The following is a 57671-nucleotide window of genomic DNA, read 5'->3' on the forward strand; positions in this document are numbered from 1 at the left end:
GAATTATCTGACGCCAGCGGAGTTTGCAGCAGGCTGGCGAAATGGAAAAAACGAAGATAAACAAACCGATATTACTAACTGATTATTGTGGTTAATACTGGGGGCAGGTCAACGGAAATTCCTCATCTCGGTAATTTCCATGCGAGGTTTAGTTACTCGCCACCCGCCATTACCATCATTGGCCTTAGTATCAGGATATTTAAAATGCCCTTCATCAGTCTCAAAGACTGGTTGCACCTCTATATGGAAAGAGTCAAAAATGATCTGCACAACTAATCTATCAACCTTGATCTCTTGCTGGGGAAAGGATAGTTTTAATGCTTCTTTTACATCGCGAAGCAAACGGCGCTGTGGATTAATTCCGGATTGGTAATCTCCCCACAATCTCGCGGGCATAATATACAGCATATCCAAGTCTGATGTTTTACTAACCGCCGTTCGACGACCTGCTGAACCGACTTTCAATCGATTGTTGTATCCATTCGCTGCCCCCCGGAACTCGATGTTAAGTCTTCTTGTGGCATTTTTATAATGTGTCGCAATTGCCTGCATACGTTCGTCTGAAATTTTCAAATTGTTCAAAAAAATTCGAAACATCTCTGCTGTTTGCATCTGACTATCCTTAACCTGTCCACGGATTACACAATCCACTGATAGTAATGATTAATCTTTGTTGTCTACGCCTGCTTCATTACTTTCGCCCAATCAGCCTTCTTGATGCCTCCTTGGGCTAAGGTACACGGAGGTTAATTTTAATACGACAGGTATGTTTTTCATACTTTTTCAGACGGTTATATGATCTGTACTTAAAAACTTTTTGATATCAACAATCCATAACTTCCTGATACCAGTTCATATCTAACGAACTGGTGTCATGATGTAGGTATTCCTGAAATCCACACTATTCTCTTTTAGAAATCCACTGGCATATGGTCACCCTAAAAGCGACCGCACTTCACGCATGACGGTCCCTGTGAGCCAGCAACCGACCGCCTACGGCCGGAACGGACAATAGGTAACACTGTGCTTTGGAAGGTAGAACAAAGAGTAGCGTAAGTTAATTCCTAACAGGACTTTATTAGCTTCTTTTTAGTTCTTTAGGCAGGAATGTATCTATTTCTTCGTCAGAAAATGTCAGGTCCTCTTTTGTTTTTAATGCATCTTGAGCTTTCTTATAAGCATCGAATGTTGTGCTGGGTGAACCTGAATAAACTGAGTGCAAATTCTCAAGTAAAGAATCTCGTTCTGATTGTAATTGCTCTATTGGCTTTTCCTCCATTGCTAAGTCTGTAAGTAGTGATAAATACCGTTCTCGGATTAACCAGAGCTCATTTGCAGCGTGCTTGTGCTTTTGTGCTAGCTCACCAAGATCATAGTTTTTTGTATAAGCATTAAGTATAAGAAGCAGTGTTGAAACAATAATGCCAACACCTGTACCTATTTCACCTGCGCCGAAAAAAGTGGCCACAAAACCACCAGTGGTTAAGGCGGAAAGAATTATCTGCCATAACTTGATGGCCGATAGCCGCGAGAGAAGAATATCTGAGCATTTTTCATGCGTTTTATGGGAGTAAACTACCCGCCCATAGCACTCTCTGAGCTGTCCTTCTAAAATCTTTCTTGATTCGGGGGTATCATTAGTCTGGGAATGTTGTTCCATAAATCTCTCTCCATCGTTGCTTGGCAGACCATTCACGTTTTGGGGTTGCCGTTTCATGTTCTATTGCTTCGAGTGATATGTTATAGCACCGTTTTGCCTTGTATTGGAAAAGTCCTTTTCCAAAAACATACTGACCACTTCCCGGCGCTTTCCAATACACCTTGTCGCTGTCTTGATCCGCCATCCATTTGAAGAAATCACGACTCATGTAATCGTAGTACAAATAAGATTTATCTCTATAAGCCCAATTTTCAATAAATTGATATGCAAGAGTATCAATTAGTAAACCTCCAATAGGTACATCCCATTTCCGCTTCCAAGCTCTTGCCATTCTACAAAGTTGTACCAAATTTCTGTTGGTAACATCATTTCTTAACTTCATCGCGGAAATTTCCGGTTTTGGATTTGTAACCCTCCACCGTCCCCCGTCATTTGCATCGGGATATGTAAAACTATCATCTTTATTTATGAATGCTGGAACGACTTCAAATGTGATTCCATCGACAAATGGTACAAGGATTACTTGACCATCCCCTCTTATGCTCGTGGATGAATATGTTTTTTCAATAGATTTCTTTACAGATTGAAGCAATGCTGACTGCCCATTCCCTACGTAATTATTGTATTTTACGTACTCCGAATATGGCAGTTGAAATATCATATCCAAATCACTAAAGCCTTGCGTAGCGGTGTTTCGGCCATATGACCCAACGTAAAGGCTATGAGAGGTGTCAGAGGTGGTACTCCAATAATCCGTATTTAAACGCTTAGTTATATTTCTGCATCGCGTTGAAATTGTCCCATCATCTTTTACTATGAGATTGGAGCAAAATCCGCCGAACCACTCAGCTAAACCCATGCCTGATTCCTTTTCTTGAAGATAGTGATAATTCAAAGTCGCATAATCCTGCGTCATATATAACTGCTTGTAGTGAAGCAACTGTAATAACACGCAATTGTTGACTGTCATTCTAGGGGCCCCCGATACGCTATAGCTTGTTATAACGATCGTGTAAGGTTGGTTACCTTGCATTCTACTCTACCAGAATGTCCAATGTCCGCTCCTCGCTCATAGCGGACCTTGCGGCTCTTCAACAGGTCCGCGCTGTGGCAGGAGTGGATATTTATCATCTTGATGACGCCAAAATGTTCAAACCGGTAACTGGCATCTAAAAATGCCCAAAAAGATGATCCAGGAATGCACGTACAGCAGGATTAGCGCGGCGACTTTCATGCCACAGTACCGAAATGTTATGCCGCTCTACGGTAAAGTCCGTCAGCAGAGGGACTAATTTTTTATTCTTTACCCACGAATCAGCCGCAAAGCTCGCTGCCATGCCTATTCCGGCACCGGCAGCCACTGCCGCTACAACGGCTTCACTGACATCAACGATGATCTCAGATGAAGGCACGATGTCGATCTCCTGCTCTCCAACCCGGAACGGCCAGCGAAAAACCTGCCCGGTATTCTGGTAACGCAGATTGACCGTTTTGTGCCCCGTTAGATCATTCGGGTGTTCTGGCGCGGGGTGCCTGGCCAAATATTCAGGCGAGGCATAACAACCTATGTGATAGGGAGAAAGGTGGCGAGACAAAAGAGTTGAATCCGCGAGTTCACCGAGCCGGACGGCAATATCAATATTCTCATCAACGATACTTATCACGTGATCGCTTAACCGTAAGTCAATCTTCACGTTGGGATAAATGGCGCAGAACTGCGGAATAACCGGGGCGATCATATGAATACCGATCGGCAACGATGCCGCTATTCTCAGTGTTCCCGCGGGCTCTGCACGTGCGCGCTTTGCCAGTTGCCCAATCTCTTCAGCATCGCGCAACAACCGTAATGCTCGCTCGTGCAGCTCACGCCCTTCCGCGGTCAAAACCAAAGAGCGTGTGGTGCGGGTAAATAACGTGACCCCGAGCTGATGCTCCAGCCGCTGGATACTCTTACTTACCGCTGAAGGTGAAACGGACAGAGAGCGGGCGGCAGCCGTATAGCTACCGAGAGACCCGGCACGCGCGAATGCAATAAGACCCGTGAGTCTTTCAAAACCAATTTGTTCCTTCATGGCACAATTAAAGCGAAATGGAGCCTGATTATCAATCCATGGGAACGATCTTATTATTTGTCACGTGAATCCTTTTACAGTGAGATGATAATGACTGAGGTAATGAAAGCAGTACAACTGCATGCTTTTGGGGGGCCCGAAAACCTGCTGTATGAAGACGCGCCGAAACCCACTGTGGGAAGCGACGAAGTACTTGTAAAGATATATGCTGCCAGCCTTAATCCCCCCGATTTGTATCTCCGGGACGGCTATCGGGCGCTTCCGCCTGAATGGTGGCCAACCCCCACATTCCCGCTCATCCTGGGAACTGATGTATCCGGCGTCGTTGCAGCCGTCGGTGAAAATGTCTCTGCCTTCAGCCCTGGCGATGAGGTCTATTCCATGGTGCGCTTCCCGGAAGGGATAATGAATGGCAGCGGTGCCTATGCAGACTATGTAAGCATTCCCGCATCACAGGTGGCACTCAAACCCCACGGACTCACACATGTCGAGGCTGCTGGTGCGCCGATGTCGCTTCTTACGGCCTGGCAATTCCTTGTCGAACTGGGTCACGATGCCCCCAATCCATTTCAGCCATTTCAGCACACACCGGTTTCACTGAATGGCCAGACAGTACTGATAAATGGTGCTGGCGGGGGCGTGGGACATCTCGCCGTACAGATAGCGAAGTGGAAAGGGGCGCGGGTTATTGCCGTGGCCTCGTCCCGACATGAAAAACGTCTACGCGACCTGGGTGCGGATGAGTTCATCGATTACACCCTTACAACCGCTGAGACCGCAGTAAAAAATGTCGATCTCGTTCTGGACAGTGTCGGTGGTTCAAATATGGCGCGCTTCCTTGGTTGCATCAAACAGGGTGGCGCATTGTTTCTGGTTAATCCGTTAGGGTTTTCCGGCCAGAATGAGGCCGTTAAAAAAGGGATTACCGTCTCCTCCACACAAGTACGTTCGAGTGGTGCGCAACTCACTGAAGCCGCTCATCTTCTGGAAAAAGGCATTATTCGGGTAGTTATAGATAGTACTTATCCCTTAGCCAGAGCATCAGATGCGCATAAGCGCGCTGCGCAGGGAAGTATTCAGGGCAAAATTGTGCTCACGAACTTTTGATTATCGCGAAACCTGCCATTCATTGAGGTTATATGTGTGGCAGGAAGATGAGGGGTAACATGTTAATTATCCTTGGTTATGTCCATATCCAACCTTCTGTGTTGGGACAATTTATGAATGAGATAGGGTTGCTGGCTGAAAGTGTGCGGAGGCGCGATGGCAACATTTCGTACAACATCGCCGTCGAGGATAGTCTGGCAGGGAAAATACTGATAGCTGAGCGCTGGAAAAATCACGTTGCACTGAGCGCGCACCTTGAATCTGCCGATACTGTGGCCTTTATTGAGCGATGGCAGAATTCAATGACAGGAGACGTTCTGAAATATGACGCAGTTAATGAACGGGGGCTGACGGAGTTGACCTGAGCTCCGTTAATAAAAGAACCAATGAGCGATGTAAAATTTAATGAGAATTAAAAAAACCTCTAACTGATTAAAATTTAAGAAAATGCAATCATATACTGGTGGTGCGAACACGTTACACTTTGTCTGCAGCGTCGGGGACTTTCTGTTCCCGTAAGCGGAGAAGCCGCCGTGAATGACAGCAGAACAAAATCGCTCGCTATGAAGCAGAATATGGACAGGGCCGGTGGTGGCAGCAGCATGCGGCGGCCAATCCGAAAGCTGCCATAGCAGCCACTTTTGGCCGCCACAAACGATGTTTAACGTTGATTCTTCTCCCCCCTACTGACTCTGATCTCGAATATGATCCAATTACTGATTTGCCCAAGAGCCTTCCTTAATAGAGGAAGGCTCCAGTTTCTGCAGTAAATGATTTTGCGGTCTGCATCGTCAGTTGCTCTTAACCCTGTAGCACGCTTCAGTCAGGGCTCAGAGGATTCATAAGACTGAAACTGAAGCTTCCACGATCCTTTCAGTTTTATCCAGCATTCAATAAAGCTTATCCGGATTTGCTCATCCGGTGATGAAATCACGGCGATACCGCTTACCGAAGCTATGTCACCAAGCTCACGGGTGACAACGTCATATTCTTCCCGACGTGTCTGCTGAAAAACAGCAGGATTATCCTGCTTCAGGAGCGTTAATTTGCGCAGCTGATGTTTCTTATAGATCATCTTCTCTCCGTTAGTGGAGAAGAACCAATCAGCCTCAAGATAATCCAGTTGAGCAATATCCAAACAATAGAAAGCGTTATACCATTCTTTACGCATCAGCTGGAGATTTGATCCAATTTTCACAGTATCCTCTTCAGATCCATGTATTCCTGTATTTGCTCACTGAATGACTGATGCGTTTTAATCGCCTCTTCTATACCCGCATTGTAAAACAGGGGCCCAAAGGTTTTTATCACAAACTCCGCAAAAAATTCCGCATCAAATTGCTCCAGCTGGAAATCCAGCTGCTGTTCACAGTATGACTGCAGTTGAGACACGATAAGGTGCTTTTCTTCTTTGCTTAATTTAATTTCTGACATCCCGGGTCCTTATATCAGGGAGGTTAAACTTCACATATCGCTGCTGCATACAGTCTTGAATAATAGCTGACTCCCACAAATCTATATCAATTTCTTTAAGGCACTCTGTGAGCATCATCTGCAAGGATGCATTATCAGAAGCGCTGCTCGAAAAAGCGACAGGTTCGCGGAGTTCAGGATACCGCGCAAGGGAGTCTAAAACCGTTTTAATAACATCAAGTTTGCGCGGCCGGATCACAGGAAAAGAAATGTGAAGGGAGCGCTCCCCTTCTGTACGTACATTATGCCAGTATCCGGCGGGCAAATAGACGGCCTGTCCTGGCTCAATTCTCAGTGTCATCATGGGTTCACCCGCCGGTGGCGTGAAATCGAAACTTTTATCTGACAGCAAGGGATAGGGATGAGTGGGTGCGTGAATATCCCACAATTTAACCCCCTCGATCTGTACGGCGATGACATCATGGTTATCGAAATGGAGACCAAAACTTGGCGTGGATGACCACGCGCAGTAAAGATTCGCTGTCGACCGGCACCGTAACTGAGAACTCAGATAATCAGTCACTTTTCGCACATTTTCAAAATATGCCTGACAGCGATCGATAATAAGGGTACTTCCAGACTGCAGACTTTTGAGAAGATTGTAGCGATTTACATGCGGCGACTTTTCGCCAGTCACGCTGAGCGTGTAAGAAACAAAGCCTCTGTAACCCCGGATGGCAGGGTTACTGTCATTAGCCAGACGAATTCTTGGATAATCCAGAATATCTTTTTCCAGAAGATAATTAATATCATCCCAGCATAATAGCCCAGAAGCATCAACCTTCTCAAAAAGATACGGCTTCTTCTGAAACGCTGTGCGGGTAAATGTTTCAATTTCCTGCTGAGCAATAAATTGCTTGTCCATTTCAGCCTGCCTTTTGTTTAATGCCAGTTAGGTGAATAAGAGCATCTTTTTTAACTTCATATTTTACGGAGTCTGGAAATGCTGCCTGAAGTCCAGGATCGTGAGAAACAATCAGAACGTGGCCGGTTAGTAAATACTCCTTAATCATTTCTATAAGTACTCGTGTGGACTCATGATCGAGTGCAGATGTCGGTTCATCCATGATCAGGAGTTGGGATGATTTTAAAAAAGCTGTAATGATATTTAATTTTTGTAATTCACCACCTGAAAGGTTACGCCCGCCTTCACCAACTGAAAAATCCAGTTCGTAAGGGAAAAAAATCCGTTTTGAAATTACAGCAAATTTTTTCTCATCAAATTCTCCCAAAAAGAAGATAAGGTTATCTCTTAGCGACGCATTAAGAAGAGAAAAAGACTGGGTAACAACGGAAACGCCAGGAGGCGTCGTTCCGTCTGATCCGGCTGACGTTATGTCGGGGGAGAAAATGATAGTTCCTTTATCTGGCCTGTCAATCAAGCTCAATAACCTGACCAGGCTTGTTTTTCCTGTGCCATTTTCACCAAGCAGAAGAACGGGTTTTCCTGAATCAAACTGTATATCCCCGCTCAGGCCAGAAAAAACGGTTTTTCCATCTTTATTTTTGTAGACATCATTGAGCATGATATAAAGTTGGTCAGGGAAATTTCCACATTGTGAACTCATGTCAGCCTTATCTGCATTAATATGTTTGCGAAGAGGAGACAAAGCGTCATTTAATATACGGAAGTCAATCCTGCACCGGTTAATATTACGCCAGAGGACGCCAATGCGATTCAATGGGAGAAAGACCTGAAAGAGAAACGTCGCAAGCATGATAAGGCTTCCGAATGTTATCGCACCGGTATTAAAGGCAATACCGGCCGAAACGAGGACAATAACGCTACCAAAGGAAGAAAGAAGGGTCGTAAAAAAACCAAAGCGAAAAAATTCGTCCCGGACAGAGCGCTGAGAATTATCATAATTAATAACAGCATGACGCATTGTAGCCTGGCTCCGCAAGCCAGAACTATAAATTTTAGAGGAAAGATGAACGGACCCGAGCCCATGGAGAAGACCGTTAATCTTCTTCCTGCTCATTGCTACATTTCGCATTAAAGAGAAACGCTTTTCCGTCAACTTTATAATAAAAATAACATATATTAAGACAACTGAAAGGAACTCCAGAGCTATTGTACTGCCGAGATACCACCAGACAGAAGCAATGATGAAAAGCGTCTGAAATACAACGGGTAAAGTTTCACTCCAGATGGTCCTGACATACGTTCCAATCGAACCCATTGCAGTTTCGTATACGGAGAACAGCTCACTTTTATTGACCGAATCCATATCCTCTGCATAAACAGAATTTATATTTGAATATATTTCAGTACGCAATTCACTTTCCGATTTAATGCAGTACTCATGCACAATTCTTTCAGTAAGCGCATAACTGATAGGCATTAAAATTCTGATTGCGATGAAAAGAGAACAAAAAACAACCACTCCTTCATAGGAGGAAAGCTCCTGTTTATTATCAATGCAATATCGTACAAGAACACCGAATGAGATGAATAAAAATGAAGAAATCACCGTCAGTGATAGCGTCGATATTTGACTTAGCTTATTTTTTTTTAGCAGATTTTTTTCAATGAAATCCATACGATCACCTTTAAAGCCCGCATTAAGCGGGCTGCACTCATGAATTATCTTGAGTTACAAGAGCATCCGGCACCACAACCTTTTCCAGAACAGCCACACCCAGCCTTACCCGTGAGTGATCCCATGATAATTTTCATAACTTCATCTTTAGGCATAGCAAGAATTTCAGAAGTAATCATATTGAATGATTTACTGCTAACTTCACTTGAAACAAGTGGCATCCTTAAAGCATTAAGGCGATCGATACTATAGTTAACGGCATACTCACCGTACCATTTAATAACAGTCTCCTCGCCAAGAAGCTCCTTAATTTTAAGGATTTGGTTATGATAAGCCTGTTGTTTATAAGTCTCAAAATCACTATTCATCGCTGTTATGTGTTTAATTTCACTTCTCAGCATTTCTCGCGTAAACGGGAAGTGATGAAGGAATCCCCCAAGGTATTCTTCACAAAAATGGTGATACCTATCTGTAAAAAGAACGAAGGTATGCCACATCTCATCGATGACCTGCATTTGTTCGTATACTGATATATTAAAACATTCAGTTTGACAGCGGGCGGCAAGATAAAGGAACTTTTTAGTCTCGTAGAATATATCCTCCGCCTCCTCCTGAGTGACATTCCATTCCTTTCTAAATTTAGTGATGAGATCCTCATTTTGGTATGCCAATACCCTGTCGATATCGCTCACATTGAGAGGACCATTATTGATATTACTGCGTAGCGCTTGCTGTAGCATTGTAATCTCCAGTTGCAGGTGAGGGTTATCTGGATTGATTTAATGTAATGCCTAATTGTTTTAGCGAAACGAGATGTGAAAGTTTATAAGTGAAATTTAAATATTTGTGTATATATATTTTCTTGTTATTTTTGAACTTTGAGAGCACATACCGAAAAAACACCCCTTACCTGATTGATTTATAATGCAAAAAATCTCAAACTTTCACACCAATAAGATAAATCTTAAAACTTTTGTGATAATTGTATTTTTCTATTTTTTAATTACGAATTATTAAGCACCTAATTATTTTTTATTTATTTTTAAAATGCAAAATAAATTAGGGAATAGGCACCCACCCTAAAAACACTCAAAGACTCCTATAATTTCCAGTAATTTCTTTGTAGGCGGCATTAAACATAAGTATTAAATGATTTTTAAAAGCAGTAGACGACTGTTCAACCAACACTTTTTTCACTCATCAACAATCATTGATTTAATAAAGGAGCTGGAAAATATTTCTTTAGATTCAGGACGGCCTGGATATATCCACACAAATAGCATTGGTTTAAATGAATATGCATACAATTGTCTATTTCACTGCATTTTAGAGGAATATTAAATATATTATTTCGCAAAAAGAGACTCTCTGAAGCTGCCCTGGTTTAGCCAGACAATCAGGCCAAACTATAGAGCCGGATCGTCTACCGGGTTAGGGTCAGTCCATATGTTAACCTGAGCAAGCTTGCCCTGCAGAGCGCTCGTGTAACCGTAGAAAAAAGACCTGACGCCGATTGCGCCGCTGGAAACGCATCACCACGCGTTTTCCCGATATCGGCTTTATCACTGTCACCTGGCTTCATCATTTCTCTCACTTTAAACAACAACACCTCCCCGTTGTTTCCCTGCCATAAAGACCTGGTTATCATGCTCGCTACGTCCTTATGAAAGGAAGTGCAGGATTTCATGAGATCCAATGAGCAACGTGAAACCTAATGAAAATTAAAAACATCACTCACTCATTAAAATTTAAGAAAATGGACATCATAAGCTGATGAGTACACTCGAGAATTTCGACGCCCACACCCCGATGATGCATTGGTGTTTTATTATTGATTAACATAGATATTTATTGAAATTTAATTAGAACCTACAATTCAACCTATAGTATATGCAAACAGTGCATACGAGATGCCCATAGTTTTCAGGATTTTTGTTCATGGCGCATCGCCAGATACTTACAAGCCCTATAAGACCCCCCTTCCCACTTAATGCCCTACAAAAAAACTTTCTGTGTACAGCATGTAAGCTCTACGAACGTCTGCTGGGTGCCAGTGGCGGACGTTGCTAAATGCGTAGTGTGTTAATCTGAAGGGCGCAGGTCAACCGGGCAGATAGCAAGAACTGAAAGGTTGCCTCTGTGGGGGCAAACATGCACGACTTGCAGTGGTTAAAACTGCTAAAACAGTTTAATCGGAGATGAAAATCAAAGGTAGCAGCATAACTACCATCATCTTGCCCTTTGTCATGTGAAAACGTGAAAACTCGGTAGACTCCGTTCACCGCCACCTCGCCTACACGAGAAAGGCAGCGGTTATTGGTGGATCTGGATACATGGATCGCTTGGGTGGCTCCTGCGAATCACTATTCTGACTTCAAGCTGATACTAATCAAAGGCCACTTATTGTGGCCTTTTCTCAAAATTAGGGATGCCTATGAAAAATGTTCTGGTGTTCTTCAATCGTCAGCCTGTGGTGGTTGTCAGGGTTGTAGATGGCACTACCACAATACTCCGTGAATACCCGAATGGTGAGGAAGCTCACCTTAAGATTATGTATGCGGGAGTTCATTCGCTAACTGGCGATCATACTGAGTTTTGTGTTGCCTCAGACAGAGAGGTTACATCACATGAAATCGTCGAAGCTGCAAACAAACTTTTGAAATAGCTTGAGCTGGTTAATTTCTGAAATTAAAAAAAAGCCCTCTAAGCGAAGGCAATCTTGAGGTACAGCATCGGTTCTTATTTTCAGTTCCCTCAGCTCCCGCTGAAGGTGTGGACTCATCCATAAGTCATTCCCTGGGTCGGGGTGCGCATCCTTTAAGAGCCTCTCCAAGTGTGGTCTACAAACCATTTACAACAAGCGTAAGCGGAAGAATTAATTAAAAAAAGTTTTATTAACGGCAGAGGAATGATTATTACGACATTACAACAGGCATTCACTGTGGGTCTGCGATAATGCCAGGAAAAAATCTGTCAAGCGTCGGCTGTGGCTCGACACCAGAGGTCCTGCGAACGAGGCGACCGACATCGACGGCGTGGGTATTGCAACCAACTCCCGATTTACCGGTGGCGTGAGGGAGGATTCCTGAGCGCACTCATGGAAGATACCCTATGATTTATAAAAGGTTGGGTATGAAAAAGGAGTACATATATGAAACCTGAAGAACTGGAGCGTAAAGCTGAGCAAGAAATTTCTGCTCTTATTACTAAAAAAATCGCTGAGCTACGGAAAAAAAACAGGCAAAGAAGTTTCTGAGATCGAGTTTATACCGAGTGAGACCATATCCGGTCTTGAGGGGTATAAAGTAAAAATAAAGCTTATGTAAAATAAATAGGTCGCTTAGGCGGCCTTTTTTTATTGCTCCCAATTGACCTGATCCCCATTTATTAACACGCGTCATCAACTATGGGATAAATTACGAACTTCTGCTGTTCGTTCTGAGCAGACATGGCTACCCCCTGATCGACTTTTTCGTGCCAAAAGCGGACATCGTTAACGTCGCGATGTGCTAACCAACAGGGAACAGGTCAAAGCTATGTCAGCTGCAGACATCAAATGATAGGCTGCATTAATATACCGATAAAAGCTTCATGATGATGTGGAGTTGGCTATTTTAATACACTTATACCGGAATGCTCCGCTTGATAAGCATCTGTATATGCTTCAATAATTACTTAAGGTTTATCGAGCCTGGGAATAAATAATCTTTGCCGCTACAGAAATGACCTAAATAATTAGAAAAGTGATGTATACTATTTCTTTATAGATTACACTCATAATGTAGTTAAATTTAATCCTTGAGGAATTTTATGTCAGACTTAATCAGCATGCTTAATAACATTCGTTCTCTTCGTACACAAACACGTGACCTTTCACTTGGAGAACTTGAGGCTATCCTGGAAAAATTTAGCACCATTGTTTCCGAAATACGAAACACTACTGCTGCAAAAGCAGAAGAAGAAAGTGGCCGAAAAGCCAAGCTGGAAAACCTTCGACAACTTATGCTCGCAGAAGGTATATACCCGGAAGAATTATTGAAGTTTTCAGAAAATACAAGTAAAAAAAAGTCAACTCGTATTGTAAGGCCCGCTCGATACAAGTATTTAGATGAAAACAATAAGATTAAAACCTGGACGGGCTAGGGGCGCATGCCAAAAACAATAGCTAAACAAATGGCTGAAGGAAAAAAACTTGATGAATTCCTCATTTAAACCTTAAGCTGAGCATTAGGTTTTCTGACAACTACGTCGTGGCGTTTCTCTCGTATTGTTAGATGCTTGCGATTCAGCACAATTATAATCGTTGAATCGCTACGGATAATATCAATACCTCCGAGAGGTTGATAATATCGACGCCCATCGTCTATAACCAGCATTGCTGGTATAAAGAAAAAAAAGCCTGCATTTTAATGCAGGCTATCAAAGGTTTTTACGTACTTTTTTATTTTCTCATCTGATTTATACGGGAAAACATAGTTTCTATAACCGCCAGTACACGATCAAACATGGATTAGAGGAATAAAAAACCTCACGGTTTGCTACAAATACTTTCTGGCAGCATCCAGTATTTCCTGTGATGTCAGTTCCCTGTCTGAAGCTACATGTACAATACCATGCTCTGTAGTCAACGAAGGAAAACCGGCAGACATTATCTGAAGATGTATTTCTTCACCGTTTGGGTACTCCTCGCGGATAGAGGTAATACCTTTAAGAACATTGATAACCTTGCACGGTTCGGCATTAAAAAAAACAATAACTTTTTTCATATGCCACCATAATTTTGTTAACTGGTTGTTCTGGAGATACCTGTGTCCGGATGTAAATATATACGTTCCCGTCATAATGACTTAGTTAAACATCCATGAACGGGCTGTTCCAAAAATTGAGAACATATTTTAGCTGCGCCCAAAAGGCTCTCAACTTCCCATACCCTATTGCAGTGATTTATTCAAATCAATACAACCATCCTAAAAAACTCACTCTTTCAAGGATGATGAGGGATAAAAGAATAATAATACCTGTTATGGGAATGTATTTTAGCAAAAAAACCACGTAAAATCGAAGAAGTGATGCTTGTGGAGGTTGTCTTACCTCTTACGCACTTTAATGTTTTTACAAGCAGTTAGCTTCTGCTTTTAGACTGTTCATGCAGCAGACCTGCACTTCATCACATCGGTAAGCACACTCATACATGAGCAAAAATGTACTAACCTGATGTTAAGAATAATCTGCCCTTCACTACCTTCACTAAATTAACCTATGGATCTGTCTACTCAGGAATGAACCCTCATCGTTGTCGCAGATCCACAAATATTTATTTATCGCAAAGTATTACGTTTGCAGCTGCCGGGCCTTTATCACCCGCGTGTATTGCGAATTCAACTTTCTGGCCTTCAAATAAAGTTTTGAAGTTATCACCGTTAAGCGCAGAAAAATGAACAAAGATATCTTTGCTTCCATCGAGTGGAGAGATGAAACCAAAACCTTTGTCTTCGTTAAACCACTTTACCAGGCCTTTAATTCTTGAGGTCATACTGACTCCCGTTACACATTAGTATTGATAGTAAACGTATAGTATTAAGCGTATGGACTCAAAAGAAGGGGATATCAGCGATAGCGCCTGGTAATGAGGACTGCACGGAAAATGTTTTACGTTCGTTTGTACATCGAACTGATGAGTTCATTAAGGCACGGGGAATTATAATAAGCAAATTATATTTTAGCCGTCCAGAGGGCCGAGAGGATAAATTAAAAGTGGCATTAAATTTATTTCAACGTATAGTTATTATGTGTTTTCAATAAAAGGAATTGACTTGTCCCGTAAAATGACAGGAATTGTCAAAAGTTTTGACAGTCTCAGTGGCAAAGGCCTCATCACCCCTTCAGATGGTCGAAAAGACGTTCTTCTTCACATTTCAGCCGTTAACTCCAGAGAATCAGAATTACTCATTCCAGGGATACGCATCGAATTTTGTCGGATCAACGGTCTCTGTGGTCCGGTGGCTGCAAACATCTATCTTTCCTGAAACAATGTCATCTCTCCCTGTGGTATCCCACTATTGGAAAATTTATATGGGAGGAAAAATTAAATGATTAAATTTCAATCAAACGTGTTACGGTGAAGCTCATTCATTGAAAGGCTACTCATCATGTCTCTCATCGATTACGCAATGAAATTAATTGGTGGCTCATCGACGTCCTCTGTCATCTGCCCGGTTTGCGGCTTACGCTCATCTCAAATTCTCTCCAGAGTTCGCCGCCAACAGACAATGCTGTGCCCGGGTTGTAAGGCGCTGTTTGTCTTACCACACTCAACATGACACTCATCCACGCAGAAATCCGGTGTTCTATACTACTTAGGTTAAATTCCAGCAGCTGTTAAATCCCTGATGCCTTACGCCCATCCTGAGAGAACGTTTCTGAACTGATTTCGCAACTGCTCCTGCGCGCTAACGTCGCATCAGAGCAACGCTATGAAAATGAAACCCTGGGCGTGGTTTGACCGCTCCCGTATTCCGACGAATACCTCCGGACGCGTTATGTTTCCGGCGAACGATCCTGCCGGTGAAAACACTCCACAGCCAGAACTCTTTTCGACCGTACAGATGGAACGCTATGGTCAGAAGCTGGCACGCACGCATAAATTATCGCCGGATAAACCCGCTTACTACCTTCTGAAACGGCTCAGCGACAATGAAACTGTTATCACGCAAAACTGTTACGAGCTCAATGCCGGGAAAAAAACGAGCATTATGCCCGCCGGGGAATGGCTGCTGGACAATTACTACCTGATTGAAGAACAAATCCGCACTGTCCGCCAGCACTTGCCGAAAAGCTTCGGTAAAGGTCTTCCATCGCTGATGTCACCACTGAATTGCCCACGAATTTACAATATTGCATCTGAGGCCATTGCTCACGGTGATGGCCGCTGGGATGCCTCCAGCCTGACAAGCTATCTCACAGCCTATCAACAGGTGACACCGTTGACACTGGGTGAAGTCTGGGCCTTACCGGGTATGCTGCGCCTGGCGCTGATTGAAAATCTTCGGCGTATCAGTATGGAAGTGATAAAAGCTCAACAGGACAGAAACCTGGCAGATACGTGGATAACAAGGATTTTCGAATGTGCGGAGAACAAGCCTGGTGATTTAATCATGGTGGTTGCCGATATGGCGCGCTCCCGTCCTCCGTTAACCAGTGCGTTTGTCGCTGAGCTGGTGAGGCGCCTGCAAGGACATGGTAACACGCTGTCGTTACCTCTTACCTGGGTTGATCAGTGCCTCCGGGAACAAGGGCGCACCACTGATTTTCTCATACATGGCTTCAATCAACAGCTTGCCGCCAGCCAGCTATCTGTCAGTAACAGCATCGCGGGTCTGCGATTACTGAGCGAAACGGACTGGGCTGATTTCGCCGAAACGATAAGCGTCGTCGAACAGGCATTACGCAATGATCCTGCAGGTATCTATTCCCGGATGCACTTCAATACCCGGGATCATTACCGCCACGTTGTTGAGCGCCTGTCCAGGGATAGTGGTCTCAGTGAGCCTGAGGTTGCTGAGAGAGTACTGGCACTTTCAGGGGGTAAGGCTTCCGACGAACAGGAACATCACGTAGGGTATTATCTCGCGGGTGAGGGGCGACAGGAGCTGGAGATTCATCTGTTGGCAAACACCTCCTGGCTCATACGTTTGCGCCACAGTTTCAACCGAGTAACCCTGCTGTCATGGCTTGGAAGTCTTGCGTTGTTGGCCACCGCAACAACAGCGGCAATATTGCACGAAACTGCCCTGCAGGGTGCAGACTGGCTGCTGATCCCGATAACATTGCCTCTAATTATTGCTCTCACTCAGTTAATGAGTGATTTACTTAGTGACGCAACAACCCGTTTTCGCGTTCCTCGTCCATTGCCAGGCATGGACTTTTCAACCGGCATTCCCGCTGACAGTGCAACCATGATCGTCATCCCTTGCATGCTGACTAGCCACGACAGTTTCAGCAAATTCCTCACCAGTCTGGAAGTCTGCTGGCTGGGGAATGAAAACGAAAATCTCAGGTTTGCTCTGCTCACCGATTTCTCTGATTCTGAGAATGAACCCTCACCGGAAAGTAATGCTCTGCTCAGACAGGCTATCGTCGATACGCAGGCACTTAATCGCCGTTATCCCTCCAACCGCCCACGTTTTTATTTGTTACACCGCCAGCCTGAATGGAACCCCGCAGAAGGAACGTGGATGGGTTATGAACGCAAGCGGGGAAAACTGGCACTGCTGAATAGCTGGTTGCGCCATCCGGGGACACAATTCGTCAGCGTTGCCGATATGCCTGCTCAGCTTTTACCGGGTCATATTAAATACGTCATTACCCTGGACAGTGATACGGTGCTGCCACGCGATACGGCGCACAAACTGGTCGCAACGATGGCGCATCCGCTGAATACGCCAGAGTATGATCCTGCAAGTCAGAGGGTTGTCAAAGGATTCGGCATTCTGCAACCCGGCCTTGCAGAGGAGATACCTCTTAACGGTCAGGGACGTTACGCCGCCATGCGCAGCGGCATACCGGGCACTAATCCCTATTCGATGATGTCTTCGGATATCTATCAGGATCTCTTTGGGGAAGGATCGTTCGTCGGTAAAGGGATTTATGATGTCGATATCTTTGTACAGGCCACTGCCAACACTTGCCCGGAAAATCTGGTTCTCAGCCATGACTTACTTGAAGGGTGCTATGCACGATCGGGGCTACTAAGTGAGGTCTTACTTTACGAACAGTACCCCAATAATTACCTTTCGGACGTCGCGCGTCGTTCACGTTGGATCCGGGGCGACTGGCAATTGCTTAACTGGCTGAAGCCACATGTCAGAAAAACTGATGGAACCCGGGACAAGAACCCGCTGTCCACTCTTTCTTACTGGAAATTACTCGATAATTTGCGTCGCAGTCTGGTCGCCCCTTCTTTACTGGTATTGCTGTTCTTTTCCCTGATTTGGGTACCCAATCCATTTTACTGGCTTGGCGTACTGGCACTGATATGGCTGTTACCTACCATCCTCAGCATCGTCCACAACTTTCTGCATAAACCTCTGCGTCGTCGCCTGAAGCCGCATCTGTTACTGGTGGGGGCAGGCGCGCTGAAGCGTTTGTCAGGCGTCGGCCTTAATTTTGCGATACTGCCGCATGAAGCCGGATATTCGCTCAAGGCGATTGCCGTGACGCTATGGCGACTGGGAGTCAGCAGGCGTCACCTCAGCCAGTGGGTCAGTCACAGTCTGGACAGCAATCAGGACAAACCCTCTGTTGCACGTTTTTATCAGGCGATGTGGCTGAATGTTGCATGTGGCGTGACGCTTACAATACTGACTGGACAATTTGCACCGCCACTACTGTCGATTGCCTTGTCGATCGGTTTGTTATGGTGTCTGGCACCGCTGCTGATGAGCTGGTTGAGTCGCCAGCCTGTGCACAAGGTGTTTTCGCCAAATAAGGAACAAATACAGCTGTTACGCCAGACAAGCCGTGAAATCTGGTCATTTTTTGAGACCTTTGCCACAGAAAAAGAAAACTGGCTTCCGCCTGATAACTACCAGGAAATACCGCAACCGACGGTGGCCCATCGTACTTCTCCTACCAATATTGGCCTTTCCCTTATGGCTAACCTGACAGCCTGGGACTTTGGCTACCTGCCCGGCGGAGAGGTGCTACGACGCGTGTCGCTCACCCTCGACACACTGGATAAAATGGAGCATTACCGGGGCCATCTTTATAACTGGTATGACACCCGTACACTGGCCCCCCTCAGCCCACGCTATGTTTCAAGCGTCGACAGCGGAAACATGGCGGGGCACTTGTTGACACTGCGTGAAGGGCTGTCCGCTATGCGTCATCAGCCCGTTTTAAACACCCAACGGATACTGGCTGGATTGAACGATACGCTGGATATTCTGGAAAAACAGTGGGGTCAGAACCCGCCTGATAGCCTGCGGCTGCTACGCAAACATTGGCTGAGTGCGGTGTCGCTACCTCCGCAGGCGTTTTTCAGCGAGCTGAAAAGAATGCGTACCCAGTGCAACCATTTGACAACGCACTGTCATCAGGGGTCTCCCCTTCAGATGCGCTGGTCAGGGCATCTGGAGCATCAACTGGTTCAGCTTTGCCATGAGTGGTCGCTGCTGCTTGGCTGGCTACCTGCCTCCAGGAACGAACAGCCGCTGCCGACGCTGAGCGAGCTTGCCCAGGCAACATTTTCCGGTAAGGGAACACCTACGGCGTCAGCGGCAGAGCAGGCCCGGATGCGACTGAATATTATCACCGAGCTTGAACAGCGGCTGAATGAGCATGCCCGGATGGATTTCGCCTTTCTGTACAGCGAAGCAACCAGTCTGCTCAGTGTCGGTTATAACTGTGACACGAATACGCCTGATAAGAGCCATTATGATCTGCTGCCCTCTGAAATCCGCCTGACTAGTTTTCTCGCTATTGCGACTAATCAGTTGCCTCTTAAAAGCTGGTACGCGCTGGGGCGGCTGTTTACCACGATTGATAATGAAACGGCCCTGATGTCATGGAGCGGGTCTATGTTTGAATACCTGATGCCGAATCTGGTGATGCCCACCTGGCCAGGCAGTCTGCTTGATGAGATGAGTCAGTCTGCGGTTATGCGCCAGATTCACTGGGGGAAAGAACGCGGGGTACCATGGGGAGTTTCAGAGTCTGGTTATCATGCTTTTGATGTTCAGCGTAATTATCAATATCAGGCATTTGGCGTACCGGGGCTCGGTCTGCGCAGGGGACTTGCGGATGACATGGTTGTCGCCCCGTACGCCACACTGCTGGCGCTGATAGTCTCACCACAGAGAGCCTGTGAGAATCTGTTCAGACTGCAAAAAAATGGCGCCCATGGCGAATACGGTTTTTACGAAGCGCTGGACTATACCCCCTCACGCCTCGCAACCGGTCAGCTCTATGCGGTGGTGCAGTCATGGATGGCACATCACCAGGGCATGGCTTTTCAGGCGCTGGCCCATGTGCTGCTTGGTGCCCCCATGGCTGAGCGATTCATGTCCAGTACAGTTTTCCGGTCAGCGAGTCTGCTCTTACAGGAACGCGTGCCGGATGCGGTCGATCTCTATAGCCCGCGGCGTCATTTTGAATCTCATGAGGGCAGAATGAAACCCGTTCGCTATGAACCCCGGATTTTCAATGGGGTAGACACACCAGCCCCGGATATTCAGTTGCTGTCTAACAGCCATTATCATCTGATGTTGACAGCGGGAGGGGGAGGTTACAGTCGCTGGAATAATATTGCTCTTACGCGCTGGCGCAGTGATACTACGCGCGATAACTGGGGAACATTCTGCTATATCCGCGATATGCAGACGGGCGACGTGTGGAGCAATACCTGGCAGCCGACATGCAATGCCAGCGAACACGACGAGGAAGTGATCTTCACCGATGCGAGCGCTGAATTCAGACGTACCTTCGCTGGACTCAGCGTCAAAACTCAGGTTGTGATCTCCCCTGAGGATGATATTGAGCTGCGACGGCTCACACTGATTCATCGTGGTCGCCAGCCCCGATCCCTGGAGCTGACAACCTATGCCGAAGTGGTACTGGCACCTGATGCCAGCGATCAGGCACACCCGGCATTCAGCAATTTGTTTATTCAGACTGAGCTGAATCCTGAACGTGACGCTATTCTTTGCCACCGGCGCCCGCGCTCACCGGATGAATCGAGTCCCTGCCTGTTTCATATGATGGTGGTGCATGGCGATAACCGTCATAACGTCTCGTTTGAAACGGACAGGGCAAAATTTCTTGGTCGTGGCAGAACTCCCGCTAACGCCCTTGCAATAGAGGGCGGAGGGTCGCTCAGCAACACATCGGGGCCAGTACTGGACCCTATACTGGCGATACGCAACACCATCATTCTGCAGCCGGGGCAGCCGGTCACGATTGATATCATTTATGGTATCAGCGATAACCGCCAGCAGAGTCTGGAGTTGCTGGAGAAATATCGCGACTACCCTATTGCTGATCGAGTCTTTGAACTGGCCTGGTCTCATAGTCTGGTGGTATTACGCCAGATGAACGCCAGTGAAGATGATGCCACCTTGTTTAATCGTCTCGCCAGCGCAGTGCTTTACCCTGTCCAGGAGCTACGCGCCGAAGGTCGGGTGATCAGCCGAAACCGGCGTGGTCAGTCAGGTCTGTGGGGCTGGGCAATTTCAGGTGATCTGCCGATAGTGCTGCTCATTATTACCAGCGAGGAAAGTATCGCCTCCGTTACCACACTGATTCAGGCACACCGGTACTGGAGACAGAAAGGACTGGATGTTGATTTAGTGATCATGAATAACAGCCCCGGGGGCTACCAGCAGGAATTACAAAATCAGATTATGGATTTAATTTATGCCGGGTCTGAGGCCAGTCTGCTGGATAAACCGGGCGGGCTTTTTGTCCGGAATGGCGAGCACCTCTCCGCTGAGGATAAGTTGCTTTTGATGAGCGTGGCCTGTCTTTATCTTGATGACCGCACAGGTGGAATTAATGAGCAGCTTAACCAGCGTATTAATACCCTGAAACCTCCGGTAAGAGCATTCATTCCACATGCTGTGCGGGAGCGTAATCAACATACGGACTGGATTCCCGACATCAGTCAGTTATGTCATTTCAATGGGTACGGTGGATTTTCGCAGGATGGTCGGGAATATCAGATTGTCCTGCGTGAAAATGCGCTGACACCGGCCCCCTGGTCAAACGTACTGGCTAATTCCCATTTTGGCAGCGTGATTTCAGAGGCGGGACAGGCTTACACCTGGTATGAGAATGCACATGAATACCGGTTAACACCGTGGGAGAACGATCCGGTGAGCGATCGCAGCGGCGAGGCGTTTTATCTGCGCGATGAAGAGAGCGGTGAGTGTTGGTCACCGACGGCTTTGCCTGTTCGCGGACACGGTAATTATCTGACTCGTCATGGTTTTGGTTACAGCGTTTTTGCCCATCGTGAGAACGGTATAGACAGCGAGCTGACGGTCCTGGTTGCCGAAGAGGCGCCGGTAAAACTGGCGCTCCTGACGATCAGTAACACTTCGGGACGGACACGTAAACTCTCTGCCACTGGCTATGTTGAGTGGACACTCGGAGAGGCCCGAACGCGTTCAGCTCCTCACATTGTGACACAGGCGGCCAGTATATCTGGCGGCTGCGGGGTACTGGCGAACAATTTTTACGGTGATAACGGTGGCGAGCGTACTGCATTTTTTGCCGTCAGCGGTAATGATTGTTCACTGACAGGCGACCGTCGCGAGTTTATCGGCCGTAATGGTTCTCTGCACGATCCGTCTGCTATGAAATTGCGCAGACTTTCAGGTAAGACGGGAGCAGGGGTGGATCCCTGCGGGGCGGTACAATCGGCGGTCACATTAATTGATGGGGATCAGAGGACATTTATTTTTATCCTCGGCGCAGATGAAAATCACGCACGTGCTCAAGAGAGTCTTGCCCATTATATGAATGAGAATACGGTCCGCCAGGAGCTAAACCGGGTTCACAACCACTGGCACAATGTGCTCGATAAAATCGTGGTTAACACCCCCGACACTTCCGTAAATTTACTGGTTAATGGCTGGCTAATGTATCAGACAGTCGCCTGTCGCCTTATGGCCCGCAGTGGTTACTATCAGTCTGGCGGTGCATTTGGTTTTCGCGATCAGTTGCAGGATACACTGGCACTGAGTCATGCCGATCCGAACCGAATGCGTGAACAGATAATACTTTGTGCATCACGGCAATTTATTGAGGGAGATGTGCAACACTGGTGGCACCCGCCACATGGCAACGGTGTTCGTACCCGCTGTTCTGATGACTACCTGTGGCTTCCACTTGCCGTTTGCCACTATGTGGAAACGACGGGGGATAAGGATGTTCTGGAAATACGTATCCCTTATCTGGAGGGGCGTCAGCTTCTGCCAGGTGAAGAGTCTGTCTATGACACACCGATCATCAGCGATACCGAAGAGACTCTCTGGTTCCACTGCGTCAAAGCGATTCAATATGGTCTGCGGTTCGGAGAGCATGGCCTGCCTCTGATGGGGGCAGGCGACTGGAATGACGGGATGAACCGGGTTGGTATTGAAGGTAAAGGTGAAAGCGTCTGGCTGGGCTTTTTCCTGTACGACATTTTGCAGCGGTTTGCAGCCCTGGCGGAGCGCAGGGAGGATGACACTGTCGCCTCGATATATCGTTCACAGGCCCTGCGCCTGCAAAACAATCTCGAAGCCCACGCCTGGGATGGCGAATGGTACCGGCGCGGGTATTTTGACGATGGTACCCCCCTGGGGTCGAAAGCTTCGCAGGACTGCCGGATTGATGCGATTGCACAGAGCTGGTCTGTATTGTCCGGGGCCGCAAGCCCGGTCCGCTACACACAGGCCATGCAGGCGCTGGATAAGCACCTTGTAGATAACGAAGGAGGATTAATAAAACTGTTAATCCCCCCTTTCGATGGGCATGGTTCTAACCCGGGTTACATTCAGGGATATCTGCCTGGTGTTCGGGAGAACGGAGGGCAGTATACACATGGTGCCATCTGGGCAGTAATGGCATTTGCCCGAATGGGGAATACAGAACGCGCCTGGCAACTCTGGTCAATGCTCAACCCGATCAATCACACGTTGGATGCAGAAGGAGTTGCGGTCTATAAAGCAGAACCCTACGTTATGAGTGCTGATGTCTATAGCGTTGCTCCCCATACCGGACGAGCAGGCTGGAGCTGGTATACCGGTTCCGCAGGCTGGGCCTGGCGTCTTCTGACCGAGGAATTACTGGGAATAAAACGATCCGGTACCGCCTTCACTGTCCATGCTCGGTTGCCGGAGGAGTGGTCATCTTTTGCTATGACATACCAATATGGCGAAAGCCATTATCAGATTAATATTTCGCGCGGTGACGGAGTATATCGGGTCACTCTGGATGGTCACGGTCTGCCTGATGACAGAATTCCTCTGCTGGATGACGGACAAAACCATACAGTTGAAATCATTCAGAACTGACGCGGAATTAAAATGCGCATTAACGCCTGCCGTTAATGCGCTGATTATCCCTGAGAACATCAATCGCGGTCTGCATGGCAACTTTGTCATCCCGTCTTTTTTGCTTGCCCTGCATCACCTGTAAATATTCAAGCAACGTACGGGTGTTAATCGGCCTGCCCTGTTTGCCCACAGCCAGCAGGGCTTCACCAAGGATCATTTTCACTGGCGGCAACTGTGCCGGGTACCAATCAAGTGTATCATCAGATTTCATCATAAATTTCTCATGGAAGGGTATTGTATCATAAAACAGAGATTCAATTTATGATTCAGTTATCAATGGTCGGAATTCAATACAGTCATTTTTATAAAAACACATAATAACTATTATAGTTTACAGACACTCATTTCTTATACGCAAGAACTCAGCCATTTTAAAGAAAAACCTGTTCATGTTGCCTGCCAGACATACACACAGGGCCGCTCAGACAGTGTGGAAATTACGGAAAGAATCGGTTCTGGAATGCCCTGAATGTAATTATGTAGTGCACCAGAATGTTAGTGCATCGGCAGTTGATCAGTCCTTGTAACCGAACGTGACAATACAGGAAGATCAAAAGATTTCTTTTTACTGCAGTTGTAGACGACAGGATAATGAAATGAAACCTCCAGTACTTGTTGAGCAAAATGTCCCTTAGAGTCGCCATCACAGGTAGGTCAACCTTTCTTTATTCACAGAATTCGATTTAATAATGACAAATATGCAATCGCCCCGGAAATTTCTGGGATTTCTTCAAACAAGGCGAGATTCCCTAGAAAAACGATAGCTAATTTCCCAAAATTCGTTTTCACCCTATTGAATGTGTTGAGAATGACAAACCAACAAGATAATTTGTTGGACGTTAATAATAAAAATATTAATTTTTCGTCAAAAATCATTGGATTAAAAATTTCGCGCAATCTTCCGAATCTCTTAAGAGTAGCGAAAAATTATTTTATTGAATTTAATCCCCCTTAAGCTGTCTAAAAAGATGTGTATCGCTAAAGACGAATTTCTCATTTTTTCCTTATGCGTTACCACCTTCAATTGCCTTAAGGAAAAACCATGTCACAACCATTTACTCACCATTTACTTCATCCACGCTACTGGCTTATATGGACTGGTTTGGGCCTGCTATGGATTATCGTTCAACTTCCTTATCCAATATTACATGTGCTGGGCTCTGGTCTTGGAAAAATATCCAGACCCTTTCTGAAACGTCGGGAAGGTATTGCGGTCAGAAATATTGAACTCTGCTTTCCCGAGATGACACCGTTTGTCCGAAGCCAGATGGTTAGTAAAAACTTTGTTTCTCTTGGGCTGGGACTGATTGAAACGGGTATGGCCTGGTTCTGGAGTGATGCAAGAGTCAAAAAATGGTTTGATGTCGAAGGAATTGAAAACCTGACAAATGCAACCAGAGGGGTAATGGTTGTCGGGATTCATTTCATGTCTCTTGAATTATGCGGAAGAGTAATGGGGTTATGTCACCCTATGATGGCGACTTATCGCCCGCACAATAATCCATTGATGGAATGGGTTCAGACAAAAGGACGTATGCGCTCAAATAAGGCAATGATTAATCGACGTAATTTATCTGGCTTTGTTCATGCACTTAAGGCCGGTGAAGCTGTGTGGTTTGCACCTGATCAGGATTATGGGCCTAAGGGTAGCGTTTTCGCTCCCTTTTTCTCCGTAAAAAAAGCAGCCACGACGAATGGAACGTATGCACTGTCAAAACTTGCTTGCGCAGATTTGATCACTCTTAGCATGATCCGACGGAGCGATAAAAAAGGTTATCAGATGTATGTCAGTAATCCTTTATCAGGGTATCCCGAGGGAGACGAGATCGTCGCAGCTGGTTACATGAATAAGATCATCGAAAATGAAATCCTCCGCGCCCCAGAACAATACCTGTGGATGCATCGCCGGTTTAAAACCCGTCCGGAAGGAGAGGCTTCTTTATACGAATAAAAACATCAACTGACTTTTATATATTACTTTTTATTGTCAATGAAATCATTTGTGAAGCCTAAGATGATCAGTTATCCGGCCTGTTTCATATGGGTTATGGCATAATTATCAGTCATGACTCCCCACCTAACCAATTTGGCGTTTATATGTCCGCTGATCGCTCAGAGCGGCCCTCTCGTTCCCATAGGCGGTCCGCTGAGTGCCAACTGCGGATGTTGCTTACATCGAGATATATTAATTTATGGTGAGCTGGTCACATGTCAGGGCAATATGTGTGAAAGCCGATACCAGAGGGAGAGGATTATGCGTTTAGAAATGCTAGACAAACACCTGGCAGAAAAAATTAAGGTAGTAAGTGAAGAAAAACGAAGAAGTGCAGTCAGAGTGGCATGCGAACTCGCTGTTCAAATCTGTCCGGTAGACCTGCATGTAGTGGACGAATCACTCAGGCAACTACTATCAGGATATAAGCTATCGATCGAGCAGGTTTCCAAACTGGAAAGGCTGGCTGCACAGTTAGATGAAGAATATTTTAACCTGCATGATAGTCAGAACGAAGAGAGGGAATTAAATCCTCAAGCTTTGCATTTGTTTAGCCAGGCACGCGCAGTTTCAGCCCTCGCTTTCGCCGGGAGAGATGATTCAATTGAGTCAGCAACCGAAGCAATTTATGAAGCAGCCTCAGCCATTGATGATGGCCAGGTTTTGAATGCAGTCTTTTCGGTTCTGTCAGAAATTTAGCCGACATCTATATCATGGTTCTGCAACGTCCACTGTTCGCTCAAAGCTGACCTAACGGCGCTTCAGGCGGTCTGCTTCGTGCCAAAAGCGGACAGGATTAATCACACACTGCAGATATAATAATCCATTATGTTAATGCCAGTCGTGCTCTGCAGATAGACTCACAACCATTCTTGAGGGACGCATTATCATCTTAAGTGAGGTAATTTTTCCCTGAGCACTAAATTCAACCAGATCAAAACCGAATATAACATCATTCCCAACTCTGCCGCTGAACTCAATGACATAACCCGTGTGGTTGCAAAATTGCCGCATATACCTGAAATCATTAATAACACTGAAACGCGCGGCTAGTATAGCGGCGATATTATCTTTAGCGTCAATCGGCTCTGTTGAGAGTGGGCTGTGCACTATCACATCATCAGAGAAAAGATCCGCGATATTCTCCCAGTCCTGGTTTGCAATAATTCGGTACCACTCTCTCAGTCCGGTTTGCGCAGCCTGATGAGGGGGATTTGTCTGAGTCTCTTTTATTGGATGCATTGTAGAATCACTCATCGGGGTCTCGGATCGTGAAGATATATTTCCCGGATAACAACTTAGAACAGTCATTGATGTAAGATTGGGCAATCAGCAGAACGCGGCCGGGGGCATGACTCTGTAGAGTTAAGTTTTGCGGAGCACTTTGCCCCGCAAACATGCGCTCAGTCAGAGCGAAACCCTGAGGTATTAACGGCTCTGGGGGTTACCCGACCATACCCAGATACATCGGAGGATTAGCCGTCAACCCGGCATGCACGCTTTGAGTGACCTCATCAGCCAGGATTTCAGATTGTCCGTCCTCTAATGCAGCGAGTGTCATTTGCGCTATGTCATCAGGTGATGCTTTGTCTCCGGGAACGCCGCGCGCCATATCTGTGTCCATGAAAGCAACATGCAGCGACAGAACCTCTGTTCCCTGGGCCTTCAGTTCCTGCCGCATGGCATTGCTTAAAGCCCAGGCGGCAGCTTTTGAAGCACTGTAACTTCCCGTCATACCGGGTAATGTGACCCAGCTCAGGGCGGAGATCACATTGATGACAGCGCTGCTGTCATGCTTAGCCAGAATTGGGGCAAATGCCTGTGTCAGGCGCAGTGGGCCAACAGCATTTGTCTCAAACTGACTACGAAGTGTATCGATGGCTGCGGGATCAAGGACGGAACCCGAACCGCCAATGCCTGCGTTGTTGACCACTAAACTGACGTCGCCCAGTTCGCGAGCCAGAGCTTCCACCTCTTCAGGACGGGTCACATCCAGACGAACAGGTATAACTCCCGGTTGCGTGACCGTCAGTGGGTCGCGCGCTGCGGCATACACTTTACGAGCCCCCGCTGAGAGTAATGCACGGGCAAAAGCAGCACCTAAACCTCTGTTTGCGCCGGTAACCAGTGCGACAGTATCTTTAATTTTCATCGTCTTCTCTTTTGTGAAATCAGGCTATTATTTTCGCGCGGATAAATGAGGCATGTCGTAATGCTCATAATGACCAACACCATTTTTTACGATTGGATCCTGTGACGTGTAGTCTGCAATATCTTCATCGTCAGCAATCTGGTAAAGCGAGACACCGTAACCCTCTCCATCGTTAATGACTGGACCATGAGCAACGATAACGCCCTGAGCAAGAAGTTCGTTCAAATAATCGCCATGTTGCCCCATCCACTTCTGTTCGTCCGCGGACAAAGTGGCAAGAAAATCTGCCCGGGGGGGGATCCACTTGCATAAGTAGTTTTTCATGTCATTACCTTTAAAATGAGCAGTTAGTCGGGTCAGGATGACTGTTTATTCTGCGGAAGAATGTGCTGCAGCAAGACGCTTACCGGCTTCAGCTGATAGATTCAGAACTACATGTGCGGGGCGCATCATGACCATGAAATCGGTGATTTTGCCTTCCTGATTGAATTCCACGAGATCGACACCGAATATTTCGTCATCACCGACGCGGGCACTGAACTCAAGGACGTAACCTGTACTGCTGCCGAAGTGTCGCAGGTATCTGAAATCTTCCATTACGCTGAATACGGCGCCAAGAATGGCCACCATCATTTCCTTGCCACGATATGCCTCAATCGATGCAGGGTTACGGAAAATAACATCCTCGGTTAGCAGTTCAGGGAGGCTCTGCCAGTCCAGTGCGGCAACAATTCGGTGCCATTCTTTCAGCCCGGCTTGTGCGGCCTCATGGGGCAGGCCTGTCTGAATATCTGCAACGGCATGTAATTCAGAATTACTCATTGGATTCTCCACCAGTTGTTAAGTCATGTTCACCGGATAACTGCTCAGGGCAGCCTCCGGTGTGTCTTTATTCAGATAGCAGGTTTACTTTGCCGTTTTAACGCTTTTCAGAATCGAGCCCTCGAACATCCCCGGAAGGTAGCTCTGTAAGAAAAGAATGACACCGGTCATCCTGCCAACAGGATTACTGAATTTCGGTTCTTTGGTCTGGATAAGCCTGGTGATGGTTGATACAACGGCATCTGGCTCTTCCGCCTCGTTAATCCCTTTTTGTGTAGCTGCTTGTGCCTGACGACGGTAAGCGTCATAGTCCGGGATATGATGATCAGCCGATGAAACAGAGTGATTACCGAGATTAGTTTTAAACCAAACCGGCTCAACCATACTGACTTTTATGTTGAACTGATCCAGTTCAAATCGAAGAGACTTAAAATAACCCTGAACCGCGTGTTTTGAGGCCGTGTAATAGGACAGGTTCGGAGGGCCAATCAAACCAACTATCGAACTGACGGTAATGATCTGCCCACTCTGCTGTTTGCGAAAATAGGGCAGTAACGCATTCGTGACCCTGATGGTGCCCCAGAAATTAGTTTCAAACTGTTCCCGCCCAACGCCGATAGGTGTTTCCTCCGCGAGGCCAGTCACCATATAGCCAGCGTTGTTGACGAGCACATCCAGTCGGTTTGTGTAAGTGAACAACTCCTGTGTAAACGACTCAATGGAGCTGTCATCATCGATATCGAGTCTTAACAGTCTGAACGGGACTTTGCCTGCATATTTCTCTGGCTGGCGGCTGGTCCCAATGACGCTGAAGCCGTCTTTATGAAGTTTGGTGGCAAGCATCAGACCAAAGCCTGAAGACGCACCTGTAATCAAAATTGTTTTTTTCATTTTTTCGACCCCAGTCATTTTTAATGATAAATCGTGGGGTCTATTCTGGTGCTAACGCCAACCATCATCACTAGCGAAACACGCCATTTTTTCAGCAAATGGCGCCAATATTACGTCAGGTTAAATGGCGCCTTTTGCTATTGAGCAGGCGTTTTTTGCGATATAGACTGAGTGAATGAACACAGAAAAACCGCACAAACTTATCCGCCGACACGACACCATGCAGGACTATTCAGTCTGGCCTGGCTGGCGTCTGTTAATGCAGGATGCCGGTATAGAGACTTCGCCGGTTCTGCGTCGCGCACAACTGCCGGGCGACCTCTTTACGCGCCAGAACGTTCGTTTAGACGCGGACAGTTTTTACAGACTCTGGGTTGCCATCGAAGATGAGGCCATGTCTGTCAATGCCGATATACCTGCAGCCCTGCAAATAGCAAAGGTGATGTCGTCGGACTGGTTCGATCCGGAACTTTTTGCCGCACTGTGTAGCTCAAATATGCACTGTGCGCTCGAACGGATGGCAAAGTACGTCAGACTTATTGCCCCCATGCGATTCCCGGTAGACCACACGGAGATGTACACGACAGTCTCAATTGATTTCATGGATAACACCGGGCAGCCCCCAACGGTGTTCCTGATCTTTAAGCTGGTTTTTTTTGTACAACTTGTTCGTCTGGCGACACGCTCTGCCGTGAAGCCACTGCGTGTCAGCTGGCCCCAGGCTACTGAAATGGGGAACAATGATGCTCTCGCCTATGAGGCATTTTTCGGTACAACAGTGACAAACAGTCCGCTGGCGACTCTGGTATTTTTAAGGGAGGATATGGATAAGCCCTTCCTGACAGAAAACCACAAAATGTGGCTTTTCTTTGAGCCTTCCTTACGCCAGAGACTGGCTGATTTAGATAAGCTGGCCGGTATGTCAGAAAGAGTGCACAGCACGTTGCTGGAGACGTTGCCCGCAGGGGAAGTATCCATGCAGACTGTGAGTCGAAAACTCGCTGTGAGCACACGGACATTGCAGCGCAGGCTTCAAAACGAGGGGACATCATTCCAGCAAATACTTGATCGTGTACGTGAGTCACTGGCTCATCACTATTTGCGTAACACGAATATGTCGGGTGCAGAGATTTCCTTTCTTCTGGGTTTTGAAGATTCCAATTCCTTTGCCCGTGCTTTCCAGGCCTGGACGGGAAAGACGCCGCAAGCCGTGCGGAATTTAATTGAATAAAACTACGTTAATTCATGATTATCCATCGTCGTGGGGAGTTAATACCGATGATTGTACGTACCGCTAAAAATCGATTGAGCACGTTTCTGTCGTATAACCTGTAACTTTTCAAAGCAACACAAACCAGACGATTTGCAACGTTAATTCCAGAAATCTCTGGCATTCAGGCCTGCCCCCGCATAACTAGAGCTCTTCGCTCATAGCTGACTTTTCATGCACCCGGGCCAGGAGCAGACGTTGGCGATTTATTTAAATGCACCTAAAGAACAAAATCCTGTAGCCAGCAAATTCAATCCTTATGTGCATCATGGCTGATAAGACGTGCGCGGCACACCTCCAGAATTTCATCAGCCAAAGCTGACAAACTCGGAATTCGCATAATCCTCCAGGAAGTTGAGCCCTGTGCCAGTATCAATTTCAATCTCACCGAACACCTTCGGCAGTAACGGCAGCATTGCAGAGCTGTCGGCAAAATGAATCCACTGCAGGTATTCAATAAACGCCGGGGAATCAGCTGGCGGAGCCAGATGTGGGGCACAGTGTGCAATCAGATATTCCACAATCGCCCCTGACTCCACGATGACATTGCCATCCACCTCGAGTACCGGTGATTTACCCAACGGGCGGATGCCCTTCGGGGAGTCTGGAGCTAAGTGGGAGACAGGATCTCGCTGATAACGGATTAGGTCATACGGCAGTCCTGCCTCTTCCAGTAGCCATAAAATTCTGGCTGAACGGGAGTTATTCAAATGATGTCATGTGATCGTCATTGCGGAACTCAAGGCTGTATTTTGCGTAGCAGGGTTGCGGCCGCAGCCTCTGAGCTGGCAGGGTTCTGCCCCGTGACCAGATTGCCATCCTCCACCACATAGGGCATCCAGTCGCTTCCCTTACTGTAGTGAGCGCCTGCAGTAATAAATTCATTTTCAATCAGGAAAGGGACGATATCGGTCAACTCGACAGCCTGTTCTTCGCTGTTGGTAAAGCCTGTAACATGGCGATCTTTGATGAGCAGTGCACTCTGCACACCCTTCACATGGCGTAGTACGCCCGGTGCATGGCACACAAATGCCATCGGTTTATCTGAACGATTAAATGCTTCTATCAGCGCAATCGAGACAGGCGATTCCGCGAGATCCCATAATGGACCATGACCGCCAGGATAAAATACCGCATCAAAATCTTGCTCTTTGATCTCGCTGAGTTGCTGAGTGTGCGCCAGTAAAAACTGGGCATCAGTGTCATTTTTAAACCGGTCGGTCATTGCAGTCTGAAATTCAGGAAGATCGCTTTTGGGATCCAGAGGCGGTTGGCCGCCCGCCGGAGAGGCCAGCACCACCTCGGCGCCAGCGTCTTTAAAGACGTAGTACGGGGCGGCAAACTCCTCCAGCCAGAACCCCGTTTTCTTACCAGTATTGCCCAGTTCACTGTGTGAAGTCAGAACCATTAATATTTTCATTGCTCTCTCCTGAAAATTAGCTTTGTAAAAACGCGATGATATCGGCGGTTTTATTCTTATAGGGGGCACGCAGACGCAGGTTAGATGCACCGTCCTCGTTTTGTACCACCACCGGTTTCTGATGGCTGAAGCGTCTGAAACCGTGTATTCCGTGGTAGGCTCCCATTCCGGATGCCCCGACACCACCAAATGGCAGGCTGTCGATGGCGGCATGGGTCATCACATCGTTAATCACTGCTGCGCCAGATGTTGTGTTTGCTATAAAGGTATTCTGGCTCGCCTTATCGTTCCCGAAGTAGTACGCCGCAAGTGGGCGCGGATGCGCATTGATCCAGTTCAGCGCCTCGTTGCTCTCCGTGAAAGTTTTCACTGGCAGCAACGGGCCAAATATCTCTTCCTGCATGATAAGCATGCTGTCGTCGACATCGAGCACCAGGTGCGGGGCAATTTTGCGTGAGGTGGCGTCAAAATCCGCTTCACCTGCAGGTGCCAGGCTGATGATGGTGGCACCTTTACTGCGCGCATCCTCCAGTAGTGTCAGCAGACGCTCAAAATGGCGCGGGCTGATGATCGCAGTGTAGTCCGGGTTCATCTGAACTGCCGGGAAACTTGTCGCCATAAACGTCCGTGCCGCGTCGACCAGAGCCTCAACTCTCTTCTGTGGTGCCAGCAAGTAATCGGGTGACAGACAGATCTGCCCGGCATTAAAGGTTTTGATGGTCAGTGTGCGGGCAATTGCCTGCGCCATATCGGCATCTTTATCGATAAACACCGGCGATTTACCGCCAAGTTCGAGGGTGACGGGCACCAGGTTTTCTGCTGCGGCGCGCATAACATGTTTACCGACGGCAGTGCTACCGGTGAAAATTAGATGATCAAACGGCAGGGCGCTGAATGCTTGGCCGACATCGGCATCACCCAGCACCACGCACAGTTCATCCGGGAAAAAGTACTGAGGGATCAATTCCGCCAGCAGTTCAGAGGTGTGCGGCGTCAGTTCAGACGGTTTGAGCATAGCGGTATTGCCCGCAGCAAACACCCCCGCCATCGGCCCGAACGCCAGATTAATCGGGAAATTCCACGGGCTGATGATACCCACCACGCCCAGCGGTTGCTGCTCAATCCATGCCTGCATCCCCGGGTAGGGCGCCGCAACGTGCTCCGGTTCCATCCACTCGCTGACCTGCTCTGCGGCGTGGCGCAGCATGGTGACGGTGGTCGCGACATCTACGATTAGCGACTGATATTCACTGCGGTGACCGAAGTCGCGATTAAGCGCCACATTAATCGCCTGGTGATTCTCTGTGAGCAGTTTCGCTGCACGCAGCAGGCGATCTTTGCGCAAGGCTGCGCTGGCGGGTCCAGCCTGCAGATGCGCGTTTTTCAGGGCTGTGAGCTGCGCCTGAAGCCCGGTGCTGAAGTTATTCGACATTGTCATATTCCGTGTTCGGTTGCGATGGGAGAAGCTTGACAGTTCTGGTGTTCCGGGGCTAACAAGGCTATTTTGTTATGGGTATAAATATTTTTATGAGTAAATTATGTCATTGATTCGCCTGAGAACATTTGTTGAGGTTTACCGTCAGCGTTCGATCACCTCTGCCGCTAAAGTGCTAAATCTTACGCAACCTGCGGTGTCGCAGCACATCGCCGGTCTGGAATCGGCGGTGGGGAAGGCACTGTTTGAAAGACAGACGCACGGCGTGGTGCCCACTTCTGCAGCGGACGAGCTTGCGGCAGATATTGGTAATAAGCTGGATGCAGCAGAAGCGGCGCTGGCCACTGCGCGAGCGCGGTCGTCCGGAATTGCCGGTACGTTGCAGATCATTGGCCATGCCGATTTTATGGCGGAAAAGCTTCCCGAAGGTCTGCGGCCACTGCTTGAGGCCGACGTTCGTGTACGAATGCATACCGGGGACGGGCCGCAAGTTACGAAAATGTTGCTGGAGGGGCACTGCGAACTGGGGATTTCGGCGCACCCGGTAACCGACGATCGTCTGAGGAGTGAGGTGATCTATGCCGACAATGTGCTGGCTGTAGCAAGTCCGGCAGTATTCCATCGCCTGATGCAGACCGACTCACTTCCCGCAGCGCTCAGTGTGGAACCGCTACTTGCTTACAATCTCGATCTGTCGTTGATTGATAACTGGATGGAGAAAAATGGCATTGCCGCGCCGGGAACCCTGCCGGCAGCTGTGGGTCAGGATCTGCGCGCCCTTCGAAGTCTGCTAACCAAAGGGTTTGGCTGGACGGTATTGCCAGAATACCTGTGCCGGGAGCAGCTAAAGCGTGGTGAATTGATGGCAATTTCGCCACCAGTGGGCAGTACCACTATCATTTACAACCTGATCTGGATGCCCGCATCGTTGCGCCAGCCGCGTGTAGCATGGGCTAAAAGAGTATTGTTGTCAGAACTTAAGCTTAAGGAACTATAGAAAACTTTATCGCCACGGCTTCGGTAGACGTCATTTAAGTGACCAGCAATGACTATTAATGATAACTCGCAACTTCCGCTTTTCGCTCAAAGCAGACTTAGCAGCCTCGCAATCGACTATTTTGTGCCAGTAGCGGACTTTGTTATAATTGTGCTCAAAATTTCGTTTAGCTTCCCTGATGATATCCAGGTAAGGTAAAGGCTTTACTGTAGAAAACGTGCAGAGAGCCGATCGCCGAAAAGCATGATGGCGAGACCGCCCAGCATGACCAGCATTCCTCCCAGCCTCAGCAACGAGACTGGCCGCCTTACCGCGCCCAGCAGGCCAAAATGGTCGATCACCTGTGACGAGAGTAGCTGCCCGACAATCGCCAGCCCGAGCAGGGCTGAAAAACCGATTTTTGGTGCGAGCACGACATAGCTGAATAATGCGCAGGCACCGATCAGTCCGCCCATCAGGCTCCATACAGGCTGCGAAGGAATAGCTGCAAGGGAGATGAATAGCCCTCCACGCAGCAGAGAGTAAATTCCGAGGCTGAACGCCCCGGCAGCAAAGGAAAACAACGCGGCGGTGACCGGATCCCCTCCGAGCCCTTTAGCAAGCTGACTGTTCAGTGTCGTCTGAAGGGTAATACCCAGACCTGCTGCAAAAGCTATCACATAATAAATCGCGCTCATGTCGTTCGCCTCTGTCAGTTTGCCTGGACCAGCGGCAGGAATTTTTCCGCAAAAATGTCTGGCTTATACCCTGCTGCCGCAAAAAGGTGCTCGCGAGATTCATCAATGGCGGCGCGAAGGCGGTCGCTGTCGACACCCAGCACTTTGCCGTTCTGCTTAACGATGCGCCCGCCGATCATGACGGTATCAATGTTGCTGCGTTCCGTGGCATGTACCACCGTGCCGAAGGCGTTTCCGTTCGGATAGAGGTTTATGTCGCCGGCATTAATAAGGATCATGTCAGCCTGTTTGCCTGGCGTCAGGCTACCTACTTTGTTCTGCAGCCCTGCACAGTAGGCGCCGTCGACGGTCGCTGCCTTGAGAAGCTGCGCTGCCGGGAGCGTTGTCAGCGAATGGTCTGAGCCACAGCAGTGCTGCTTATGCATGCCCATAACACGCTGCAGGTAAAATGCCACGCGCATTTCCATAAACATGTCGGTGCTGTATGAGGTTTCATTGTCAACGCTAAGGCCAGGTTTGATACCATGACGCAGCGCGGCCTCAATAGCGAACATCCCGCTTTCGATGCCATAGTGCGAATCAGAGCGCGGACAGACATTCACCCGGACACCGGCTTCCCTGAGAATTTTCCATCCCTCGTCCGGCAGCGCTGTGCAGTGATTGAAAATATTGTCCGGTCCCAGTAAGCCCTGCTGATGCAACGATTCAAGCTCGGCGCTCATTTCAGCCCCAAAGAATTCAGTGACAATGGGTAGCCCCAGTCGGCGGGCTTCAGTCCATAATTCCGGCTCCAGCTGTGCCATGACTGCGAGAGACACCAGGCTTTCAGGGTTGTTCCGGAAATACTTCTCCTGCAGTCTCTGCCAATTACCCGGCCAGTGTGCTCTGTCCCATTCTCCTGATACCGGGGCACCGGAGGCATGAATGGCACGAATGCCTGAATCAAGCAGGGCCTCCACGGCAGCGTCCGAGTGTTCAGCTGTGCGGCTGTTGTGCGAATTATCAATGATGGTGGTGATACCTGCATCAATAGCACCGAGAGCAGTCAGCAGGTTACCGACATAAATATCAGACGGGCGATAGTATTTCGCAAACGAAAAGTGCGTGGCATTGCTGTAGTCTTCCAGGCAGGTTGCATTCGGGTTGATGCGGCGCAGCTGTCCTTCCCATGAGTGGCGATGAGAATCGACCATGCCCGGCATAGCAATCATGTTCGTGGCATCAATGATATGGGCACCCTGTACGTCAAGATTCTTTCCCACCGCGGTAATGGTTGATCCGGTGATAAGAATATCACCGCGTTCAATATTACCGATGCTCTCATCCATGCTCAGCACCGTTGCGCCACGAATCAAGGTCGCTGGCGGTGTTACAGTCTGGTTTTTAACAATATTTCTGATGTAATCGGTCATTAACGTTGCCTCATTCCTGAATTATGGGGAAACGATACGTCATGACATTTAACCCAAAAAGATGTTTAAACTGTTTTCATAATTCATAATTTACGAATAATAAGATTCACGCTTTGCACGGAGCAGGACAATGGATCGGATACAGGCGATGCAGGTTTTTTTACGTGTAGCTGAGGCCGGAAGCTTTGTACGCGCAGCAGAAACACTGTCGCTACCTTCTTCCACCGTCACCAGCACGATTAAAAATCTGGAGAAATATCTGCAGGTGCGTCTGCTTAATCGGACGACAAGACGAGTGAGCCTCACCCCTGAAGGCCTGCAGTATCTTGCCCGGTGCCGGGAGATCTTGTCGTTAATTGAACACACTGAATCCAGCCTGACCGATTCTCTCAGGCGACCTCAGGGTCGGCTACGGGTGGATATGCCTGGGGGGATCGCCCAGTTCATCGTGATGCCAAATCTTAAAGACTTCTACCGGCTCTACCCGGATATCTATCTGATGATTGGCATAAGCGACCGGCAAGTTGACCTTGTACAAGAAGGCGTGGATTGTGTCATCAGAACCGGAGAATTAACTGACTCCACGCTGGTTGCCCGACCGCTTGGGCGGTTTCGCTGGGTAACCTGCGCCTCTCCGGACTATCTCAGGGAATATGGTATCCCTGAGACGCCAGAAGCATTATCGGAGCATCGAGCGATCCATTATTTTTCCGCTTCGGGAAGACGAAAGAATGAACTGCGTTTTACGCGTGGTACTGAATCGTTTTTCGTCCCCGTTAAAGGTGATGCGGCCGTTAACGAAACAGGGATTTATATCAAAATGTGTCTTGAAGGTTTCGGGCTTGCGCAGCTTGCTGAGAATATTGTGTCTGAACATCTGCAGAAGGGAACGCTGGTCGAGGTTCTGGTTGAATGGCAGCCGCCTTCAGTCCCGGTTACCTTGCTGTACCCACATCAACGCTTCCTTTCTCCCACGGTACGTGCTTTTGCGGACTGGGTAGCCGGAATCATTTAAATTTGCCGCTACGATGTGCGAACGTCTGCTTTTCGCTCAGAGCAGACGTTCCTTATCTCTGGCTATGTTGATCCTCGGGCAAGAGGTCATAACGCTGAGTTTATCAACCGGTGATGAGCCTCAGCTAACTAAATGGCCCTTTAATGCTTTTTCTCAATCAAAAGGTATGGATGCGCCCAGTCAGTTACTTCTTCGTATGAAACAAATCCATCGTGCTCCAGTGCGCATACCCCCTTGTGGCTGATGACGTAATCATATACAGCGCGGCTTTCCAGACCCTGTAACATGTGCGACAACAATTTTCGGCGCATCACATCCGACTTCCAGCGTTTACGTGATGCCTTATCTTTCCAGGTGATGTTGTAAGGCTGCCCTACCGCATTAGTAACGCATTTACCGTAACGATTGGTTTTTGCTTTGGCCTCGTAACTATCCAGCAAAAAAGCCAAATCTCGCCGTAAAGGCTTCAGAAGGCGTTTCCATTGCTTCAAGACTCTTTCAGCCTCTGCCTTACCTAGTTCACGATTCAATAAGCGTCTTGTGCTGGATTTAAGTGATAGGGTAACAACACCAGCATTGAATACACTGGAAAACCGAAATTGCTTAACCAGTTCTTCCGCAATACGTAGTACCCGGCAGATATAGCTCGTTTCCAGCACCTCCAGAGACTTGGCCGAAATACCAATACTCAACAGCTCATGCCGCAGAATCTCAAGCTGGCATCCCTTGATGTCATAATTGACACCACGCGCCAGACACACCCACTTCATACCAGAGGGCAAGCTCTGAAAGCCAGTACCAACTTCAAAGGATCTCCCGCCAATGTACGCAGTTTTATACGATTGCCTGTAAGCTACCGTTAACGGTGACTCTTTCACCAGTTCCACACCTGTTTCAGCCAGTCGCGACAGGAAGTTGAAAATAAATATTTTGTTCTTCTTCGTGGGATTCTCGTTATAGTAATCCAGCAGTGCATCCAGATTGATTTCAAGCGGCTCAAGGTTGTTCCAGACACTCACTACCAACTCCCTGAAGGCAGCGTTAGGGATATCGCGTTTAGACTGCTTGTGTTTAGCATGCTGCCCACGGTCGATCGCAACTCCAATCAGATCATCAAATGAGTAGCTTTTACGCTTGGTGAAAATGTCTGTCAGATAATGGTAACGATCCTTACGGCTAAGGTATGCCTCGCGATCGTTACCAAACAACTTACGTAGGACTCGTTGAGAAACAGCATATTCCCGGCATAAATGGTTAGTATTTGAATACCCGGTTAGCTTGATAATTCCCGCGGTTGCCAATGCCTCCATTGCACGATCATAGGCTGGCCCACTTTTCTTAAATACTCCGGGAAGTTTATCCCTACCCAGCTCAAACGGCACTGGCACAGAATAAGACCATTTTTTATTCGCTTTAATCTTTGCTTTCTTCTTATTCTTACGACTACAGGTAGCCACACATATAACATGCTGAAGAAATACAGCTATATTGCGAAAAAATGGACGCCGTAAACTTGGCACACCATTATAAGGAATACTGAAAACGACCGACTTGAAATAGTCCAGCGTTGAATCTGTCACTAGGATATTGTTATGCGTAATGTATGGTTTCATAATTCACCTGTATATTGAGATCAAAGCACCATGCCCTGACCCCATTTATTTACAACTGAATTACGCAAATCTTGTGTGAACCCAACAAGGTTCAGATGCTGGATAATGATTATAATATTGGAGGCTGGAGCCTCATGATAGCTGATACTGGATAATGGCTATAGTATGTAATGATATATATACAATAATATAGAGATAGAGTGTATACAGAGCATAATAGATACGTCTATATACCTTGTAGACGTAAATAGCGATTAAATATCAGCTTGGTCAGAATGGGATTAGCGGATACGTAAAACGTTACCGGTTATTAAGCGGTGCAACTTCCTCCCAGTGATATTCAATAGCGGTTGTAGACACATGTTATTCTCTGGTTTTATTCTTTTGAAACCTCGAATTTGCTCAAAACCGCCGCTCCTTGCAACCATCAGAATAAGGGGAAACCATCGCCGATTTCCCCCTACCATTGTACGAGATGCGAATCGGACACTAAACAGCAGCGGTAGTTAGCTGGTCTACTAGGTCAAAATCCGGCAACGTTGGGCGGTCTGGAAGGGTGTTTTTTTGCAGGTCACTCATTTCAGTTCTGCCTGTTAACCGATTAATCAGTGAAGTAACTGGCCTCTGAATCTGCCGGACTGGCCTCCGTACAACAGGCTGATGACGAAGCGGACTGCCCCCTTGCTTAGGGATGAATTGCTGATGAAGAACCGCAACCCGACTCTGCGTTGAATGCAGAATTGCACAGCCAGAAACCAGGTTCGCCTACAAAGCCGCAATCACTAAATCACTAAATCACTTTTTTCAAAGCGCTAAATGTTTTCATCATAGTTAGCCTGCCAGTGCTGAGTAGTGTTGATCACCCATTTTCAGCAACTAGGCGAGTTAACGCATCTACATACCCTCCCGATATCCTCTTTGAACGATTTCAGCGAAAAGCTCATCAACAAACCTTGTTGCGTGAAAACTCCGTTATGGCAATATGGCTACTAAAATGTCCTAAGGGAGGGAATCGCATGGCAGCTAAAGAACGTTACTGTTATCAAATCCTAAAGAGTCACTCGGTGGTTGTAGATTTTGATGGACAGCCACACCTTACCAAAGTACCAGGCATTGTTGAGGGAGAAACATTCAAGCAGTGGAAGATGAGAGTTCTTGGCCCTGATGTCGAAAATGTAGTTATCTATGGCCCATATGAACCTACACCCCAAACTCGGATGCATAATGTAAGGGCTGTGAACTCTGCCAGTAATGTTGAACGCATGTTCAGAGCGTTTGGGAAAATTAAAGATAACAAAAAGCAGAAAGCTATCGATAATGCTATTGCCGATACCACTGCCAGATTCTCTGTCGTCCCGCGTGAAACACTGGAAGATTTAATTGCTGAAAAAAAACATAGTTTAGAACCGTCAGTTCAAGATTTTTTTAATCGATTTATCGAATCGAACAGTAAAAGTGAAGAAAACATTAGCATTGAAAAATTGTTGAATGAGCTTATTGACAACTACAACAAGGTTGCAAAAATCTTTAGAGAAAAAATGTGACAAAATAAAAAGGCCTGTTTTACCAGGCCTGTTTTTATTTACTCATTTAGTGAACTCTGTCAATTTACTCAGGACAAAGCAATAACGCCGATCTATTACCTTCCCTTCATAACTGATTTGTACAGTACTGTATTCCTTTTGACTATCTGACAACAATATATTTTTTTGAGTTAAACTCCGAAGCACTACTTTACGTGTTTTCAAACTCATAATCTCATTGATTATTTTTGCATCAATAGCAAGTACCTTTTTCTTTTTCACCTCGCAAATAACAACAGGTGTATTTTTAATAAGATCTTTATTCAACCCGTCAATATTAATTACATTCAATTTCTCGCCAGATTTAAAAATACTTAGAATCTCCGCTGGCAATAACGTAGAAACATCAGGTTCTGGTGAGCATGGCTTATCCAATGAATCATGGTAACACTTTGAGATACCATTCAGAATATCTTGTTTTGTAAATGGTAATACTCCATATTTTATCGCCACGCAGCCCGCTACATAGGCAACAGCGAAGCGTTTGGCAAACCTGACCTTTATGCCCGAGTTAAGGTCAACATTGTTTTTTTCTAAAAAAAACGCAATTCCTTTTTCTAATGTACGTTTAAGCTTAACAGGTTCATTCTGATAGTCCTCAACCAGACGTTTTAAATATGCGGGCTTGGCTGAGCCATAATAGCTATGAGTTGCATCTTTGATTGCATGGACAAGCTCGTTAGCTGATTTAATACCTTCTGGCAGCGATTCAAAGATACCCATTCCATGCCCAGCATCCGCAGGAACATCAATTACACGGACATTTTCACCTTCAAGACGTTCAACTTTTCCTGAAACAGCCAGTTGCTGGAGGCTGCACTCACCCGTACTGAAAATACTTACCTGCCATTCAGCAACTTTGTTCTCATACATTGACGAGCGTGTTTTTCCTTTCCCTCCAGAAAGCGTATACACACGGTTTTGCATAACTTTAGCGGCTGTCAGCAAGTCTTTATCTAACAGCTTCGACTCATCAAGGACAAGGTAGCTGTCATTATGTGCAACGGCTATCTCCTCAAGTCCTTTGTCTGTGTTGTTCCATAACACGACAACATCTTTAGGTGCTCCGGCTAATGACGCCAGCATGTACGCACTGGAGGTTTTCCCTATACTGCTCATCCCCCATAAATGAAATCCACCGCCTTCTATACCTAAGAGATTGAGAATAAAGCCGGAGTAACCACAGCACAGAGCCAGCAAAATACGCGAGCTGTGCAATGCATATGGAGCAACATTCGCTTTCCATAAATTTAATGTCCCCAGTTTTTCTTCGACTGGTAAATGATTTTTCGCGTTGGGGTGTAATATTGGTTTATCCCCCTTAACGTTGCCAATAATTTTATCATTAGCGCGTAAATAAGCATCACCATAAAAACCAGGTTTATAACACAATGTGATTATTTTATCTGTTTCCTTGACAATTTCTTGATGGGCCCGAACCCAATATTCTTTACTGACATCAGGATTGTGTCCAAATTTTAGTAAGTTTTTTTTCAACTCCAGAACACTCACTAACGCTGCCGAAGGGACAAGTACACGAGTTGACTCCAGCCCTTGCGAATCAGTTACTTTAATAAGCCGGTATGCAACCGGGCATAATTCGGAAATCCTTGTGCGCGCCAGTAATTTAACAAATAACACTTCTTCTTTTTGATTTAATTTCTCTTTATATTTTTTCATTTACTTTCCTATATTGTATTTAAAGATCCCGTTCACCATTACTATGATTGGCATCATAATTATGGTGAACGGGATCCCCAGTATGATTTCTCATACAAGATTATTTTTTGAATAACGACCGAAATATTATGCAATTGGCTCATTCGCCAATAAATTATTTTCTTACTTCATTATCAAATGATCACCATACTTCCTTACCTTATACATAAAGGTTAACTCTGCGATCCCAAGAGAATCTAACATAAGAAGAGAATCAGCATGTTGCTTACTCAGCAGACGATACTTTTTTGTCCAGCGCTTCCTTTTTCTTTCCTTACCGCCTTGTATATAATAATCATCATACTGTATTGATTCGACTCGCCACCAGATAGCTTTAAACCGATAACTCACCTGTCGTACAGGATTTTTTAAGTTACTCACGAGCATAGGGCGGTTTATTACATTTTTTCGCGTATTCATATTCCTCTTATTTTTCATCCTGGCACGAAGGTTTCTAATAGCCTGTTTGTCATTTTGAATAATGAGATGAAAATGCGGCACCCATTTATTAATATCCATATGAAAATCCATTTCAAACCCGCCAATCACCATTGCAGAAAAACCGCACTCTTTTAACCAACGTTTAAGTCGTGCTATTAATGTATCGAGTCTCCATTTTAATAATTGATCATCACTAAACGCATCCTGATAGAAAATCAGGGTCGCACTTCGCCATTTCTTGCGTTTATTACATAAACGAAGTACCTCTCCAATTATTTCCAACCGGTGTCGTCTGAAGCATTCGGGACATGCAGCACTTCCACAAGGTTCTCCAGGCCAACAATTTTCAAGCTTTATTGCCAGTTTTAGATAGTCCCTTTTAGCCAGCCGCCTTCCAGTAATTCGTAATGATTTTATACGCTTTGATTTTTCTTCGCAGGCATCATTGATAGTCTCAAACTTAGGAAGCAGCCTTTTAATCTCTTTTGCAAGCTTCTTAAATCGCAGGTTATCTGGATGCTGAATCACCGCTCCTTGTCTCTTCGCTGATAGAATTTTCATGTGAATTTTCCATCGTTGACAGACTTACGGCCAGAAATCCATGTTTCTATGTCTTCTTCGAGCCAACCGACACTACGACCTTCTGGTGACAGACGAAGCTGCGAAGGAAAGTGTCCTTTAGACATTAATCTATAAACAGATGATCTTGAAATGCCACAGCGGTACAAGACATCATGAATTTTCAAAACACGTTTTATTGCCATGGTTCCTCCTGAAATCTGATGGGAGTATCCTAAACCATGGTTTTTAGGGGGTTCCGTAGGTAAAAAGTAAGAATAGATCAATCCCTTCCAGAGCAATCGTTTGCGGATTAAACATCAATGTTTTGAAAAAAATCATGTAAAAAACCCAAAAAGTTAATCATTTGATTTTTATAAATAAATATTTATAATTTTTTTCTCAGGCCACTTGGTGATTGATGCAGCATATTGTTGAAAAACAAAATCAGAATAACCCACTAATGAAGGGGCTAGTATTATGTCCGATGAGAATTTAATACCGGTTTATCCTGAAATTGGAGCAGATTCCCTAAGAAAGCTGAGAATAATTGCTTCGCAGCTCTATCCTGACTGGGTAGAAGAAGATAAAAAGAGTGGTGAACCGCTGAATATAACCCTGAGCTACTGCATTGAACTGGCCTATAATCTGCTTGAAAAGTCCCTCGAAAACCATCCCCTCTACGATATCCTGCCTCCCCCCAAAACGGTTAAAGCCCAGACCCTATATGGGATTTACCAGCGCATAACTACGCTAAAAAATAACGGCAGCACAACAGCACAGATGGTGGCTTATTTCAATCGGGCGCAATTTCCCACCCCGGATGACCTGTTCGCAGACAAGCCTCTGACTGCCGCGGTCCGGAAGCCATCACGCTGGCTTAACCGTGATGTGACTGCACTTATTACCCGTGATGGGCAGCCCACCCAACTGCTGAGAGAACACCTGGTGGAACTGAACGAGCGCGGACAACGAAAAAGAAGGCCGGGAGCGAAAAGTGTGCGTTAGTTTCGCGCGGACCCAGTTACAGGACGAACTATATTAGCTATTACCAGCACCTAATCCGTCTGCTAGCACTGATTTTCATACTTTCACCACGATAGTCATAGCGGGTAGTCGTGGATATGTCGCTGTGCCCTGCCAGCTGGCGTACGGTATTAATATCCACATCCTGCTCTAACAAGCGCGTAATGAAAGTCCTGCGCATATCGTGAGGAGTAAAACGCGTAATGCCTGCGTCATGCTGTAACTGCTCCAGGATGCCGGTTAAACCGGTTGTTGTCAGCGGCTGGCTGGCAACCCTGCCGTTGCGCTGAATGCGGTTAAACAATGCATCCCCGGCCTCTTTCACGCCACTGGCTTTAATCCATGCGCGGATGGCTTTATCTACCGCTGCCGCAACGTGTATCTCCCGGTATTTACGCCCCTTCCCCTGTCTCACTGTAAGAATGCCATTGTCATAGTCCCGGCGTTCAAGGCAGACCAGTTCCCCGGCCCGCAAACCCGCACCGCAAAGTGTCATGACAATGGCAACATCACGACAACAGCGGATATGTTGCGGATGCCGTTTAGCGGCCCGAATGAGTGCACGAACCTCCTCCCGGCTGAGTGCCCTCCCCTTGCGCTGGTTATCGCCATTGACGCGCTTAACTGCCCGGATACGGGCAAGGGTGTCCGCCTCCAGGCAATTGAGGTTAAAGGCCGTCTGCGCAATGCCCCGGAGTGCTGACAACGCCATGTTGACCGACGACACGGCGTAACCGTTATCCAGCAGTGCCGCGCGTACTTTAGCGACAGCGGCGAAGCTAAGTTGCTCCCAGGGATAACTAGACGCATCCGCTCCGCGTTTGAGTATGCTGGCGCTACGGTTTAACAGGCTGGTGATACCCCTCCGTCCCGACGGAGCAAGACCGCCGATATAGGCATCCAGCACGGTGGTTTCCACCACCGGCGTGACCTGGCGCAGCGCAACCCTTCTCATGCGTTTAACCTGTTATAACATGTATTAAACCAGGTAACTGTCCGCATCACACCAGCCCTCGTTCAGCCAGTGACACCGTCTCAGCCCCGGCCACAATAAAGTGGTCCAGCAACCGCACATCCAGCATTTGCAGTAGCTCCTGCAGCCGCTTAGTTATCTGGATATCGCACTTGCTGGGTTCAGCCTCGCCGCTGGGGTGGTTATGCACAAGGATGACAGCGGCGGCGTTATGCCTGAGTACCCGCTTGATTACCTCCCGGGGATGAACGCTGACCGTATTTAACGAGCCCCGGAACAGCATTTCCCGATGCAGAAACTGGTGCTGGTTATCGAGCAGGATAATGCCAAACTCCTCATGCTCCAGCAGGGCCATTTCATACATTACGCACCGTCGTACATCATCAGGAGAGCAAAGCTGAACGCCACGCTGGTAGCACCGGCTGATAATGTCGCGCGCCTGGTCCAGGATGCGGGTTTCACGCAGAGTAAACGTCGTCATGTTCAGAACTCCCGTTCGATGAAGTAAATGGCTTCGGGAAACAACTGGCGGCGGGTCGCACCAGCACGTAAGGAGAAGGCTTTGCGGGGCATGGAGGTTCGCCCGTTGCTGTCGAAGAACCAGAGCGTTTCTTCGTCCATTCTGGTGATAAGGGACCAGTGAAACTGGTCGCTGAGCATAATCAGCCGGGAGTGGTCTGTGACCGCCAGAAACCGCCTCATTTCACTGAAAACCCGCCCTTCCACAAGACCGCGACTTCCGTCGAAAGGTTTGGTTATTTGGACCGGAAACTGGCGGTGGTAGTGGCCTTTCCGGAGTACCTGCGTAATCAGCCAGTCGAGCCGGTTTTCATCTATCCCTTCGGCCAGCCATTCATGCAAAGGCCAGCGTTGCTGATAGGCCTGAAGAAGTCGGTTCATGAGTGGTTTTCGCTTCACCCGACCGTCATACAGCCAGCTCAGCATATTCACCACACAGTACGCGCCGCAAAGACAGTCAAGCTCTCCCTGTACAGACGCGTGTATCCCTCTGTTAACAGTCACAGATAATGTCTCCATCAATAATTAGCTGTCAGTGTGGCGGGATTAGCTTTCCCACATAACGGTGAGGGTGTAGATATTCAGAAAGTGGTAATGAACGAAGTTTCTTTGCCAGAGTGCAAAAATGTCACGCCCTTCCCCTGGGGGTAAATCACCGGCATAGGACAGGAAGACATAGCGCTGGCTCCAGCTGATATCGATTTCCTTTTCGAGCTCCGGGTCTGTCCCCATATATTTGAAGTCAGTGATGTAATCGAAATACCATTCATCGTTGCGGGAAATAAGCCTTATTTCGACCGGGTGAAAACCACCATTCTTAGCACTGTAATTGATATCTTTGAACAGCAATGTGACAGCACGAATATTCGGTTTAACTGGCGGCTTTTTACTGAGTTCAGCCAGTATAATATTAATAAGTTCCTGACTTACGGGCATGAACAGCCCTTCCTGACGGATAATATTCATCGTATTTATTCCGGTAAATATGCGTTTGGATTGATGATACAAACCACTAATTAACCCTAACCCGTACTGACTTTTCAGACGATAGACGTCCTCCCGCCAGAAGGGATATAAAATGAAACATTAAGTTGGCTATTAGTTTATACATCAGTTACTGAATAATATGACACTATCCAGTAATGACATTTTACCAGGAATATACTTCTAAAGCAAATAATTTCGCATAGAAACTAATTTTAAATTTATTTTATGAATTCATCTAAAAACAGGAGGAGGCTTTTCCTTTTGCCGTAATCCAATTTGTTCCAGACTTGATCGAGGCGTTGTTTTAATTCTTTATCGAGCCCAGATAGATAGTCAGACGGGATATCAGAAACATTCAGATCATCCATGCAATCAATAAAGAACCAACTTATTGGTGTCTTTAGAGACATTGCAATTTTAACTAAATGCGCAACATTGATCTTATTCGTTCCTCGTTCATAGCGGGAAAGTTGTTGCTGCGATATATCGATAATTTCTGCAAGTTCAGCTGCGGTTAACCCGGCTTCTTTACGTCTGCTCTGAATACGCTGTCCTACCAGCTTATCAGCTGAATCTGCCACCAGTTTAACCATCATTTATTCTCCCGTCCGTCCATAAGCGGAAGTTTGGGTCTTTTTTACTCTTGCATGAACATCACTAATGACCTTAAAATCCAACAAATACTCACTTATAGACCAAACAAGACTAGGACTGACGAGCTGAGTGACCAGCAGATGAGCCTTAGAACAAAGGTGGACAGAAAGGGGAACATTGTGGCAACCACCATTACTGAGATAACGGATTGCTTTGAGTACTTTTTCAGCTCCCTTTACCGGCGTGAATTTGTCAAAACACTGCGTCTGAATGAATGCAGCGAGCGGGAATTATTGCCATTAGTACGTTGCTATTTACTGGGTTGGTTTGCGGATAACGTCTCGCCAGAAGTTAAAAGCAGGCTACCTGGAACGGTATCCGGGCATGGTTTCATTGACTTTGTGATTGACGATGTCGCCGTTGAGTTTGCAGTCCGTAAGCCAAAAGCAGCTCGTTCCAATGTCTCCGCAACCGTAAACAGCACGGAAGTGAAGAAACTGATGAAGCACGACGGCAAAGCACTGCTTGTGCTGTTTGACTTTTCTGACACGCCCTATTCAGAAGAGCAGATCGAATCTTTCCGTAACTGGCCCTCCCTGGGTCGGGGGAATCACCGTAAATCAGCTTTCAACGTAGTGTATTTCTTTGTGGAAAAACGCAGACCGCTGGCACTGGGGAAAATCACCAAAAACATTCGTATCAGCTAACAGGATATTTAATGATGAAGAGAATTGTTACTGCATTAGTACTGACAGCCTTAGCCTTCCCGACAATCGCCGCTCAATACGCTAAGCCCGGTGCAGTTTTAACGCTAAAGCCAGTGAACGGTAATGCGGAGTTCAGCATCAACGCATCAACCAAAGATGGCTCAGGGATCTGCAACATGGACGGTACAGCACAACAAATAGCTGCTGGTGAGAATCAGAAACGCCGTTGGGTCTGGAACGATAATTCCAGCCAGTGTGTTGCCGTGCTCAGTGAAATGAAAAATGGGAAAACCAGCGTGATGACTCGTGGTTGCGAAGGATACTGCGGGGCTTCTGCGGCGGGCTTAATGGATGGCCAATACAGCAAAAAATAATAAGACGACAACTTTGATTTGAAGGGAAACAACAAATGAAAATAAATATACTTCTGCTACTGATTGCAGCGGGTTTAATAGTAGGCTGCGGCGATAAGACACCGAAATGCAATAGCGATGACGCCAAGAACCTGGTCGTAGCTATAGCACGGAAAACGATAGAGAAAGGAATGACCCTGGATAAGGATGTACAGATTACGGTAGAAAACGTCAGGATGGTAAGCCATGAGTCAAACCTTGACATTTACCAGTGTGCGGCTGACCTTACATTTGCCAAACCAAACATGAAAGACTCATTGCCTATTACATACCGGATACAGAAAACAGAGGATGGCAAAGGGCAGTTTTATATTAATGTTTCTGGCTTGTAATCTCTTCAATGATACTCCTTTTAAAGGTATTGAGATAGAATACAACTTTTCGCCTTTCAATGAGGTTAAAAACGATCGCGGTGGATGTAATAGGCCCACCGCTCCATAACTTTATAATACCTAACAAATCAGTATAGCCATCCCACCAAGTTGAACAGAACTAATTAAAGCTTAACATTCATTTTAGCTTCAAAAACCATCAATTCATTTTCATTAGCCTTTACCATTTCAGAAATAAGAGAACGACTAACAAATATATCCTCATTATTTAAAAAAGATATATGGTTTGCATAACGATCTACAATAATATCAGATAGACCTCGACTAAAGCCGTCTTGAATAAGTTTTATTTTTGAAGCATCTGTTGTTCCATACTTAATCAGTTTATAGAATGACGCATCCAATACATCCAATGAGTTTAATACCTCAACGAAACGAATAATTTTGTGGTCAATAAAATCATCTTCTTCTTTATGCCTTACGATCGCTAAGTTTATTTTATCCTTTCGAGATTTTTTTGCCATATTTACCCAGTGCTCTTGATGGCTATTTTCATATTTTACATCCCCCCATTTTCCAACATATACAAAATTATTCAAGCCATTAGCAACTCGGTCATCCCAATATTGAATATAGTTATAAATAACCTGTTTAATCGTGATCTTATTCATTCTCCAATCTAATAACATCGCATAAAAGTTACGCGCGGCTTCTTCTTTAAGACGTGACACCTCCTTATATCCGAACCTAACATCAATGAAATCAATAAAAGCAAGCTTTATAATTTCCATTAAAGTACTTGTCGTTTTTACCAGTCCAAATTTAGAGTAAAAACTATCAATTTTTTCTTGTATACTTAATTCAGAAGTAAAAACATCAATCTCATTAATACTATTGGAGATAATAAGCCTTCCAACAACTGTGACAACCTGCTGACATTCAACATCCTGAACAAGCCCAGGATGCAAATTTTCCAACCGTTCTACTGCATTTATATACAAGTCATGATTTATCCCATTTTTTATTTGTGTTGCTTCCAATAAAACATTTGTAACTGTGTCCTTCTCAATCTTATCAACTTTTACTACCCTACGATAAAAACCATCAAGATCTGCTCGCTTTGTTGTAAAACTATCGATACCGACTAAATAAACGCAAGATTCCAGTCTTTCAATAGTATTGAAACCATGCGCAGAAAAAACTTCGCTAAAACGGTTAACTCTTCCGACTAAATTCTTGAATTGGGATGGGGTTAAGTTAGTAGGTCCTTTTCGGTTATCAATTAAAAAAAGCCGGTCAATAGGTAAATTTACCCCTTCTAGCAAAGTGGCACTGCAAATTAAATATTTCAATTGAGTGGACTTCGAAAATAAATCTTCTATATATAATCTTACATTATCAGAAATTGAACCATGATGATATGCTATACCATGACGCAAACATTCAATAATTAAATATTGTTTATCAAAACTTGACGAAAGTTCATCACATGCTTTTTTAATTAAAGGGCAATCCACTATTGGCAATCTTAAGGATAGCTCCTGAGCTAACCTTTCAATGTTTTTTGGCCTGTTAGCATAAATTATATTCTTAGCTAATCCTTCACCTTTGATAAGGTCATATGGATTATTATATTTGGTTAAAGAATCAACCCAAACATCAAGATAATGATCATACTGCTTTAGAATATTATCTCCTCGGTCAGTTCTAAAATCGCACAAGTAGAATCTTTCAGTTTTAACATATTCATTTATTCTAAAACTCCCAATAGGTGAGTTTAAATATCGAATTTTTAGATTTAATTCATCACAAATAAAAGGCGTTAAAAACTTGAACGAAGTTTGATTATTTCTCGCCCATAAAATACAAAGAACCGTCGCTAACAACTCATTCCTAGAATCCCCAGACAATAAGTTATGAGCCTCATCTACAAATACCATATCAAAATAAACAGAATCATTTTGACTCAATAGCCTATTTAACCTCTCCTGAGTAAGAACAAATATACGAGGGTTATTTTTGTCATTATAACTTTCAGGATGGGTGATTACTTTACCTAAGTCATTTATATCAGCATTAATTATTCTCTTCTTTGTTTGAGCTAGTAATGCTTTCGATGGAACAATGATACAAATACGTGAGAATGGATGATCTTTTATCGCTGATATAATTAACTCAGACTTTCCATATGAAGTAGGCGCGACAATCACTACTGACCCAGAATACTGTTCTCTCACATATTCTCGCATTAGAAATTGTTGTTCCGTCATGACAATATCTTCATCTCTAAAATTGTCAATATAACTATCTATAAACTCTCTGAAAAAGGAAGTTTTCTGGTTTTGTTGCTCAGAAATATCTTTACTAATAGAGGCGGAGATAGGTAGCAACCCATTATTAATACTTACATCAAATAAAGCGTTATAATTTTTAGTTTGGATTGTATACAATAGTATTATTCGATATCCTAGCCGACGTAAATGTAGAGATTGTTGATTCATTAAAACTACTGCCACTGCTAGCAATTTAGTATATTCTTTCTGTGATAATTTATTCCCTAATAAAAAAGCAGAATAGAGATCTTTAAATGGCGTATTTAAAAGACGTCTGATAGTGATGTCACGCATATTACGCACCTGCCTCAGTTCTTAAAAAGTCTTCAAGATTTTTTAAGGTTCCTTTTTGCAGAGAGAAAACAAAAAATGACTTAAATAACCCTGCCTCACCTAACGACTTAGAAAACTCATTTATAAACTCCTCAGAGACTTGCTCTGAGACATTATGAAATAGCGCTGATATAAGTAGAGCATTGTTATCTTGCGACACAGCACCACCAACAGTGACTAAGTCCCCCTCATCTTGAAGAATGTCGATAACAACATCTTTGTAATCCACTTTCTTACCATCAATTGCAATTTTTGCAGCATGAATTGCATTTTGCCAATGATTTAGTTGTTGCTCGGCCAACCGGAATTTTAAATCATCACGAGCCGTATTTAAGAGATCTAAGGTAGTCAACGTAGAATCCTTGTCTTTATGTATCTCTCCTGATTTAACTTCTGTAATCCAAACACATTGCCGAGAGGATTCATAGAGAAGAATATCAAACCCTTTTTTAATACTTCGTTCTTCGAGGTTAAAAAATGGTGAAACAATTTCAAAACGAGGAAATAAATTCAAAATTATAACATGCGATAGTAGCTCGCCCAGCATGCCTTTTTTTGTTGTTTCGGCTTTAGAACTATACCTATCCCAAAAGGCTTTAATAGTGTTATTATAATTATACATAGCCCTTTTTTGATTGGCCTGTTCACTTCCGTGACAAATTTGAGATAAATTCATCCTCAATGATTGTTTTATTTCATCAGAAAAATAATCAACACAGCACAATGCAAAGTTATCAAATTCTCGGAATGTAATTCCTTCCATGAAAAATCACCTTCCTGATTTCTTTGAAATAGTTTCATAGAAGAATCTTGATCTAATAAAAAGACTTAATTTAATTTTCATGCTATTTGCCCTCTACGGTCAGATTTTTTAATCCTGAAGCAGTAAACATGTATAACTAATTCAACTCAGGGCCAAGAGTAATTCTCAATCCTGAAAGACTCCCCAAATGTTCAGATGCGTAGTTTTTACTTTCGAAACATTAATAAATTTCACTTAAGCATCTCAGAGAGATCAACTCTTTACCGACTTTACGCCTCAAATCATGCCGCGTCCAGTGGGGTAAATTCGATTCTCTGTGTTCATGCTGGAAGTGTCCAGCACAATCGAGCCAATTACTTTTAGAGCTCTTTACATAAACTCCCTCTTCCAGCTAATGAAATAGCTATGCGCAAACCCTCTTTTTACCGAGCTTCAGCTCAACGCTATGACCAAGCCAGTTGACGCCGACAAACTCATGGAACCCGGAATCGCCGAGCGTACATAATACAACAAGGATTCGAAGTCCGGAGGCATGAAAATGTCTAGCCCAGTGATTAATACAAAGATTTTAACCTTTTCACATTTTGTTGAAAAACACGGATTTGTCAGCATACTAGGTTAAATTATTCCATTGCTCTTAATTTTTATATTTAATAGGAATGACCGATAAATTTATCGTTGATACGCTTAAATACCCCACTAAAGGCTATCAAGAAGAAGTATTCTTAACTTATACAAGACCTTCTTACCCTCCTAAGTTTCTGGCCACTTTTGAGGTTGCATATTCCCCGCGCATAAGGATATTTAAGGAAAAAGGGGGTTAGTAGTAATTAAGAATTGTTAGCTAAATGAAAGATTAACTATCTTTGATACTACTGTTAAATTGTACTTATCAGAGTTGTTATCGGCAAAAGTCTTCATTGCCTTATCCAAAAGCCATGAGTGATGCATGATAACGTTCAGTTTCTCAAAATATTTATCATTAACTTGAAGCAAGTCACAGTATCATGCTAAAAAAACTGATATTACGAAGAAAATTAATATTGTAACCGAATCATAAATGTTATAAGAAGAGGATCTGAACGGATAATTAAACTTCTAAGTCCGCAACAAGATTCATAGATATCATTCGCAATAAAAGGGGGTACAAATGTCAGAAAACATTAATAAAGCCTTATATGAAGGAGAAACTTGCCCGGTTACCGGCATATGGACCGTTGGAGAAAATCCACATTTTGTATCTAAAGATGTATTTGAAAATCAATTATGTACAATGATAAAAAAAGGTGATTTGGCACCTAAAGTCCCATTTAATTTCCCCTATTGGGTGTTTCACGAAGAAGTATAATCTCAGCAAGCGCTCTTCGTTTATTAATATATGATATGCTTCAATTAATTTGCAGCAATCATTATGTTAACCAATCACTCATTTCTATAAAAAGCTTTATTCACTTTTTGCTATCAAGGTAATCTGCCCAAATCTGCAACCATTTCCTACACTCAGTATCATACTTGTAGAGGTTATAAATTCCTTCTACACCGCCTTTTGTATGCCCCAGAATAGCCTCAGCCACTTCGTTAGGACATTGAAGCCGCGATAGCCCGGTACGCACGGTCCGCCGTAAATCATGAGGTGTCCAGCTCGGTATATCTAACATCTGGCCGGATTCACGTAAGCGCCAGGCATTCTCTGTCAGATACTTTTGCTGGATTGGCCGTCTGGTTCGTGTAGATGGAAATAAATATGTATCCGAATTGAGGCGGAGAACTTGTAGAAAATCTATGGCCTGCGTCGATAGCTGAACGTAACGTTCCACGCCTGTTTTAGTCTCGCGCAGATGTATAGTCCCCTTCTCCAGATCAACATCCTTCCACGCCATGTTGCAGACTTCACCAGTACGGCAACCTGTCCAGAGGGTCAGACGAAGCACGTTTTTGATTGTCGGTGAAAAGGCAGAACCCGGAAGCCACTGGAGAAACTTTTTCAGCTCAGTTTCACTCAGCACACGCGTACCGCGATTATTGGTAAGCTTGATTCGAGTCTGACGGAGGCTGGATTTTGCTAGTAGCGCAGGATTGGCAAAGCTGGCATCAAAGCGCCCCAAACCGATAGCGAACTCGTAGGCCAATGAGAGCTCCCTTAGAACGTTACCGGCTTGCACTTTTGCTCCTCTGGCGATAATGCCATTGATTAGCGTAATCACGTCATTGCGTGTGATTTCAGCGGCATTACGATCGCCCAGCTTATCTACCGCATCGGCATACAGTGTTCTGCGCACTTCATCCTGGCCTTTCTTCTTCCGGGCCCCCGGAATGATTTTGCCATCCTTGGTTTTGCGGTCCTCAATGCGCTCAGTCAGGTAGAGCTCAACTAATCCCTGCACTGTCAATTCAGGTACTTTGGCCTGTTCAGCCTCGATTGCACGAAGATGCTTTTCCCGCTTGAGCTCTGATGCAGGACACCGACCTTCCTGACGGAGAAGTTTTAACTCGTTGAGTTTAAGACGTGCAGCGGCGAGAGAAGTCTGCGGAAAGTTGCCAATTTTGACCTGAGCAAGTTTTCCAGTCACAGGGCTCGTGTAACGGTAGAAAAAAGACTTAACACCAGTCGCACCACAGGAGACACGTAAACCACGATTTTCGCCAATATCAGCTTTATCTTTGTCACCTGGCTTCATCATTTCTATCGCTTTAAACGACAGTGGCTTTGCCTCTTGTTTTCCTGCCATAAAGACTCCGTTATCATGCTCCCTACGCATTTATGAAACAAAATGTAGGTTGTGCTGTAAGTAGCCATATTTTACCAGGCTATAGGTTGGCAAGCTACACTTTAACCTACATTTAAATGTAGGATTTCATGAGATCCAATGAGACAAAGTGAAACTCAATGAGAACAACAAACGCCACTAACTCATTAAAATTTAAGAAAATGGACATCATAAACTGATGAGTACACTAGAGAATTTCGACGCCCACACGCCAATGATGCAGCAGTATCTGAAGCTGAAAGCTCAGCATCCGGACATTCTGCTGTTCTATCGCATGGGGGACTTTTACGAGCTGTTTTACGACGATGCCAAACGCGCATCGCAGTTGATGGATATCTCACTGACCAAACGCGGCGCATCGGCGGGTGAACCGATCCCAATGGCGGGCGTACCGTATCATGCCGTCGAAAACTATCTGGCGAAGCTGGTCAGCCTTGGCGAGTCCGTGGCGATTTGCGAACAGATAGGCGATCCTGCCACCAGCAAAGGGCCGGTTGAGCGCAAAGTGGTACGCATTGTGACACCAGGCACCATCAGCGATGAAGCGCTGTTGCAGGAACGTCAGGATAACCTGCTGGCCGCCATCTGGCAGGACAGCAAAGGCTTTGGTTACGCCACGCTGGATATTAGCTCCGGGCGTTTTCGCGTAAGCGAACCGGCCGATCGCGACACCATGGCCGCCGAATTACAACGTACCAACCCCGCCGAACTGCTGTATGCCGAAGACTTTGCGGAAACCACATTGATTGAAGGCCGCCGAGGTTTGCGCCGCCGCCCGCTGTGGGAGTTTGAAATTGACACCGCCCGCCAGCAGCTCAATCTGCAATTCGGTACCCGCGATCTGGTTGGCTTCGGCGTCGAGAATGCGCCGCGCGGTCTGTGCGCCGCCGGTTGCCTGCTGCAATATGTGAAAGACACGCAGCGCACCGCCCTGCCGCATATTCGCTCCATTACTATGGAGCGCCAGCAGGACACCATTATTATGGATGCCGCCACGCGCCGTAATCTGGAGATCACCCAGAACCTGGCAGGCGGGATAGAAAACACGTTGGCGTCGGTGCTGGACTGTACCGTCACCGCCATGGGTAGCCGTATGCTGAAACGCTGGCTGCATATGCCCGTGCGCGATACCCGGGTGTTAGTCGAACGCCAACAAACCATCAGCGCGTTACAGGAACGCACTGGCGAATTACAGCCAGTGTTGCGCCAGGTCGGCGACCTTGAACGTATTCTTGCCCGTCTGGCGCTGCGCACCGCTCGCCCACGCGATCTGGCGCGTATGCGTTACGCTTTCCAGCAATTGCCGGAACTGCGCCGCCAGTTGGCGGACATCGACAGTGCGCCGGTTCAGGCGCTGCGCGAAAACATGGGTGAATTCACCGAACTGCGTGAATTGCTTGAACGGGCGATTATTGACGCTCCGCCTGTGCTGGTGCGCGACGGTGGCGTCATTGCTCCAGGATATAACGCCGAGCTGGACGAGTGGCGTGGGCTGGCGGAGGGGGCGACCGATTACCTCGACAGACTCGAGATCCGTGAACGCGAACGTCTCGGGTTGGATACCCTGAAAGTCGGCTATAACGCCGTGCACGGTTATTACATCCAGATCAGCCGCGGTCAGAGCCACCTGGCGCCCATTCACTATGTGCGCCGCCAGACGCTGAAAAACGCCGAACGCTATATTATTCCGGAGCTGAAAGAGTACGAAGATAAGGTCCTGACCTCTAAAGGCAAATCGCTGGCGCTGGAGAAACAGCTGTATGAAGAACTGTTCGATCTGCTGATGCCACACCTGGCGGATCTGCAACAAAGCGCGTCTGCACTGGCAGAACTGGATGTGCTGGTCAACCTGGCGGAACGCGCTGAAACGCTCAATTACTGCTGCCCGACCTTTAGCGACAAACCGGGCATTCGCATTAGCGAAGGCCGTCACCCGGTGGTGGAACAGGTGCTGAAAGAGCCGTTTATCGCT

General features: G+C 46.1%; 53 protein-coding genes and 1 pseudogene (1 of these 54 running past the window's edge). 20 read left to right on the forward strand and 34 right to left on the reverse strand.

Translation table 11 applies throughout. The annotated features are described in order from the left end of the window. Positions 1-108 precede the first annotated feature (108 nt). The 4 genes from ABGA49_RS13095 to ABGA49_RS13110 form a co-directional block, all read right to left on the reverse strand. Complete coding sequence (locus tag ABGA49_RS13095; RefSeq protein ID WP_347665643.1) at positions 109-612, reverse strand: hypothetical protein; 504 nt, start codon at positions 610-612, stop codon at positions 109-111. A 466-nt stretch (positions 613-1078) separates the two neighbouring features. Continuing rightward, entirely contained in the window at positions 1079-1660 is a 582-nt protein-coding gene (locus ABGA49_RS13100; protein ID WP_347665644.1) for an SLATT domain-containing protein, read from the reverse strand. Next, positions 1638-2576, reverse strand: coding sequence for a nucleotidyltransferase (locus ABGA49_RS13105; protein WP_347665645.1), 939 nt, complete (start codon positions 2574-2576; stop codon positions 1638-1640). Before ABGA49_RS13105 ends, ABGA49_RS13100 begins: the two co-directional genes overlap by 23 nt. A 253-nt stretch (positions 2577-2829) precedes the next feature. Next, on the reverse strand, positions 2830-3732 hold the full coding sequence (locus ABGA49_RS13110) for a LysR substrate-binding domain-containing protein (protein ID WP_347665646.1): 903 nt from the start codon (positions 3730-3732) through the stop codon (positions 2830-2832). 90 nt (positions 3733-3822) lie between these two features. Here ABGA49_RS13110 and ABGA49_RS13115 point away from each other — a divergent pair, with 90 nt between their 5' ends. Both ABGA49_RS13115 and ABGA49_RS13120 read left to right on the forward strand, forming a co-directional pair. After that, positions 3823-4839 carry an NADP-dependent oxidoreductase gene (locus ABGA49_RS13115; RefSeq protein ID WP_347665647.1) on the forward strand — a complete coding sequence of 339 codons (1017 nt, stop codon included), beginning with the start codon at positions 3823-3825 and terminating at the stop codon, positions 4837-4839. A 59-nt stretch (positions 4840-4898) separates the two neighbouring features. Continuing rightward, complete coding sequence (locus ABGA49_RS13120; protein WP_061499776.1) at positions 4899-5204, forward strand: antibiotic biosynthesis monooxygenase; 306 nt, start codon at positions 4899-4901, stop codon at positions 5202-5204. Positions 5205-5662: 458 nt separating this feature from the next. Here ABGA49_RS13120 and ABGA49_RS13125 read toward each other — a convergent pair whose 3' ends face one another. From ABGA49_RS13125 to ABGA49_RS13145, 5 genes are read right to left on the reverse strand one after another with little or no spacing between them, the layout of a single operon-like run. Beyond that, positions 5663-6037: a nuclear transport factor 2 family protein gene (locus ABGA49_RS13125; RefSeq protein WP_245191429.1), complete on the reverse strand. Its 375-nt coding sequence runs from the start codon at positions 6035-6037 to the stop codon at positions 5663-5665. After that, on the reverse strand, positions 6034-6273 hold the full coding sequence (locus ABGA49_RS13130) for a DUF2164 family protein (protein ID WP_061493369.1): 240 nt from the start codon (positions 6271-6273) through the stop codon (positions 6034-6036). The genes ABGA49_RS13125 and ABGA49_RS13130 overlap by 4 nt, the downstream gene beginning before the upstream one ends. Continuing rightward, entirely contained in the window at positions 6260-7177 is a 918-nt protein-coding gene (locus ABGA49_RS13135) for a cupin domain-containing protein (RefSeq protein ID WP_347665648.1), read from the reverse strand. Before ABGA49_RS13135 ends, ABGA49_RS13130 begins: the two co-directional genes overlap by 14 nt. Before the next feature lies 1 nt (position 7178). Beyond that, complete coding sequence (locus tag ABGA49_RS13140; RefSeq protein ID WP_061493367.1) at positions 7179-8855, reverse strand: ABC transporter ATP-binding protein; 1677 nt, start codon at positions 8853-8855, stop codon at positions 7179-7181. 44 nt (positions 8856-8899) lie between these two features. After that, on the reverse strand, positions 8900-9595 hold the full coding sequence (locus ABGA49_RS13145; RefSeq protein WP_061493366.1) for a hypothetical protein: 696 nt from the start codon (positions 9593-9595) through the stop codon (positions 8900-8902). 1694 nt (positions 9596-11289) lie between these two features. Here ABGA49_RS13145 and ABGA49_RS13150 point away from each other — a divergent pair. The 3 genes and pseudogenes from ABGA49_RS13150 (at position 11290) to ABGA49_RS13160 (ending at position 12998) form a co-directional block, all read left to right on the forward strand. Then, the gene (locus ABGA49_RS13150) at positions 11290-11520 is read left to right on the forward strand and encodes a hypothetical protein (RefSeq protein ID WP_085007568.1); all 231 of its coding nucleotides are present in this window, start codon (positions 11290-11292) and stop codon (positions 11518-11520) included. Positions 11521-12006: 486 nt separating this feature from the next. Next, positions 12007-12181, forward strand: a pseudogene (locus ABGA49_RS13155) (addiction module toxin, GnsA/GnsB family). A 484-nt stretch (positions 12182-12665) separates the two neighbouring features. After that, on the forward strand, positions 12666-12998 hold the full coding sequence (locus tag ABGA49_RS13160) for an H-NS family nucleoid-associated regulatory protein (RefSeq protein ID WP_233500420.1): 333 nt from the start codon (positions 12666-12668) through the stop codon (positions 12996-12998). A 395-nt stretch (positions 12999-13393) separates the two neighbouring features. Here ABGA49_RS13160 and ABGA49_RS13165 read toward each other — a convergent pair whose 3' ends face one another. Then, a complete protein-coding gene (locus tag ABGA49_RS13165) occupies positions 13394-13621 on the reverse strand; it encodes a hypothetical protein (protein WP_045511129.1) in 228 nt (75 codons plus the stop codon). 548 nt (positions 13622-14169) lie between these two features. Next, the gene (locus tag ABGA49_RS13170; RefSeq protein ID WP_041852353.1) at positions 14170-14388 is read right to left on the reverse strand and encodes a cold-shock protein; all 219 of its coding nucleotides are present in this window, start codon (positions 14386-14388) and stop codon (positions 14170-14172) included. A 280-nt stretch (positions 14389-14668) separates the two neighbouring features. Between ABGA49_RS13170 and cspF the strand changes: the two genes are divergently transcribed. The 3 genes from cspF (at position 14669) to ABGA49_RS13185 (ending at position 23911) form a co-directional block, all read left to right on the forward strand. Then, complete coding sequence (gene cspF / locus ABGA49_RS13175; RefSeq protein WP_072051671.1) at positions 14669-14881, forward strand: cold shock-like protein CspF; 213 nt, start codon at positions 14669-14671, stop codon at positions 14879-14881. Positions 14882-15004: 123 nt separating this feature from the next. Next, complete coding sequence (locus ABGA49_RS13180; RefSeq protein ID WP_255419539.1) at positions 15005-15175, forward strand: transposase; 171 nt, start codon at positions 15005-15007, stop codon at positions 15173-15175. Positions 15176-15328: 153 nt separating this feature from the next. After that, positions 15329-23911, forward strand: a complete 8583-nt coding sequence (locus tag ABGA49_RS13185) for a glucoamylase family protein (protein ID WP_045514358.1) — start codon at positions 15329-15331, stop codon at positions 23909-23911. Positions 23912-23930: 19 nt separating this feature from the next. Here the strand turns inward: ABGA49_RS13185 and ABGA49_RS13190 are convergent, their stop codons facing one another. After that, positions 23931-24164 (reverse strand): hypothetical protein, encoded by a 234-nt coding sequence (locus ABGA49_RS13190; RefSeq protein ID WP_045514395.1) that lies wholly within the window; start codon positions 24162-24164, stop codon positions 23931-23933. An 831-nt stretch (positions 24165-24995) separates the two neighbouring features. On the opposite strand from ABGA49_RS13190, the gene lpxP reads away from it, so the two are divergent. Beyond that, complete coding sequence (lpxP, locus tag ABGA49_RS13195; protein ID WP_045514360.1) at positions 24996-25904, forward strand: kdo(2)-lipid IV(A) palmitoleoyltransferase; 909 nt, start codon at positions 24996-24998, stop codon at positions 25902-25904. A 303-nt stretch (positions 25905-26207) separates the two neighbouring features. Further along, positions 26208-26645, forward strand: coding sequence for a hypothetical protein (locus ABGA49_RS13200; protein WP_045514362.1), 438 nt, complete (start codon positions 26208-26210; stop codon positions 26643-26645). Positions 26646-26777: 132 nt separating this feature from the next. Here the strand turns inward: ABGA49_RS13200 and ABGA49_RS13205 are convergent, their stop codons facing one another. The 5 genes from ABGA49_RS13205 to ABGA49_RS13225 form a co-directional block, all read right to left on the reverse strand. Further along, positions 26778-27203: a nuclear transport factor 2 family protein gene (locus tag ABGA49_RS13205; RefSeq protein WP_045514364.1), complete on the reverse strand. Its 426-nt coding sequence runs from the start codon at positions 27201-27203 to the stop codon at positions 26778-26780. 187 nt (positions 27204-27390) lie between these two features. Then, positions 27391-28098: an SDR family oxidoreductase gene (locus tag ABGA49_RS13210; RefSeq protein WP_045514366.1), complete on the reverse strand. Its 708-nt coding sequence runs from the start codon at positions 28096-28098 to the stop codon at positions 27391-27393. Between the two features lie 27 nt (positions 28099-28125). Continuing rightward, the gene (locus tag ABGA49_RS13215; protein ID WP_045514368.1) at positions 28126-28422 is read right to left on the reverse strand and encodes a YciI family protein; all 297 of its coding nucleotides are present in this window, start codon (positions 28420-28422) and stop codon (positions 28126-28128) included. Positions 28423-28467: 45 nt separating this feature from the next. Further along, positions 28468-28920 (reverse strand): nuclear transport factor 2 family protein, encoded by a 453-nt coding sequence (locus tag ABGA49_RS13220; protein ID WP_045514369.1) that lies wholly within the window; start codon positions 28918-28920, stop codon positions 28468-28470. Positions 28921-29004: 84 nt separating this feature from the next. Then, the gene (locus tag ABGA49_RS13225; protein ID WP_045514371.1) at positions 29005-29811 is read right to left on the reverse strand and encodes an SDR family NAD(P)-dependent oxidoreductase; all 807 of its coding nucleotides are present in this window, start codon (positions 29809-29811) and stop codon (positions 29005-29007) included. Positions 29812-29986: 175 nt separating this feature from the next. On the opposite strand from ABGA49_RS13225, the gene ABGA49_RS13230 reads away from it, so the two are divergent. Further along, positions 29987-31042 carry an AraC family transcriptional regulator gene (locus ABGA49_RS13230; RefSeq protein ID WP_045514373.1) on the forward strand — a complete coding sequence of 352 codons (1056 nt, stop codon included), beginning with the start codon at positions 29987-29989 and terminating at the stop codon, positions 31040-31042. 347 nt (positions 31043-31389) lie between these two features. Here the strand turns inward: ABGA49_RS13230 and ABGA49_RS13235 are convergent, their stop codons facing one another. The 3 genes from ABGA49_RS13235 to ABGA49_RS13245 are packed head-to-tail and all read right to left on the reverse strand — an operon-like array spanning position 31390 to position 33933. Next, positions 31390-31791 carry a glutathione S-transferase gene (locus ABGA49_RS13235; protein ID WP_072051672.1) on the reverse strand — a complete coding sequence of 134 codons (402 nt, stop codon included), beginning with the start codon at positions 31789-31791 and terminating at the stop codon, positions 31390-31392. 29 nt (positions 31792-31820) lie between these two features. Continuing rightward, positions 31821-32501 carry a type 1 glutamine amidotransferase domain-containing protein gene (locus ABGA49_RS13240; protein WP_045514375.1) on the reverse strand — a complete coding sequence of 227 codons (681 nt, stop codon included), beginning with the start codon at positions 32499-32501 and terminating at the stop codon, positions 31821-31823. Positions 32502-32517: 16 nt separating this feature from the next. Further along, entirely contained in the window at positions 32518-33933 is a 1416-nt protein-coding gene (locus tag ABGA49_RS13245) for a coniferyl aldehyde dehydrogenase (RefSeq protein WP_045514376.1), read from the reverse strand. 106 nt (positions 33934-34039) lie between these two features. Between ABGA49_RS13245 and ABGA49_RS13250 the strand changes: the two genes are divergently transcribed. After that, positions 34040-34933 (forward strand): LysR family transcriptional regulator, encoded by an 894-nt coding sequence (locus ABGA49_RS13250; RefSeq protein WP_045514379.1) that lies wholly within the window; start codon positions 34040-34042, stop codon positions 34931-34933. A 203-nt stretch (positions 34934-35136) separates the two neighbouring features. Here the strand turns inward: ABGA49_RS13250 and ABGA49_RS13255 are convergent, their stop codons facing one another. After that, positions 35137-35610: a DMT family transporter gene (locus ABGA49_RS13255; protein WP_347665649.1), complete on the reverse strand. Its 474-nt coding sequence runs from the start codon at positions 35608-35610 to the stop codon at positions 35137-35139. A gap of 14 nt (positions 35611-35624) precedes the next feature. Continuing rightward, on the reverse strand, positions 35625-37022 hold the full coding sequence (locus ABGA49_RS13260) for an amidohydrolase family protein (protein WP_347665650.1): 1398 nt from the start codon (positions 37020-37022) through the stop codon (positions 35625-35627). Positions 37023-37152: 130 nt separating this feature from the next. Here ABGA49_RS13260 and ABGA49_RS13265 point away from each other — a divergent pair, with 130 nt between their 5' ends. Continuing rightward, complete coding sequence (locus ABGA49_RS13265) at positions 37153-38037, forward strand: LysR family transcriptional regulator (RefSeq protein ID WP_347665651.1); 885 nt, start codon at positions 37153-37155, stop codon at positions 38035-38037. Between the two features lie 140 nt (positions 38038-38177). Here the strand turns inward: ABGA49_RS13265 and ABGA49_RS13270 are convergent, their stop codons facing one another. Beyond that, on the reverse strand, positions 38178-39650 hold the full coding sequence (locus ABGA49_RS13270) for a hypothetical protein (RefSeq protein WP_347665652.1): 1473 nt from the start codon (positions 39648-39650) through the stop codon (positions 38178-38180). Positions 39651-40666: 1016 nt separating this feature from the next. On the opposite strand from ABGA49_RS13270, the gene ABGA49_RS13275 reads away from it, so the two are divergent. Next, positions 40667-41194, forward strand: a complete 528-nt coding sequence (locus ABGA49_RS13275) for a hypothetical protein (RefSeq protein ID WP_347665653.1) — start codon at positions 40667-40669, stop codon at positions 41192-41194. Positions 41195-41236: 42 nt separating this feature from the next. Here ABGA49_RS13275 and ABGA49_RS13280 read toward each other — a convergent pair whose 3' ends face one another. The 3 genes from ABGA49_RS13280 to ABGA49_RS13290 form a co-directional block, all read right to left on the reverse strand. Beyond that, the gene (locus tag ABGA49_RS13280; protein ID WP_347665654.1) at positions 41237-42913 is read right to left on the reverse strand and encodes a DUF927 domain-containing protein; all 1677 of its coding nucleotides are present in this window, start codon (positions 42911-42913) and stop codon (positions 41237-41239) included. Positions 42914-43075: 162 nt separating this feature from the next. Then, on the reverse strand, positions 43076-43954 hold the full coding sequence (locus ABGA49_RS13285; RefSeq protein ID WP_347665655.1) for a hypothetical protein: 879 nt from the start codon (positions 43952-43954) through the stop codon (positions 43076-43078). Beyond that, positions 43951-44157, reverse strand: a complete 207-nt coding sequence (locus ABGA49_RS13290; protein WP_335256181.1) for an AlpA family phage regulatory protein — start codon at positions 44155-44157, stop codon at positions 43951-43953. Before ABGA49_RS13290 ends, ABGA49_RS13285 begins: the two co-directional genes overlap by 4 nt. Before the next feature lie 274 nt (positions 44158-44431). Here ABGA49_RS13290 and ABGA49_RS13295 point away from each other — a divergent pair, with 274 nt between their 5' ends. Further along, positions 44432-44959, forward strand: a complete 528-nt coding sequence (locus ABGA49_RS13295) for a hypothetical protein (RefSeq protein ID WP_335256182.1) — start codon at positions 44432-44434, stop codon at positions 44957-44959. A gap of 40 nt (positions 44960-44999) precedes the next feature. Here ABGA49_RS13295 and ABGA49_RS13300 read toward each other — a convergent pair whose 3' ends face one another. From ABGA49_RS13300 to ABGA49_RS13320, 5 genes are all read right to left on the reverse strand, one after another. After that, complete coding sequence (locus ABGA49_RS13300) at positions 45000-45932, reverse strand: site-specific integrase (RefSeq protein WP_347665656.1); 933 nt, start codon at positions 45930-45932, stop codon at positions 45000-45002. Positions 45933-45978: 46 nt separating this feature from the next. Then, positions 45979-46431, reverse strand: a complete 453-nt coding sequence (radC, locus tag ABGA49_RS13305; protein ID WP_048993054.1) for a DNA repair protein RadC — start codon at positions 46429-46431, stop codon at positions 45979-45981. 2 nt (positions 46432-46433) lie between these two features. Further along, positions 46434-46895 (reverse strand): hypothetical protein, encoded by a 462-nt coding sequence (locus ABGA49_RS13310; protein WP_347665657.1) that lies wholly within the window; start codon positions 46893-46895, stop codon positions 46434-46436. Positions 46896-47015: 120 nt separating this feature from the next. Beyond that, on the reverse strand, positions 47016-47435 hold the full coding sequence (locus ABGA49_RS13315; protein ID WP_347665658.1) for a DUF2787 family protein: 420 nt from the start codon (positions 47433-47435) through the stop codon (positions 47016-47018). 239 nt (positions 47436-47674) lie between these two features. Next, positions 47675-48049, reverse strand: coding sequence for a helix-turn-helix transcriptional regulator (locus ABGA49_RS13320; RefSeq protein ID WP_347665705.1), 375 nt, complete (start codon positions 48047-48049; stop codon positions 47675-47677). A 180-nt stretch (positions 48050-48229) separates the two neighbouring features. Here ABGA49_RS13320 and ABGA49_RS13325 point away from each other — a divergent pair, with 180 nt between their 5' ends. Genes ABGA49_RS13325 through ABGA49_RS13335 form a run of 3 tightly spaced genes read left to right on the forward strand, consistent with a single transcriptional unit; the run spans position 48230 to position 49502 of the window. Continuing rightward, entirely contained in the window at positions 48230-48757 is a 528-nt protein-coding gene (locus tag ABGA49_RS13325; RefSeq protein WP_347665659.1) for a hypothetical protein, read from the forward strand. A 14-nt stretch (positions 48758-48771) separates the two neighbouring features. Further along, positions 48772-49131, forward strand: coding sequence for an acyl-CoA dehydrogenase (locus ABGA49_RS13330; protein WP_347665706.1), 360 nt, complete (start codon positions 48772-48774; stop codon positions 49129-49131). Between the two features lie 35 nt (positions 49132-49166). Further along, positions 49167-49502 (forward strand): hypothetical protein, encoded by a 336-nt coding sequence (locus ABGA49_RS13335; RefSeq protein ID WP_347665660.1) that lies wholly within the window; start codon positions 49167-49169, stop codon positions 49500-49502. A gap of 164 nt (positions 49503-49666) precedes the next feature. On the opposite strand, the gene ABGA49_RS13340 is transcribed toward ABGA49_RS13335, so the two are convergent. Then, positions 49667-52129 carry a DEAD/DEAH box helicase gene (locus ABGA49_RS13340; RefSeq protein ID WP_347665661.1) on the reverse strand — a complete coding sequence of 821 codons (2463 nt, stop codon included), beginning with the start codon at positions 52127-52129 and terminating at the stop codon, positions 49667-49669. 1 nt (position 52130) lies between these two features. Then, positions 52131-52931 carry a hypothetical protein gene (locus ABGA49_RS13345; protein WP_347665662.1) on the reverse strand — a complete coding sequence of 267 codons (801 nt, stop codon included), beginning with the start codon at positions 52929-52931 and terminating at the stop codon, positions 52131-52133. A 1150-nt stretch (positions 52932-54081) separates the two neighbouring features. On the opposite strand from ABGA49_RS13345, the gene ABGA49_RS13350 reads away from it, so the two are divergent. Beyond that, complete coding sequence (locus ABGA49_RS13350) at positions 54082-54279, forward strand: hypothetical protein (protein WP_305735147.1); 198 nt, start codon at positions 54082-54084, stop codon at positions 54277-54279. A 100-nt stretch (positions 54280-54379) separates the two neighbouring features. On the opposite strand, the gene ABGA49_RS13355 is transcribed toward ABGA49_RS13350, so the two are convergent. Then, positions 54380-55660 (reverse strand): tyrosine-type recombinase/integrase, encoded by a 1281-nt coding sequence (locus tag ABGA49_RS13355; RefSeq protein ID WP_347665663.1) that lies wholly within the window; start codon positions 55658-55660, stop codon positions 54380-54382. Positions 55661-55877: 217 nt separating this feature from the next. Here ABGA49_RS13355 and mutS point away from each other — a divergent pair, with 217 nt between their 5' ends. Next, positions 55878-57671, forward strand: partial view of a DNA mismatch repair protein MutS gene (gene mutS / locus ABGA49_RS13360; RefSeq protein WP_347665664.1) — the 5' portion only. 768 nt of this gene lie beyond the right edge of the window; only the first 1794 of its 2562 coding nucleotides appear in the window; it begins with the start codon at positions 55878-55880; the stop codon falls past the right edge of the window.

It is taken from the genome of Kosakonia sp. WA-90 (genome assembly GCF_039871955.1).
Taxonomy (GTDB): Bacteria; Pseudomonadota; Gammaproteobacteria; order Enterobacterales; family Enterobacteriaceae; genus Kosakonia; species Kosakonia oryzendophytica.

Bases quoted from the DNA above. Each gene is read 5' to 3' on its own strand.
- ABGA49_RS13095 (WP_347665643.1), bottom strand. From the start codon at position 612: ATGCAAACAGCAGAGATGTTTCGAATTTTTTTGAACAATTTGAAAATT.
- ABGA49_RS13120 (WP_061499776.1), top strand. From the start codon at position 4,899: ATGTTAATTATCCTTGGTTATGTCCATATCCAACCTTCTGTGTTGGGA.
- ABGA49_RS13135 (WP_347665648.1), bottom strand. From the start codon at position 7,177: ATGGACAAGCAATTTATTGCTCAGCAGGAAATTGAAACATTTACCCGC.
- ABGA49_RS13220 (WP_045514369.1), bottom strand. From the start codon at position 28,920: ATGAGTAATTCTGAATTACATGCCGTTGCAGATATTCAGACAGGCCTG.
- ABGA49_RS13150 (WP_085007568.1), top strand. From the start codon at position 11,290: ATGAAAAATGTTCTGGTGTTCTTCAATCGTCAGCCTGTGGTGGTTGTC.
- ABGA49_RS13280 (WP_347665654.1), bottom strand. From the start codon at position 42,913: ATGAAAAAATATAAAGAGAAATTAAATCAAAAAGAAGAAGTGTTATTT.
- ABGA49_RS13260 (WP_347665650.1), bottom strand. From the start codon at position 37,022: ATGACCGATTACATCAGAAATATTGTTAAAAACCAGACTGTAACACCG.
- ABGA49_RS13355 (WP_347665663.1), bottom strand. From the start codon at position 55,660: ATGGCAGGAAAACAAGAGGCAAAGCCACTGTCGTTTAAAGCGATAGAA.
- ABGA49_RS13345 (WP_347665662.1), bottom strand. From the start codon at position 52,931: ATGGAAGGAATTACATTCCGAGAATTTGATAACTTTGCATTGTGCTGT.
- lpxP (WP_045514360.1), top strand. From the start codon at position 24,996: ATGTCACAACCATTTACTCACCATTTACTTCATCCACGCTACTGGCTT.
- ABGA49_RS13190 (WP_045514395.1), bottom strand. From the start codon at position 24,164: ATGAAATCTGATGATACACTTGATTGGTACCCGGCACAGTTGCCGCCA.
- ABGA49_RS13140 (WP_061493367.1), bottom strand. From the start codon at position 8,855: ATGGATTTCATTGAAAAAAATCTGCTAAAAAAAAATAAGCTAAGTCAA.
- ABGA49_RS13215 (WP_045514368.1), bottom strand. From the start codon at position 28,422: ATGAAAAACTACTTATGCAAGTGGATCCCCCCCCGGGCAGATTTTCTT.
- ABGA49_RS13270 (WP_347665652.1), bottom strand. From the start codon at position 39,650: ATGAAACCATACATTACGCATAACAATATCCTAGTGACAGATTCAACG.
- ABGA49_RS13180 (WP_255419539.1), top strand. From the start codon at position 15,005: ATGTCTCTCATCGATTACGCAATGAAATTAATTGGTGGCTCATCGACG.
- ABGA49_RS13100 (WP_347665644.1), bottom strand. From the start codon at position 1,660: ATGGAACAACATTCCCAGACTAATGATACCCCCGAATCAAGAAAGATT.
- ABGA49_RS13265 (WP_347665651.1), top strand. From the start codon at position 37,153: ATGGATCGGATACAGGCGATGCAGGTTTTTTTACGTGTAGCTGAGGCC.
- ABGA49_RS13275 (WP_347665653.1), top strand. From the start codon at position 40,667: ATGGCAGCTAAAGAACGTTACTGTTATCAAATCCTAAAGAGTCACTCG.
- ABGA49_RS13170 (WP_041852353.1), bottom strand. From the start codon at position 14,388: ATGACCTCAAGAATTAAAGGCCTGGTAAAGTGGTTTAACGAAGACAAA.
- ABGA49_RS13295 (WP_335256182.1), top strand. From the start codon at position 44,432: ATGTCCGATGAGAATTTAATACCGGTTTATCCTGAAATTGGAGCAGAT.
- ABGA49_RS13300 (WP_347665656.1), bottom strand. From the start codon at position 45,932: ATGAGAAGGGTTGCGCTGCGCCAGGTCACGCCGGTGGTGGAAACCACC.
- ABGA49_RS13285 (WP_347665655.1), bottom strand. From the start codon at position 43,954: ATGAAAATTCTATCAGCGAAGAGACAAGGAGCGGTGATTCAGCATCCA.
- ABGA49_RS13245 (WP_045514376.1), bottom strand. From the start codon at position 33,933: ATGTCGAATAACTTCAGCACCGGGCTTCAGGCGCAGCTCACAGCCCTG.
- ABGA49_RS13230 (WP_045514373.1), top strand. From the start codon at position 29,987: ATGAACACAGAAAAACCGCACAAACTTATCCGCCGACACGACACCATG.
- ABGA49_RS13105 (WP_347665645.1), bottom strand. From the start codon at position 2,576: ATGACGCAGGATTATGCGACTTTGAATTATCACTATCTTCAAGAAAAG.
- ABGA49_RS13205 (WP_045514364.1), bottom strand. From the start codon at position 27,203: ATGAGTGATTCTACAATGCATCCAATAAAAGAGACTCAGACAAATCCC.
- ABGA49_RS13165 (WP_045511129.1), bottom strand. From the start codon at position 13,621: ATGAAAAAAGTTATTGTTTTTTTTAATGCCGAACCGTGCAAGGTTATC.
- ABGA49_RS13240 (WP_045514375.1), bottom strand. From the start codon at position 32,501: ATGAAAATATTAATGGTTCTGACTTCACACAGTGAACTGGGCAATACT.
- ABGA49_RS13310 (WP_347665657.1), bottom strand. From the start codon at position 46,895: ATGCTGAGCTGGCTGTATGACGGTCGGGTGAAGCGAAAACCACTCATG.
- ABGA49_RS13160 (WP_233500420.1), top strand. From the start codon at position 12,666: ATGTCAGACTTAATCAGCATGCTTAATAACATTCGTTCTCTTCGTACA.
- ABGA49_RS13210 (WP_045514366.1), bottom strand. From the start codon at position 28,098: ATGAAAATTAAAGATACTGTCGCACTGGTTACCGGCGCAAACAGAGGT.
- ABGA49_RS13115 (WP_347665647.1), top strand. From the start codon at position 3,823: ATGACTGAGGTAATGAAAGCAGTACAACTGCATGCTTTTGGGGGGCCC.
- ABGA49_RS13250 (WP_045514379.1), top strand. From the start codon at position 34,040: ATGTCATTGATTCGCCTGAGAACATTTGTTGAGGTTTACCGTCAGCGT.
- ABGA49_RS13255 (WP_347665649.1), bottom strand. From the start codon at position 35,610: ATGAGCGCGATTTATTATGTGATAGCTTTTGCAGCAGGTCTGGGTATT.
- ABGA49_RS13330 (WP_347665706.1), top strand. From the start codon at position 48,772: ATGAAGAGAATTGTTACTGCATTAGTACTGACAGCCTTAGCCTTCCCG.
- ABGA49_RS13320 (WP_347665705.1), bottom strand. From the start codon at position 48,049: ATGGTTAAACTGGTGGCAGATTCAGCTGATAAGCTGGTAGGACAGCGT.
- ABGA49_RS13290 (WP_335256181.1), bottom strand. From the start codon at position 44,157: ATGGCAATAAAACGTGTTTTGAAAATTCATGATGTCTTGTACCGCTGT.
- ABGA49_RS13200 (WP_045514362.1), top strand. From the start codon at position 26,208: ATGCGTTTAGAAATGCTAGACAAACACCTGGCAGAAAAAATTAAGGTA.
- ABGA49_RS13350 (WP_305735147.1), top strand. From the start codon at position 54,082: ATGTCAGAAAACATTAATAAAGCCTTATATGAAGGAGAAACTTGCCCG.
- radC (WP_048993054.1), bottom strand. From the start codon at position 46,431: ATGACGACGTTTACTCTGCGTGAAACCCGCATCCTGGACCAGGCGCGC.
- ABGA49_RS13340 (WP_347665661.1), bottom strand. From the start codon at position 52,129: ATGCGTGACATCACTATCAGACGTCTTTTAAATACGCCATTTAAAGAT.
- ABGA49_RS13185 (WP_045514358.1), top strand. From the start codon at position 15,329: ATGAAAATGAAACCCTGGGCGTGGTTTGACCGCTCCCGTATTCCGACG.
- ABGA49_RS13335 (WP_347665660.1), top strand. From the start codon at position 49,167: ATGAAAATAAATATACTTCTGCTACTGATTGCAGCGGGTTTAATAGTA.
- ABGA49_RS13315 (WP_347665658.1), bottom strand. From the start codon at position 47,435: ATGAATATTATCCGTCAGGAAGGGCTGTTCATGCCCGTAAGTCAGGAA.
- ABGA49_RS13225 (WP_045514371.1), bottom strand. From the start codon at position 29,811: ATGAAAAAAACAATTTTGATTACAGGTGCGTCTTCAGGCTTTGGTCTG.
- ABGA49_RS13110 (WP_347665646.1), bottom strand. From the start codon at position 3,732: ATGAAGGAACAAATTGGTTTTGAAAGACTCACGGGTCTTATTGCATTC.
- ABGA49_RS13130 (WP_061493369.1), bottom strand. From the start codon at position 6,273: ATGTCAGAAATTAAATTAAGCAAAGAAGAAAAGCACCTTATCGTGTCT.
- ABGA49_RS13145 (WP_061493366.1), bottom strand. From the start codon at position 9,595: ATGCTACAGCAAGCGCTACGCAGTAATATCAATAATGGTCCTCTCAAT.